The organism is Metaplanococcus flavidus (assembly GCF_042675885.1).
Classification (GTDB): domain Bacteria; phylum Bacillota; class Bacilli; order Bacillales_A; family Planococcaceae; genus Planococcus; species Planococcus flavidus.
Map to the genome: position 1 here is coordinate 173,015 of NZ_JBHTKI010000006.1, position 57,671 is coordinate 230,685.

55 protein-coding genes and 2 other annotated features (1 of these 57 cut by a window edge) are annotated in these 57,671 nt (G+C 47.9%); of the genes, 50 read left to right on the forward strand and 5 right to left on the reverse strand.

The annotated features are described in order from the left end of the window. Positions 1-71: 71 nt before the first annotated feature. The 7 genes from ACFQ1X_RS03435 (at position 72) to ACFQ1X_RS03465 (ending at position 9,855) form a co-directional block, all read left to right on the forward strand. On the forward strand, positions 72-902 hold the full coding sequence (locus ACFQ1X_RS03435; RefSeq protein WP_144838964.1) for a cytochrome C assembly family protein: 831 nt from the start codon (positions 72-74) through the stop codon (positions 900-902). Positions 903-919: 17 nt separating this feature from the next. Continuing rightward, positions 920-1,849, forward strand: a complete 930-nt coding sequence (hemC, locus tag ACFQ1X_RS03440; protein ID WP_144838966.1) for a hydroxymethylbilane synthase — start codon at positions 920-922, stop codon at positions 1,847-1,849. Then, positions 1,842-2,543, forward strand: a complete 702-nt coding sequence (locus ACFQ1X_RS03445; protein WP_144838967.1) for a uroporphyrinogen-III synthase — start codon at positions 1,842-1,844, stop codon at positions 2,541-2,543. The genes hemC and ACFQ1X_RS03445 overlap by 8 nt, the downstream gene beginning before the upstream one ends. Continuing rightward, a complete protein-coding gene (gene hemB / locus ACFQ1X_RS03450) occupies positions 2,540-3,520 on the forward strand; it encodes a porphobilinogen synthase (RefSeq protein ID WP_144838969.1) in 981 nt (326 codons plus the stop codon). Before ACFQ1X_RS03445 ends, hemB begins: the two co-directional genes overlap by 4 nt. Next, positions 3,521-4,807: a glutamate-1-semialdehyde 2,1-aminomutase gene (gene hemL / locus ACFQ1X_RS03455; protein WP_144838971.1), complete on the forward strand. Its 1,287-nt coding sequence runs from the start codon at positions 3,521-3,523 to the stop codon at positions 4,805-4,807. It begins immediately after the preceding gene. 1,025 nt (positions 4,808-5,832) lie between these two features. Continuing rightward, complete coding sequence (locus ACFQ1X_RS03460) at positions 5,833-6,882, forward strand: AbrB family transcriptional regulator (RefSeq protein WP_379081364.1); 1,050 nt, start codon at positions 5,833-5,835, stop codon at positions 6,880-6,882. A gap of 21 nt (positions 6,883-6,903) precedes the next feature. Next, positions 6,904-7,119: a binding site (T-box leader), on the forward strand. A 102-nt stretch (positions 7,120-7,221) separates the two neighbouring features. Next, positions 7,222-9,855 carry a valine--tRNA ligase gene (locus ACFQ1X_RS03465; RefSeq protein ID WP_144838995.1) on the forward strand — a complete coding sequence of 878 codons (2,634 nt, stop codon included), beginning with the start codon at positions 7,222-7,224 and terminating at the stop codon, positions 9,853-9,855. A gap of 275 nt (positions 9,856-10,130) precedes the next feature. Here ACFQ1X_RS03465 and ACFQ1X_RS03470 read toward each other — a convergent pair whose 3' ends face one another. Both ACFQ1X_RS03470 and ACFQ1X_RS03475 read right to left on the reverse strand, forming a co-directional pair. Then, a complete protein-coding gene (locus tag ACFQ1X_RS03470) occupies positions 10,131-10,895 on the reverse strand; it encodes an ATP-grasp domain-containing protein (RefSeq protein WP_144838997.1) in 765 nt (254 codons plus the stop codon). Continuing rightward, complete coding sequence (locus tag ACFQ1X_RS03475) at positions 10,892-11,755, reverse strand: ATP-grasp domain-containing protein (RefSeq protein ID WP_144838999.1); 864 nt, start codon at positions 11,753-11,755, stop codon at positions 10,892-10,894. Before ACFQ1X_RS03475 ends, ACFQ1X_RS03470 begins: the two co-directional genes overlap by 4 nt. A 70-nt stretch (positions 11,756-11,825) precedes the next feature. On the opposite strand from ACFQ1X_RS03475, the gene ACFQ1X_RS03480 reads away from it, so the two are divergent. The 15 genes from ACFQ1X_RS03480 to ACFQ1X_RS03550 all read left to right on the forward strand — a co-directional run bounded on the left by ACFQ1X_RS03480 (position 11,826) and on the right by ACFQ1X_RS03550 (position 27,697). Continuing rightward, positions 11,826-13,016, forward strand: coding sequence for a bifunctional folylpolyglutamate synthase/dihydrofolate synthase (locus ACFQ1X_RS03480; RefSeq protein WP_144839001.1), 1,191 nt, complete (start codon positions 11,826-11,828; stop codon positions 13,014-13,016). A 45-nt stretch (positions 13,017-13,061) separates the two neighbouring features. Then, positions 13,062-14,765, forward strand: a complete 1,704-nt coding sequence (locus ACFQ1X_RS03485) for a sensor domain-containing diguanylate cyclase (protein ID WP_144839003.1) — start codon at positions 13,062-13,064, stop codon at positions 14,763-14,765. Positions 14,766-14,984: 219 nt separating this feature from the next. Beyond that, entirely contained in the window at positions 14,985-15,590 is a 606-nt protein-coding gene (locus ACFQ1X_RS03490) for a type IV pilus modification PilV family protein (protein ID WP_144839006.1), read from the forward strand. A gap of 1 nt (position 15,591) precedes the next feature. After that, the gene (locus ACFQ1X_RS03495; protein ID WP_379081370.1) at positions 15,592-16,071 is read left to right on the forward strand and encodes a prepilin-type N-terminal cleavage/methylation domain-containing protein; all 480 of its coding nucleotides are present in this window, start codon (positions 15,592-15,594) and stop codon (positions 16,069-16,071) included. Between the two features lie 15 nt (positions 16,072-16,086). Then, a complete protein-coding gene (locus ACFQ1X_RS03500) occupies positions 16,087-17,679 on the forward strand; it encodes a hypothetical protein (RefSeq protein ID WP_144839010.1) in 1,593 nt (530 codons plus the stop codon). 36 nt (positions 17,680-17,715) lie between these two features. Further along, positions 17,716-18,141 carry a hypothetical protein gene (locus ACFQ1X_RS03505; protein ID WP_144839012.1) on the forward strand — a complete coding sequence of 142 codons (426 nt, stop codon included), beginning with the start codon at positions 17,716-17,718 and terminating at the stop codon, positions 18,139-18,141. A 1-nt stretch (position 18,142) separates the two neighbouring features. Beyond that, the gene (locus ACFQ1X_RS03510) at positions 18,143-19,630 is read left to right on the forward strand and encodes a VanW family protein (RefSeq protein WP_144839014.1); all 1,488 of its coding nucleotides are present in this window, start codon (positions 18,143-18,145) and stop codon (positions 19,628-19,630) included. Positions 19,631-19,664: 34 nt separating this feature from the next. Next, on the forward strand, positions 19,665-21,323 hold the full coding sequence (locus ACFQ1X_RS03515) for a GspE/PulE family protein (RefSeq protein ID WP_379081375.1): 1,659 nt from the start codon (positions 19,665-19,667) through the stop codon (positions 21,321-21,323). Between the two features lie 3 nt (positions 21,324-21,326). Then, a complete protein-coding gene (locus ACFQ1X_RS03520) occupies positions 21,327-22,373 on the forward strand; it encodes a type IV pilus twitching motility protein PilT (RefSeq protein ID WP_144839018.1) in 1,047 nt (348 codons plus the stop codon). A gap of 1 nt (position 22,374) precedes the next feature. Then, positions 22,375-23,586, forward strand: a complete 1,212-nt coding sequence (locus tag ACFQ1X_RS03525; protein ID WP_144839020.1) for a type II secretion system F family protein — start codon at positions 22,375-22,377, stop codon at positions 23,584-23,586. A 128-nt stretch (positions 23,587-23,714) separates the two neighbouring features. Further along, on the forward strand, positions 23,715-24,197 hold the full coding sequence (locus tag ACFQ1X_RS03530; RefSeq protein WP_144839022.1) for a prepilin-type N-terminal cleavage/methylation domain-containing protein: 483 nt from the start codon (positions 23,715-23,717) through the stop codon (positions 24,195-24,197). Between the two features lie 47 nt (positions 24,198-24,244). Further along, positions 24,245-25,183, forward strand: coding sequence for a type IV pilus biogenesis protein PilM (gene pilM, locus ACFQ1X_RS03535; RefSeq protein ID WP_144839024.1), 939 nt, complete (start codon positions 24,245-24,247; stop codon positions 25,181-25,183). Between the two features lie 2 nt (positions 25,184-25,185). Beyond that, positions 25,186-25,926, forward strand: coding sequence for a fimbrial assembly protein (locus ACFQ1X_RS03540; RefSeq protein WP_144839026.1), 741 nt, complete (start codon positions 25,186-25,188; stop codon positions 25,924-25,926). Further along, positions 25,919-26,866 (forward strand): LysM peptidoglycan-binding domain-containing protein, encoded by a 948-nt coding sequence (locus tag ACFQ1X_RS03545; RefSeq protein ID WP_144839028.1) that lies wholly within the window; start codon positions 25,919-25,921, stop codon positions 26,864-26,866. The genes ACFQ1X_RS03540 and ACFQ1X_RS03545 overlap by 8 nt, the downstream gene beginning before the upstream one ends. A 75-nt stretch (positions 26,867-26,941) precedes the next feature. Further along, positions 26,942-27,697 carry a prepilin peptidase gene (locus ACFQ1X_RS03550; RefSeq protein WP_144839030.1) on the forward strand — a complete coding sequence of 252 codons (756 nt, stop codon included), beginning with the start codon at positions 26,942-26,944 and terminating at the stop codon, positions 27,695-27,697. A gap of 37 nt (positions 27,698-27,734) precedes the next feature. Here the strand turns inward: ACFQ1X_RS03550 and ACFQ1X_RS03555 are convergent, their stop codons facing one another. Both ACFQ1X_RS03555 and ACFQ1X_RS03560 read right to left on the reverse strand, forming a co-directional pair. Next, on the reverse strand, positions 27,735-28,055 hold the full coding sequence (locus ACFQ1X_RS03555; RefSeq protein WP_144839032.1) for a DUF5658 family protein: 321 nt from the start codon (positions 28,053-28,055) through the stop codon (positions 27,735-27,737). 793 nt (positions 28,056-28,848) lie between these two features. Then, the gene (locus ACFQ1X_RS03560; RefSeq protein WP_144839035.1) at positions 28,849-30,375 is read right to left on the reverse strand and encodes an AbgT family transporter; all 1,527 of its coding nucleotides are present in this window, start codon (positions 30,373-30,375) and stop codon (positions 28,849-28,851) included. A gap of 375 nt (positions 30,376-30,750) precedes the next feature. On the opposite strand from ACFQ1X_RS03560, the gene ACFQ1X_RS03565 reads away from it, so the two are divergent. From ACFQ1X_RS03565 to pheA, 15 genes are all read left to right on the forward strand, one after another. After that, on the forward strand, positions 30,751-31,365 hold the full coding sequence (locus tag ACFQ1X_RS03565; RefSeq protein WP_144839037.1) for a Maf family protein: 615 nt from the start codon (positions 30,751-30,753) through the stop codon (positions 31,363-31,365). Further along, positions 31,359-32,051: a RadC family protein gene (gene radC / locus ACFQ1X_RS03570; protein WP_144839039.1), complete on the forward strand. Its 693-nt coding sequence runs from the start codon at positions 31,359-31,361 to the stop codon at positions 32,049-32,051. Before ACFQ1X_RS03565 ends, radC begins: the two co-directional genes overlap by 7 nt. Positions 32,052-32,140: 89 nt before the next feature. After that, positions 32,141-33,169, forward strand: a complete 1,029-nt coding sequence (locus ACFQ1X_RS03575; RefSeq protein ID WP_144839041.1) for a rod shape-determining protein — start codon at positions 32,141-32,143, stop codon at positions 33,167-33,169. Between the two features lie 14 nt (positions 33,170-33,183). Next, complete coding sequence (gene mreC, locus ACFQ1X_RS03580) at positions 33,184-34,059, forward strand: rod shape-determining protein MreC (protein ID WP_144839043.1); 876 nt, start codon at positions 33,184-33,186, stop codon at positions 34,057-34,059. Continuing rightward, a complete protein-coding gene (gene mreD, locus ACFQ1X_RS03585) occupies positions 34,056-34,583 on the forward strand; it encodes a rod shape-determining protein MreD (RefSeq protein WP_144839045.1) in 528 nt (175 codons plus the stop codon). The genes mreC and mreD overlap by 4 nt, the downstream gene beginning before the upstream one ends. Positions 34,584-34,733: 150 nt before the next feature. Next, on the forward strand, positions 34,734-35,402 hold the full coding sequence (minC, locus tag ACFQ1X_RS03590) for a septum site-determining protein MinC (RefSeq protein ID WP_379081385.1): 669 nt from the start codon (positions 34,734-34,736) through the stop codon (positions 35,400-35,402). A gap of 1 nt (position 35,403) precedes the next feature. Further along, positions 35,404-36,204 carry a septum site-determining protein MinD gene (gene minD / locus ACFQ1X_RS03595; protein WP_144839047.1) on the forward strand — a complete coding sequence of 267 codons (801 nt, stop codon included), beginning with the start codon at positions 35,404-35,406 and terminating at the stop codon, positions 36,202-36,204. Positions 36,205-36,327: 123 nt separating this feature from the next. Next, positions 36,328-37,266, forward strand: coding sequence for a nuclease-related domain-containing protein (locus tag ACFQ1X_RS03600; RefSeq protein WP_144839049.1), 939 nt, complete (start codon positions 36,328-36,330; stop codon positions 37,264-37,266). A gap of 252 nt (positions 37,267-37,518) precedes the next feature. Next, positions 37,519-37,602, forward strand: a sequence feature (ribosomal protein L21 leader region). Positions 37,603-37,616: 14 nt separating this feature from the next. Then, a complete protein-coding gene (gene rplU / locus ACFQ1X_RS03605; protein WP_144839051.1) occupies positions 37,617-37,925 on the forward strand; it encodes a 50S ribosomal protein L21 in 309 nt (102 codons plus the stop codon). Positions 37,926-37,927: 2 nt separating this feature from the next. Next, positions 37,928-38,257 carry a ribosomal-processing cysteine protease Prp gene (locus tag ACFQ1X_RS03610; protein WP_144839053.1) on the forward strand — a complete coding sequence of 110 codons (330 nt, stop codon included), beginning with the start codon at positions 37,928-37,930 and terminating at the stop codon, positions 38,255-38,257. Between the two features lie 13 nt (positions 38,258-38,270). Next, on the forward strand, positions 38,271-38,564 hold the full coding sequence (rpmA, locus tag ACFQ1X_RS03615; RefSeq protein WP_144839056.1) for a 50S ribosomal protein L27: 294 nt from the start codon (positions 38,271-38,273) through the stop codon (positions 38,562-38,564). Positions 38,565-38,657: 93 nt separating this feature from the next. Continuing rightward, entirely contained in the window at positions 38,658-39,173 is a 516-nt protein-coding gene (locus ACFQ1X_RS03620; protein WP_144839058.1) for a Spo0B domain-containing protein, read from the forward strand. Position 39,174: 1 nt separating this feature from the next. Further along, positions 39,175-40,464 carry a GTPase ObgE gene (gene obgE, locus ACFQ1X_RS03625; protein ID WP_144839060.1) on the forward strand — a complete coding sequence of 430 codons (1,290 nt, stop codon included), beginning with the start codon at positions 39,175-39,177 and terminating at the stop codon, positions 40,462-40,464. A gap of 17 nt (positions 40,465-40,481) precedes the next feature. After that, positions 40,482-40,934 carry an ACT domain-containing protein gene (locus ACFQ1X_RS03630; RefSeq protein WP_144839062.1) on the forward strand — a complete coding sequence of 151 codons (453 nt, stop codon included), beginning with the start codon at positions 40,482-40,484 and terminating at the stop codon, positions 40,932-40,934. Positions 40,935-40,949: 15 nt separating this feature from the next. Beyond that, positions 40,950-41,813 (forward strand): prephenate dehydratase, encoded by an 864-nt coding sequence (gene pheA / locus ACFQ1X_RS03635; RefSeq protein ID WP_144839064.1) that lies wholly within the window; start codon positions 40,950-40,952, stop codon positions 41,811-41,813. 168 nt (positions 41,814-41,981) lie between these two features. Here pheA and ACFQ1X_RS03640 read toward each other — a convergent pair whose 3' ends face one another. After that, positions 41,982-42,515, reverse strand: coding sequence for a transcription repressor NadR (locus ACFQ1X_RS03640; protein WP_144839066.1), 534 nt, complete (start codon positions 42,513-42,515; stop codon positions 41,982-41,984). 126 nt (positions 42,516-42,641) lie between these two features. Between ACFQ1X_RS03640 and ruvA the strand changes: the two genes are divergently transcribed. From ruvA to dtd, 13 genes are all read left to right on the forward strand, one after another. Next, positions 42,642-43,241, forward strand: coding sequence for a Holliday junction branch migration protein RuvA (gene ruvA, locus ACFQ1X_RS03645; protein ID WP_144839068.1), 600 nt, complete (start codon positions 42,642-42,644; stop codon positions 43,239-43,241). A 409-nt stretch (positions 43,242-43,650) separates the two neighbouring features. After that, entirely contained in the window at positions 43,651-44,649 is a 999-nt protein-coding gene (gene ruvB, locus ACFQ1X_RS03650) for a Holliday junction branch migration DNA helicase RuvB (protein WP_144839070.1), read from the forward strand. A gap of 26 nt (positions 44,650-44,675) precedes the next feature. After that, positions 44,676-45,731, forward strand: coding sequence for a tRNA preQ1(34) S-adenosylmethionine ribosyltransferase-isomerase QueA (gene queA, locus ACFQ1X_RS03655; protein WP_144839167.1), 1,056 nt, complete (start codon positions 44,676-44,678; stop codon positions 45,729-45,731). After that, positions 45,724-46,866 carry a tRNA guanosine(34) transglycosylase Tgt gene (tgt, locus tag ACFQ1X_RS03660; RefSeq protein ID WP_144839072.1) on the forward strand — a complete coding sequence of 381 codons (1,143 nt, stop codon included), beginning with the start codon at positions 45,724-45,726 and terminating at the stop codon, positions 46,864-46,866. The genes queA and tgt overlap by 8 nt, the downstream gene beginning before the upstream one ends. A 35-nt stretch (positions 46,867-46,901) precedes the next feature. Beyond that, entirely contained in the window at positions 46,902-47,177 is a 276-nt protein-coding gene (gene yajC / locus ACFQ1X_RS03665; protein ID WP_144839074.1) for a preprotein translocase subunit YajC, read from the forward strand. A 310-nt stretch (positions 47,178-47,487) separates the two neighbouring features. Then, a complete protein-coding gene (locus ACFQ1X_RS03670; protein WP_144839076.1) occupies positions 47,488-47,802 on the forward strand; it encodes a post-transcriptional regulator in 315 nt (104 codons plus the stop codon). 71 nt (positions 47,803-47,873) lie between these two features. Continuing rightward, a complete protein-coding gene (gene secDF, locus ACFQ1X_RS03675) occupies positions 47,874-50,144 on the forward strand; it encodes a protein translocase subunit SecDF (protein WP_144839078.1) in 2,271 nt (756 codons plus the stop codon). Between the two features lie 137 nt (positions 50,145-50,281). After that, positions 50,282-50,671, forward strand: a complete 390-nt coding sequence (locus ACFQ1X_RS03680; RefSeq protein WP_144839080.1) for a LapA family protein — start codon at positions 50,282-50,284, stop codon at positions 50,669-50,671. A gap of 85 nt (positions 50,672-50,756) precedes the next feature. Continuing rightward, a complete protein-coding gene (recJ, locus tag ACFQ1X_RS03685) occupies positions 50,757-53,099 on the forward strand; it encodes a single-stranded-DNA-specific exonuclease RecJ (protein ID WP_144839082.1) in 2,343 nt (780 codons plus the stop codon). After that, on the forward strand, positions 53,090-53,602 hold the full coding sequence (locus ACFQ1X_RS03690) for an adenine phosphoribosyltransferase (protein WP_144839084.1): 513 nt from the start codon (positions 53,090-53,092) through the stop codon (positions 53,600-53,602). Before recJ ends, ACFQ1X_RS03690 begins: the two co-directional genes overlap by 10 nt. A 113-nt stretch (positions 53,603-53,715) precedes the next feature. Next, positions 53,716-55,260, forward strand: a complete 1,545-nt coding sequence (locus tag ACFQ1X_RS03695) for a glycosyl hydrolase family 28-related protein (protein WP_144839086.1) — start codon at positions 53,716-53,718, stop codon at positions 55,258-55,260. A gap of 163 nt (positions 55,261-55,423) precedes the next feature. Next, positions 55,424-57,616: a RelA/SpoT family protein gene (locus ACFQ1X_RS03700; RefSeq protein ID WP_144839088.1), complete on the forward strand. Its 2,193-nt coding sequence runs from the start codon at positions 55,424-55,426 to the stop codon at positions 57,614-57,616. 9 nt (positions 57,617-57,625) lie between these two features. Continuing rightward, a protein-coding gene (gene dtd / locus ACFQ1X_RS03705; protein WP_144839090.1) for a D-aminoacyl-tRNA deacylase crosses the window boundary here: on the forward strand, positions 57,626-57,671 show its 5' portion. Its footprint extends 395 nt past the window's final position; 46 of the gene's 441 nt are visible here — the first part of the coding sequence; it begins with the start codon at positions 57,626-57,628; its stop codon lies off the right edge, out of view.

Below are 57,671 nucleotides of genomic sequence, written 5' to 3' on the forward strand. Positions count from 1 at the left end.
GGCGTTTTCGTATCTATATGTTAAAATGTAGAGACGAAGCGCCTTTAACTATGGAAATGAAGGGGAATGGGATGGCTGATATAACAATGGCAAGGCTGCACGAAGCTATGGTTATTCTATATGCTGTCAGCCTTGTTTTTTATTTTTTGGATTATGTATATAAAGAGAAAAAAGCAGCCCGCATAGCCATGTCCCTACTCGGTGTCGTGTGGTTGTTGCAGACGGTATTTTTAGTGTTTTATATTATTGAAACACAGCGCTTTCCGATATTAACTTTGTTTGAAGGCATTTATTTTTATGCCTGGCTGCTCGTTACGGTATCGCTGATTCTGAGGATTTTTTACCGTTTTGATTTTGCGGTGTTCCTCATTAATATCATCGGATTCATTTTCATGACCATCCATACATTTGCACCGGTGCAGATCGAGCGTTCTCCAGTAGGGGAGTCGCTCGTTTCCGAGCTCCTGCTGATTCACGTCAGTTTTGCGATTTTGTCGTATGCGGCGTTTTCCTTGTCTTTCGTTTTTTCCTTGCTCAATATTCTTCAATACCGGCTATTGAAGCAGAAAAAATGGACGAAACAATGGGATAGCCTGCCATCTCTCGGCCAGACGGAAAAAGGCATGTCGATCTCGATCGGCGTGGGGATTTCCCTGCTGTTCGTGTCGCTGGTGCTCGGCCTCCAATGGGCGTACATAGCGCTCGTCGACTTTTCGATTCTTGATCCGAAAATCGTCGGTTCATTTATTCTCGTGGTCGTTTACAGCGTTATTCTGTGGCGCCATCAGAAAGGCAATTTGAATGGCATGTCCCATTCAATGGCCCATATATATGCATTTTTAGTGCTGCTGATTAATTTCTTCCTTGGCAGCCGTTTATCGGAATTTCATTTTTGGTATTAAGGAAAGGTAGGATTCAATTGAGAAAAATTATTGTAGGATCCAGAAGAAGTAAGTTGGCGATGACACAGACCAAACAATTTATCGAAAAACTGAAAGCGGCAGGCGCCCCTTTTGAATTTGAAATAAAAGAAATCGTCACTAAAGGCGACCGCATCGTGGACGTCACATTGTCGAAAATCGGCGGCAAAGGCCTGTTTGTAAAAGAAATCGAGCAGGCGCTCGGCGACAAGGAAATCGATTTTGCTGTCCACAGCATGAAAGATATGCCGTCCGTGCTTCCGGAAGGATTCGTTATCGGCTGTGTGCCGGATCGCGAAGATCCGCGTGATGCATTTATTGCCAATGACCACGTGAAATTCATGGAATTGCCTGTTGGCGCAAAAGTCGGAACAAGCAGCCTGCGCCGCAGCTCACAATTATTATTGATGCGTCCGGATCTGGATATCCAGTGGATCCGCGGCAATATTGATACACGCCTTGAAAAACTGAAATCCGGCGAATTTGATGCCATCATTCTGGCTGCTGCCGGGTTGAAGCGCATGGGCTGGAAAGATGATATCGTCACCGAATTCCTTGATATCGAAGAATGCCTGCCGGCCATTGGCCAAGGTGCTTTGGCAATTGAATGCCGTGAAGATGATGCAGAATTGCTTGCTGAACTTGCAAAAGTCAACCATGAAACAACGATGCTTGCGGTGAACGCCGAACGCAAATTCCTTAAAGATATGAATGGCAGCTGCCAAGTTCCTATTGCGGGATATGCGACTGTTGAAAATGGCGAAATCACATTTACTGGGCTGATTTCTTCTCCGGAAGCAGATCAGGTATATAAAGAAACTGCCACGAATAAAGATCCGGTTGAAGCCGGACGTGTTGTGGCTGAGAAAATCAGTGCACAAGGCGGCTATGACTTGATCCAGCGCGTCATTGCTGAGAGCAATGTGTAAAAACGAAGGATCTCTTAAAGGCAAAACGATTATTTTTACCGGCTCATCCTATCCACAGGAAGCGGCCATAAAAGTCGAAGAGCTCGGCGGGGAGGCAGTTTACCTGCCTTTGATTGAAACTTCGATTCGCCAGACCGAAAAACCGGATTTCGCAAATTACGGCTGGCTTATTTTCACCAGCCGGACAAGTGCCCAGGCGTTTTGCCAGTTGCATGAAGACAGCGTTCCGAAAATTGCGGCAGTCGGCGAAAAGACGGCGGAAGTTCTGCGCACTAATGGCTATAGCGTCGATTTTATTCCCTACGTTTTCAGCGCAGATAATTTTGTGAAGGAATTTCCGGCAGTTGCGGAAGGCCAAAAATGTCTGTTCATCAAAGGAGCGCTGGCGAAGAACACCATCGCTGACATGCCTATACCTGTCGATGAATGGATCATTTACGACACCAACCTGAAACTTGATAACGCTCAATTATTGAAAGATATGAAACACCAAACCATCATTTTTGCCAGTCCCTCAGCAGTTTCGGCATACCGTAAGGCTGGAGGGGATTGGAAGGATGCAGAGGTTGCGGCGATCGGCCATATTACCGAGAAAGCGATAAAGGATGAATGCGGGCATATCGATTTTATTCCTGCGACCTATACGTATTTGGACGTCGTCAATGAAATCGCGAAAGGAAGATGTACAGAATGAAAGATTTGAAATTCAATCGCCACCGGAGACTCCGCGGATCTGCAAATATCCGGGCCATGGTGCGTGAAACCGGACTTTATAAAGAAGATTTCATCTATCCCATTTTTGTCGTTGAAGGCGAAAACATCAAACACGAAATTTCCTCCATGCCAGGCGTTTTCCATTATTCGATGGACCGCCTCGGTGAAGAATTGGACGAAGTGGTCGATTTGGGCATTCCTTCGGTCATCCTGTTCGGTGTGCCGAATGACAAAGATGCGGTCGGTTCTGAAGCATACCACGACCACGCCATCACACAGGAAGCGATCCGATTTGCAAAAGAGCGCCATCCGGAACTCGTTGTCATCGCTGATACGTGCCTGTGCCAATACACGGACCACGGCCATTGCGGCGTCATCGAAGACGGCGTCATTTTAAATGACGAGTCGCTCGATCTTTTGGCGCGCACAGCTGTTTCCCAGGCGAAAGCCGGAGCAGACATTATTGCGCCATCGAATATGATGGACGGGTTTGTTGCAGCAATCCGTTACGGACTCGATCAGGCTGGTTTCCAGCATATCCCAATCATGAGCTATGCAGTGAAATATGCTTCAGCTTATTATGGTCCATTCCGTGAAGCGGCTCATTCAACACCGCAATTCGGCGACCGCAAAACATATCAGATGGATCCGGCAAACCGGCTCGAAGCCCTGCGCGAAGCAGCTTCCGATGTAGAAGAAGGCGCCGATTACCTGATGGTCAAACCGGCACTGTCGTATTTGGACGTTGTCCGCGAAGTGCGCGATAATTTCGATTTACCGATCGTTGCCTATAATGTGTCAGGCGAATACGCCATGGTCAAAGCTGCGGCATTGAACGGATGGGTCGATGAAGAAAAAATCGTCCTTGAAACATTGCTCAGCATGAAACGTGCTGGAGCGGATATCATTTTGACGTACCACGCGAAAGATGCGGTACGCTGGTTGGAGGGGAAATAGATGACTTACGAAAAATCACTCGCAGCATTTGATGAAGCGAAAAAATTAATGCCGGGCGGAGTCAACTCACCGGTACGTGCATTCAAATCCGTCAATATGGATCCGATCTTCATGGCTTCCGGCAAAGGTGCCACCATTACGGATATCGACGGCAACACCTACATCGACTATGTCCTTTCATGGGGCCCGCTGATTCTTGGCCACGCCCATCCGGAAGTGGTGGAGGCGATCAAAGAAACGGCAGAACTCGGAACTTCATTTGGCGCACCGACCCTTCTTGAAAACGACATGGCGAATCTCGTGATGGACCGCGTTCCTTCTATAGAAATGGTGCGCATGGTAAGTTCAGGAACGGAAGCGACGATGAGCGCACTGCGTGTTGCCCGCGGATTTACGGGACGCAATAAAATCCTGAAATTCGAAGGCTGCTATCACGGCCACGGCGACAGCCTGTTGATCAAAGCGGGTTCCGGTGTTGCAACGCTGGGTCTGCCTGATTCTCCGGGAGTGCCGGCTTCTATCGCGCAGAACACCATCACGGTACCATTTAATGACCTCGAAAGTGTTCGCCAGGCATTCATGGAATTCGGTGACGATCTCGCAGCCGTAATCGTTGAGCCGGTAGCCGGCAACATGGGCGTCGTGCCGCCGAACGAAGGCTTCCTGCAGGAACTGCGGAATATGTCGACTGAAAACGGCACAATTCTCATCTTTGATGAAGTTATGACCGGATTCCGTGTGGGCTACAATTGTGCACAAGGCTATTACGGCGTTACGCCTGATATGACGTGCCTCGGCAAAGTCATTGGCGGCGGCCTTCCGGTAGGAGCATTCGGCGGAAGACGCGAAATCATGCAGCAAGTCGCACCAAGCGGCTCAATCTATCAGGCAGGCACGCTTTCCGGCAATCCGCTGGCAATGCGCGCAGGCTTCGAAACCCTGTCACGGCTTTCTGAAGACAGCTATACGACGTTCGTCGAACGCGGCGACCAGCTTGAGGCCGGTTTCCGTGAAGCTGCTGAAAAATACAATATCCCGCACACCGTAAACCGTGCAGGTTCGATGATCGGTTTCTTCTTCACGAACGAAGAAGTCATCGATTTCGACACAGCAAAAACGTCTGATCTTGATCTATTCGCAGATTATTATAAATTGATGGCAGAAGAAGGCATCTTCCTTCCACCGTCGCAATTCGAAGGCATGTTCCTGTCAACGGCGCATACCGAAGAACACATCGCCAAAACTGTGGAAGCTTTCCACACCGTTTTTGCAAAACTTGCACGCTAATAATTTCTTGAAACAGCTGGAGCGATTGCTCTGGCTGTTTTTTTGATCCTAGAGATAAGGTTAAATAACCGATATTCCGCAAAACAGCTTCGCTTTCCAGCGGGCTCCCGCCCAATCCTCCTCGTCCGCTACGCTCCCTGCGGTGTATCGGTCGTGTCGCTAAGCCGCAGGAGTCTTCGCTGTTTTGCTCCATATCTATAGAGAAGGTTTTTACAGAAACAAAGCATTTACCATTATACAAAATCATCTCCACTGTTGCTTTTCGTCTGCAAAAGCATGTAAATGGATTTACGATAAAAGATATAAGACGGTTACAGGGCTTCTCCCGAAAGTTTAAAAATGGGCGAATGATCATAGACATTGGGAAACCGATCATAGAAGTGGCGAAACCGCCCATAGAACAATCTGAGTGATCATAAACACGCCAAAATCACTCATAGAACCACGGAAACCACTCATAGAAATTTCCATGGCCAGATCCAAGGTCTGCACTTTCGCTTTTCGCTTGCGAAAAGCATGTAATCGGCTTTTGACCTTACGAGTGGAGTGGACATTGGGTTAATCGAACCAAACAGAGAATGGAAATGCAGCCGAAAACTCGGCTGCACTATTAAATGATAGGAAATGGGCAGAAGGCGCCCATTTCCGCTGGCATAGCTGTTAAATAGTAATTTTCTTCTTGAGAAAGATTAAAATTTACTCCTTACTATATAAGTTGAACTAAAGAAATAGAGTTTTATTTACCGATTCTATGCTAAGAGAAATCTCTAGAGATATGGAGCAAAACAGCGCAGACGCCCAGGGGACCAAGCGAAGTGCTGAGATCCACTCGGGCGAAGTGAAACGAGACCGAGTTAGCTCAGCGCAAGCCCCCAGGCAAGCAAGCTGTTTTGCGGAATATCGGTTATTAAAATCATTAGTTCAATTTATATAACCAAAATTCTCCATCCATGACGTCCCGCCAACACCAATTTTCTGCTACGATAGGAAACATAGATTCATTTCAGAAGAGAGTTGAAACAGTTTTGAAATTATTGCGTACAGCGGCCGTCGCAATTGCGGCTGGTTTTTTATTCAATCAAATCGGCATGTTCCTGCCGTGGCTTCTCGGTCCTATGATTGCGCTCGTTCTGCTTCGGCAGTTTACGGAAATGGAGTTCTACTGGCCGAAAATTTTCCGGGCAATCGGACTCGTCTTATTGGGTGTCATGATCGGCGCGTCATTCACACGCGAGGCCGTCATGCTGATGTGGGTGGATTTGCCGTACATGCTTTTTATGACAGTGTCAGTCATCATCGCGGCTCTTCTTTTCGGCTTGTTATTCAGTAAGATGGCCAATGAATCGCTGCAGACAAGTCTGCTCGGGTCGATGCCGGGCGGGCTGTCACAGATGGTGCTGATTTCTGAAGAAGTCAACAACGCCAATGTCACCGTCGTTTCCGTAATGCAGACGTTTCGGATTTTCCTTGTCGTGACGATTGTGCCGCTGTTGACGACGCTGTTTGTCGGCAGGGAAGCTTCGCAGATCGCCACCACACCTGCATTCACATTTTCACCCCTGGCATTTCTGGCGGCGATCATCCTTGGCGTCCTCGCATACTTGCTTATGAAGAGATTTTCATTTCCGGCAAAAGAATTGCTGGCACCGGTTCTGGTCATGGCGATCGTCCAATCGGCAACCGGCAGCACCTTAATCGAGATGCCCGGCATCCTCATCATCCTTGCACAATTACTCGTCGGCGCGCATCTCGGGCTGCAGATGGAAAAGTTGCGCGAGAATATGAGCATGCGGCTGGCCTTCGCCATTCTGGTCAATAATATTTTGCTGATCGCGTTCACCGTTTTAATCGCTTACATCTTAACAGCGTTATTGCCGGGATATCTGTTCCTTGATTTCTTTCTGAGTGCGGCACCCGGCGGCATGGCGGAAATGGGCATTACGGCGCTTGCTGCAGGAGCGGATGTGGCACTCATCACGAGTTTCCATCTGTTCCGACTGTTCTTTATTTTATTGCTGGCGGCGCCGCTCGTTGCCTACGTGCTGAAAAAACTTGACGCTAAAACGGGAAATTGAGTACAATGGATGTAATCAGATACTGATGCGTTGAAGAGGATAGTAGGATGTGCGTGCATTTCAGAGAGGAAGCCGAATGGTGAGAGGTTTCCATGGGCAGCATTTGAATGTCACCTCCGAGCAGTTTCCGTGAACACGAGTAGCGGAATCCGGATGCGAATCCGTTATCGAACTTGAGAGCCAGGCTTTTTTGCCTGTGTATAAAGGTGGTACCGCGAAAACTCCTTCGTCCTTTAAGTAGAGACGACAGGAGTTTTTTTGTACCCTTTTTTAGCTCAAGATAAAAACCAAGCGCTATGGCAAATTAAACCCGCAGCGACCCAAAGAGGAGGAATTTCAATGACAGAAACTATGTCGACCAAGTATGATCCGCAATCGATTGAAAAAGGGCGTTATGATTGGTGGATCGACAACAAGTATTTCGAAGCACAGCCGGAAAGCGGCAAAACACCATACACGATTGTGATTCCACCGCCGAACGTTACAGGCAAACTCCACCTGGGCCACGCCTGGGATACGACGCTGCAGGACATCCTGACGCGCATGAAACGCATGCAGGGATACGACGCTTTGTGGCTGCCGGGCATGGACCACGCCGGAATCGCGACGCAGGCGAAAGTGGAAGGCAAGCTGAAAGAGGAAGGGCGTTCACGCTATGACCTCGGACGTGAAGCGTTCCTCGAAGAATCATGGAAGTGGAAAGAGGAATATGCGGGGCATATCCGCCAGCAATGGTCGAAGCTTGGCCTTGGTCTTGATTACTCCCGTGAACGCTTTACGCTGGATGACGGCTTGTCAAAAGCGGTTCGTGAAGTTTTTGTTAAACTGTATGAAAAGAAATTGATCTACCGCGGCAAATACATCATCAACTGGGATCCGGCAACGAAAACCGCCATTTCCGACATCGAAGTTATCTACAAAGATGTGCAGGGCGGCTTTTATCATATGCGCTACCCGCTGACAGACGGCAGCGGCCACATCGAAATCGCGACAACGCGACCGGAGACGATGCTCGGCGATACTGCGGTAGCGGTTCACCCGAAAGATGAACGCTACAAGCATTTGGTCGGAAAAACCGTAACGCTTCCGATTATCGGCCGCGAAATGGAAATTGTGGCGGATGATTACGTCGATATGGAATTCGGAAGCGGCGCGGTGAAAATCACCCCGGCACATGACCCGAATGATTTTGAAATCGGCAATCGCCACAATCTCGAACGCGTTCTCATCATGCACGAAGACGGCACGATGAATGAAAACGCCGGCAAGTATGAAGGTATGGACCGCTTCGAATGCCGCAAGCAAATCATCAAAGATCTGCAGGATATGGACGTTTTATTCAAAATTGAAGAGCATTTGCATTCGGTAGGCCATTCCGAACGCAGCGGGGCAGTTGTTGAACCTTACCTATCCACGCAGTGGTTTGTTGATATGAAGCCGCTTGCGCAGAAATCGGTTGATCTGCAGAAGGATGAAAACGGCGTTAATTTCGTACCTGACCGTTTTGAGAAAACTTACCTTCATTGGATGGAAAACATTCGCGACTGGTGTATTTCACGTCAATTGTGGTGGGGCCATCAGATTCCGGCCTGGTACCATAACGAAACCGGCGAAATTTACGTAGGGCACGAGGCACCGGCGGACGCTGAGAACTGGACGCAGGACGAAGATGTGCTGGATACGTGGTTCTCGTCAGCGCTATGGCCGTTTTCGACGCTCGGCTGGCCGGAAGACAACGATGAGTTGAAGAAATACTATCCGACCGATGTGCTGGTAACGGGTTATGACATCATCAATTTCTGGGTATCGCGCATGATTTTCCAGGCGCTCGAATTCACCGGAGAAAAACCGTTCGATGATGTATTGATTCACGGCCTTGTGCGTGATGCAGAAGGACGCAAGATGTCGAAATCGCTTGGCAACGGCGTTGACCCGATGGACGTCATCGAACAATACGGCGCTGATTCCCTGCGTTATTTCCTGGCAACGGCTTCGTCACCGGGGCAGGATCTTCGCTTCTCGATGGAGAAAGTGGAGAGCGTTTGGAACTTTGCCAATAAAATCTGGAATGCTTCCCGTTTTGCACTGATGAACATGGAAGGCATGAAATATGAGGAAATCGATTTAAGCGGTAAGAAATCTGTTGCTGATTCGTGGATTCTGACCCGTCTCAATGAAACAATCGAAGGAGTGACGTCACTGGCTGAGCGCTATGAGTTCGGTGAAGTGGGCCGCTTGCTTTATAACTTCATCTGGGATGATTTCTGTGACTGGTATATCGAAATGGCCAAGTTGCCGTTATACGGGGAAGACGAAGAAGCGAAAAAGATGACCCGTTCGGTTCTCGCTTATGTACTCGATAACACGATGCGTTTATTGCATCCGTTGATGCCGTTCATTACAGAAGAGATCTGGCAGAACCTGCCGACCAAAGGCGAATCAATCACGATTGCCGAGTGGCCGAAAGTGGACGCTTCATTGACTGATCAAAGCCGGTCTTCAAGTATGAAGCTGCTGGTGGACGTAATCAAATCCGTACGTACAATCCGTGCAGAAGTGCAGTCGCCGATGAGCAAGAAAGTGCCGCTCACGATCCTGGCGAAAGACGCCGGAACGCATGAGGTGCTGGAAGCGAATTCTGCGTACATCGAGCGTTTCTGCAACACGGAAACGCTGACGATTGCACAGGACATACCGGCTCCAGAAAAATCGATGTCGGCTGTCGTATCCGGCGCCGAATTGTTCATGCCGCTGGAAGGCCTCATCGATATTGATGCAGAGCTTGCACGTTTGGACAAGGAACTCGGGAAATGGGCGAAGGAAGTCAAGCTCGTTCAAGGGAAATTGTCGAACGAACGGTTTGTGTCCAAAGCGCCGGAAGCGGTTGTTGCGGAAGAGCGTGCGAAAGAAGCGGACTACATCGAGAAACACTCGACTGTGGAAAAACGCATTGAGGAATTGAAGAATCTTTAAAAGCTATCTATAATAGCCGATATTCCGCAAAAAAGCTGCGCTTGCCTGGGGGCTTGCGCTGAGCTAACTCGTGCTCGTTGCACTTCGCCCGAGTGGATCTCAGCACTTCGCTTGACCCCTGGGCGTCTGCGCTTTTTTGCTCCATATCTTTAGAGAATCCTTTCCCTGAAGATGTGAGCTTATAGAAAAAGAACATAAAGTAACCCCGAGCACCTTCTGTATTAATAGAAGGTGCTCGGGGTTTTTGATTTGTTTCCAAATTATGTGAGTGACTGTCACCCGTACTTTTTATCGACATGCCGCACCAGCAACTCGGCAATATTCTCATCATGCGTTTGGTAGTAGGAACGTGCGCCGACCGGGTCTTCGATTTCGTTGAACAGGTGGCGGCCGTCTTCGAGGAGCAGGAAGTCGACGCCGATGTAATCGGCTTTCAAGGCACGTGCAATTTTTAGAATTTCTATTTCCTGAATTGAATCCAACGTGTATTTTTCAACATCCGCACCTAAAGAAAAGTTCTTTTTGAAGGAATCCTTGGAGCTTCTCTTCACCGCACCTACTACTTCATTGCCAATGACATAAGCGCGCACATCGGAAATATGAGGAATCACAGGCTGAAAGATGACTTCAGATTTGAACTTCTTCGAGGAGTCAGGATTATTGATGATCTCCACTTCGCTGCCCCCATGGCCATCAACCGTTTTCGCAACACACGGGAATTCTTGTGGCGTTCTGTAAGTCGGAATAGCCGGAACGCTCAACATCAAAAATAGCTGATAGCTCTGCCATTTATCGTTGGCGATCCGGTTCACTTCTGCCCGGTTGACGAGGCGTATGCCATTATCTTCGAGAAATCTGGCCGCTGAAGGACGCCTGCAGCGGAATAACACTGTCTGCCCCTGCAATTTGCCGGCCAACTCAAACAATCCTTCATCTGTCCAATTGTCCCAGCAAACCAGTTCGAAATCGGCAAACTTCTGAAGTTCCAGGATAAAAGCTCCATTCCGCTGGGCATCACCCGTTTCGTACAGTAGGATCATCGCAAGTCCTCCAGTATATAAGCGATCATTGCATCAGCGACATTGATGCCGGTGACATTCAGGATATTGCGGATATGGGCGGCGGCGTTCACTTCACAGACCAGCGGCTGTTCGTCAACATCAAATAACAGGTCGACACCTGCAAAAATGGCACCGGTGGCCCGGGCTGCCGCAATGGCAAGCACTTTTTGTTCTTCTGTTAAATCGATAGGCGAGGCTTCACCGCCATTTGAAATATTGGCGCGGAAATCGGTTTTCGATTCCCGGTACATCGCCGCAACGATTTCGCCGCCGACAATATTGACGCGGATGTCGCGGCCCCGGCTTGATTCGATGAATTCCTGAAACACAAAGTCGATGCCGCGGAGTGCTTCCACTTTTTCGAAAAACTGTTCTTCGGTTTCGATCAGGTAAACTTTCATGCCGAATGACCCGTGGCCTTCTTTGATGATCATCGGTAAACCGAGCCGCTCCAGCACCAACTCGAAATATCCGGACTCGCGGATTGAGAAGGCGGGATAGACCTTGGGAGCGATGATAGTCACGGGCATCGCGAGTTCGGCAGATGCCAGTGCTATGTATTGCTTGGCTTTATTGTCGCACAGGTCGATGATTGCAGGATCGTTATAGACCGGAACGCCGCGGCTCTTCAGAAAATAACCGAGGAGGATATCTTTATCGAGCATGACCGCGAAATCGGGCAGCTCCATCCCGGAGGACAGGTCCATTAGGGTATCATTATTTTTCATGATACGTGCTTCGACGCCCGCTCTGGCTGCTGCTTCCGCTACCAATTCGGCCTGGTCGATGAATTTTTCGGAAATTAAACTACCATTATATATGATCCAGCAAACCGCCATTTTCATTCCACCTTCATGCTATAATTATAAAAAAATTGTATCATGTTTAAGATCGGAAAAGAGGTTTTTGATGATTACTGGACTCGACTATTATAAAGATAAATGGAATATCGTGTCTGAGGACGCAATTAAACCCGGGTTGGACGCGATTCAGCAGGCACTCAAAGAATTGGGCCATCCCGAGAAGGAGCAGCATTTCATCCATATCGCCGGTACCAACGGCAAAGGTTCCACCGCAGCTTTTATTGCAGCCATCCTGATGGAGCACGGCAAGAAAGTCGGTAATTTTTTCTCGCCGGCCATAGAAGACGTGCATGATCAGATTCAAATTGATCGGCAGCCCGTAACTGGGGAAGATTTTGATGTAGCATTCGAACAGCTGTCGAAAATCAATACGCCTTTGACTGATTTTGAATTGCTGACGGCAGCAGCTTTTCTGATATTCAATAAAACAAAAACGGATTATGCGATCATCGAAGCAGGGATGGGCGGCAGATTCGACAGCACGAATGTCATCGATCCACTGATTTCCGTCATCCCAAGCATAGGATTGGAACATACGAATTTTCTGGGGGAAACCATCGAAGAAATCGCCTGGCACAAAGCCGGAATCATAAAAAAAGATAAGCCGGCAGCAATTGGAGACTTACCGGAAGCGGCTGACAAGGTCATCCGCACTACTGCTGAAAAAATGAAAGCGCAATTAACAAAGTCCAAAGGCCTATTCGAAGGTGCGTTGCAACTGAAAGGAGAGCATCAGAAAGCCAATGCAAATTTAGCTTACATAACGACGAAAAAACTGCTTGAATTCCAATTTAAAGATCAATTAGCAATAAATGGATTGAGAAAAACCAGGATGCCGTTCCGTTTCGAAGAAGTGTTTCCGGATGTCATCTTTGACGGCGCCCATAATGAGGCGAGCATTGATGCGCTTATACGGACTGTAAAAGAGACTTATCCAAATCGGGAAATCCATGTGGTGATGGGCTTGTTGAAGGATAAGGACCATGTAAAGATCCTGGAAAAACTCGAAACCATCAGTGACCACTTTACATTTCTGGACTTCGACAATGACCGCGCTTTGCCGGCGAAAACTTTATTTTCAAAAAGTGACAGTAATGTAAAGACAATTCAAAATGATTATGATATATTACCTGTAACGAGTAAAAAAGAAGTGACAATAGTCACAGGTTCGCTTTATCTTTTGGCAATCCTCAGAAAACAGAATTATTCGATGTTCGAGCTTTACAGACCCGATTAATGAACATTTCTTTGGCATAGGGAGAACCAGTAAGGGAGTTATGCTATGGATAATATACTTAAAAGAAAAGTCGTTCTGTGGACGCTTTGGGCTCTTTTTGTTCCGCCCGGATTATATCTCATCTATCAATATTATCCACCGCCATCGATTTCTTTTGCCGATGCAGCAGCTTACCTCTTGTTCTTTATTCTTGCCTGCCTGCTTCCGATGAACATAAACGGGGTGCCCACTTATCTGGTGCAATGGCTGACTGTCGCCGTGTTCCTGAAATTCGGCTTGTTTGCGGAAGTCATTCTCTCGCAGATCACGATGCTGATTGTCATATTGAGGCTTCGTACCTCAGAAAGCCTGAGCATCCGGATTCCGTTCAATTCAATGATGTTTTTTGCGATTTCCAGTCTGGCAGGATTAACTTTCCTGTTTGCCGGGGGACAGATCGGTTCGGTGGACTTGGGCCATATTCTGCTTTACGGCCTGCTTTTCCAAATCGTTTCAGTCATGTCCAATCAAATTATACTTTACGTCTACGTAAGGATCCTTGGAGAGCACAAAAACTTCTTTTCAATTGATACCATCTGGGATTTTTCCATAACGCTTCTGGTGTTTCCACTTGCGATTGCCCTGTACATTTCAGAAACCTATATCGGTTTGACTGCGCTCCTGCTCCTCGGCGTTCCATTCTTTACCATGACCGCCATTATGCGGATGTACAATAATTCTGAGAAAGTCAACAGTGATCTGAAGAAAGCGGGAGAGATCGGGCATCAGCTGGCAGCCCGGCTTTCGTCGGATGAAGTGCTGGATCAGTTCGTCATCCAGGTGGCAGATCTTTTCCAGGTCGATTATGCCTATGTAATCGATTACCGTGACGGCAAACTGATCATGCTGCGTATGTTTGAGCACGACGAATTCCAACCGCTGACTGTTGAACCGGTTCAATACAATAAAGGAATTGCCGGAAGCGTCATCATACATAACACTTCCTATATATACGACAACAAAGCACAATGGAAGGGAATAGCGAGCGGCTATATGCCGGGCGATACGGAAAGCCTGATGGCGACACCCATTTCCCGGAACAATAAAATCGAAGGTGTGCTGGTCCTTGGTTCAAAAAGGAAACATGCATTCGTCCATCACCAGTTGCAGATTCTGGACATCCTCAGTACTTATTTCGCGGTTTCATTGGAGAAGGCGAGTTTGATCCAGAAAGCCATCGCGAAAAGTGAGCGCTGCGGTTTGACTAAATTGTATAATTACCGCTATCTCGACGAAGCTCTTGAGAAATGCATGGTGAAAGTCAACAGCGGGGAATTGCGCAATCTGTCTGTAGTCATGATGGATATCGACCATTTTAAAGGTATCAATGATAAATATGGCCACCAGAGCGGCAATGAAATATTGATTGACTTAGCAAATCTTCTGAAGGAAATCGTTGGCAAGGAAGGCACCATCGCACGCTATGGCGGCGAAGAATTTGTGGTATTGCTGCCAAACTACAATAAGGATATTGCCATGCTGTTTGCAGAAAATATCCGCAAAGAAATTGAGAAGCGCGAATTCATGATCCAGAGCGACCTGGACGAAGACCGCAGCACAATCCCGATTAAAATCACGATGAGCATCGGCGTGTCATCCGCGCCGGATGACAGTGACGATGGCATGGCGATGATACGCAACGCTGACCGCGCCCTCTATATCGGTGCGAAACAGGCAGGACGCAACAAAGTGGCTGCCTATACGAAATAAGACTGCAAAGCCGGAATCATTCCGGTTTTGCGGTTTTTTTATTAATTAAAAATGGAAATTGATACTTATTTAGGAAATTACGAATAATAATATGCAAAAATATAGTGCAGAACCGTAATATAAGTGTAATAATGTTATTAATATAGATTTGAAACTATAGAAAGGTTTTATTTCCATTAAAAGGAAATAAAATATTGTATAACTTGTGGGGGGTTCGTCATGAAAAGATCCTGGGACAGCAACGAAAAAGGCTTAACTTTAGTCGAAGTATTGGCAGCCTTAGTTATTCTCGGCATTTTGTTCGTGGGCATCATGACGATTTTCCCGCAAATGACATTATTCAATGAAAAAACGGGAACGAAGCTGGACACAATGAATTTGGCCCGGCAGGAAATGGTGGAAATTACAACTCAGGACAAATGGCATAAAGTGATTTTGTCGGATCCGGAGATTCCGGAAACGAACGTTCCTGAATATCTGAAAGAAGAAAAATTAAAATACGAAATGGCAGAGCTGGGTTATTCCGAAAGTACGTCACCCGGTCCTGCAGATACTGTTCGCTTCCATAGAACAGGTGATTATTTATACGAAGTGGATGTATATATGAAATGTGAAGAGTTTCTGAATGATGCTTTGATTGGTTCCGAACCGCCGACTGCAGGAAACTGCGAAGCGGCGGAGCGGGACAAATTATATAAAGTCCATTTGAAACTTTATAAAGAATCACCGGCCGCCAATGGCAGTTTTCAAATGAGCAGCGAAACGTTTTCGTACATCACATACAGTGCGATCAATGAACCTCTTCCAGTCAGTGGGGGTGGATAGAATGAAGCTGAATCAAAAAGGAATCACTTTGGTGGAATTGATAGCCGGACTGTCACTGGTTTCGATTATCGCAATTATAGCCTGGTCTTCCATCTCAATCGGCATGCGTCACGGAGCGGGTGAAACCAGCAAAACGATCATGCAGCAGGACGTGAATTTGATGGTGTCCAGTCTGATGGCAGCGCATCGGGGCAGTGAAAAATACAGCATTATTTTTGAAGACGACCAGTTGAAGATCGACTCGTGCGATGAAAATGGCGATTGTGAACTGAATGAAATCCACAGCAAATACAATTTCACCGGCAGTATTGTCAATGAGGTTGTTGTTGATACTTCTATTGTAAATCCGGTAATTTTTGTCGATTTGAGACCTGAGAGTGAGCACACAGAAATCACCTTGAAAATTACAGATCTGAACAATGACAATAGGTCGTTGACAATTGAGACGACGCTTTCCAGATTATTGACCAATTCCAACTGAAGGAGGTCGACCGAGATGAACCAAGTGAAGAACCAGCAAGGTTACGCGCTTCTGGTAGTGTTGTTGATGGTGTTGTTGTTTATGGGTATTGCAGCTACATTTATGGCAGGATCCTTGAGCAATGCGAAGCAGGAACAAACGGTGGATACCTCCAATCAGGCGGTTGCGTCAGCTGAGATGGGCGTAAAATACCATTCGGCAGATTTTCAGCGTGAAATTGGCATTATTAAATCAGCAATCATAGAAGAGACGCAAGATGAAATAAAAACTCTGGTGGAATGCTTTAATTCCGGTAATTCAAACTGTGATACACAGGAAGAACTCGATGTATTGGAGCAGCAAATCAATAAAGACATGAAAGAAAAATTTGTCGATGAAATTTATAAAAAAGTCGGTTCATTAGTGGGGCATGAGAAGACTCCTTTTCCTTCAGTAGATTCACAGTTTACCGTCAAGCAAGTGGAAATGATTGATCGCGATGTTGATGGAAAAGATATTACACAAACTCAACCGCCTCTTCCTTTGGACAAAAACAATCCACCTTCTCCAACGCTTCCCTGGTATGAAGAGATCAGCTCCCTCGAAGTCAAACTGACGCTTAATGGCAAGTCAAATCTGACAACGAAAGAATTGAAGGGGATTTTTACAATTGAAGTTCCGGATACATTCCTGTCGGCTGAAAATAAACTGACAGTGAATACCGTCACCAAAGTACAGGACCTTGAATACGATGATATATTTCTTGGGGACTCCACAGGAAAAACATGTGAAGCGTTGAAAAGCGAAATTGTACCAGGAGTCGAGCCGGCAACTTTTGACTGTGAGTTGGATATAAATGATTCAGTGGAATCCTTTGTTGACTGGCTGAAAAGCAAAGGCCAGGATCCGGAGAAATTCACAGTGTTTATTCCAAGCTTCAACAAGAATGTTTGCGGAGGCAAGTCTCAATGCAATTCCGTAGATATCGGAGGAATCACAGTAGTTGTCAGTGCCGGTGATACAGGTTTAGTTGGCAATAACGGAAACATGAATAACTTAAACAATGCCAATCTGATCATAGACGGTCACTTCCAAGTGGACCAATTTCAGAACCCGGGGAAGAAGAATGATAGCTCCGATGAAGAGATTAAGTCTCAAACAATTATCATGAGAGAATTAACTGTTAACAAACATATGCACGGACAAGGACTAGAGAATACGAACCTGCTGATACTGGGCAGGGATACAGATATTGCTGTTGATGATGGAGTAATGGACTTTAATGGGAAAGTTACTATCGGAGATAATGGGCTGATATGCTTTGATATGGACCGGATAGATAAAGATGATTGGGAAGCTTTAAGGGACAAAGTGGAGTTTAAAGGTGATGATGCTACTGGCCAGATCATCTACTACACGAAAGACTACCAAGGCGACGAATTTATCTTGCCTGCAGGCGAAGGATTGAGTTCAGCTAAGAGAACCTTTCTGTATGTGGAAGGGTTTAATAACTACACGAATTTCTTAAGCAGCTGCGGTGTGACAGTAACTGAATCAGTTAATGAAATTACGGATATTCCTGTGCCATACGTTACTGACCCGGATATTGATCTCGAAGTGGAGTACTAATAGAGAAACGATCACGAACGACTTAGGAGGATTTACATGATCCAAATTTTAATCACCGTCATGGTAGCGGCAATCATCCTGCCGCTGACATATTTCAATTTCCAAGCGACGCCGCTTCCGAAGCGGATGCTGGTGGCCGGCACCATTGTGGCTGCTGCATTCATTTCCGTTTTCCTTCAATTCCTTGAACTGGCCTTTTATGTGCCGATTCTTGCCATCGTGGCGATTTCGATGATCGGGGCGATCGTCTTTGCAAAAATCGATGAGACGGAAAAAGCGGAGAAACGCCGCATTGCCGAAGAGAGAAAACAGCGGCAGCATACACCGGTTCAGCTGCAGAAGGATACTATAGAAGAAACTCCTGCACAAAAGGAATCGGCACCTTCACTTTACAATGAACAGGAACCTGAGAAAAAATCATTTGCCATGCAGACAATCGGTGTGAGCGGAGAGGAGCGTTAAGTTGGATAATCAAATTTTTGGCAAGACCTTATTGACGATCAGTTCTTCTGCGCTTCTTATTTTTGGCGCTGCCAATGCCGGCTCGTTTGCTGCCGACCAATGGCTGTTCCCGGTTGAAGAGTTCGGGGGCAATACTTATATCGGTACGACGGATGTATCGAATCTGGAATTAACGGAAGCCCGTATGCTGTTTTCGGGTAAAGTGGAATCCTGGCGCTCGACCGCAGAACTCTTTGTGACGTATCAGGATGTTACTGCTTCTTATCCGCTCGAAAATGCGGAGATTCTTTTGGATGAGACCGTTGCGAATGCGCAGACAGGCGCACAAAACGATTTCGTCTTCCAATTATCTGAAGACACCACCCGCACATTTTTAAACCAGCAATTTCCGGTCGCCATTTTTTCAGCGGACGATGTGATGGCTATTAACGAGAAGCTCGAACTTGCCTTGCAATCTGGCCAGGCCCAAACAACTGTAACCATCAGTGATGACACTTTAAGTGTGAGTTCTGAAACCGTTTCAGAAACTTCGTGGAATCATTCATTCACAAGTTCCGGAGCACAGGAAGTCGTCAATGCGTTAAGCAATTATACGATTGAAGCAGGCACGCAATTTTCACTCCTTGATTTTATCAATGAAATGCAACCGGCTGATGTAACGGATGAAGACCTGACGGAAATTGCGTCTGCGATTTATACAATCGTTTTACAATCCAATTTTTTGGTCGACGAAAGAAGTGTCGGTACAACGGTTCCAACTTCGGTTCCTCTTGGGCAGGAAGCGGCAATCAACCGAAGTCTCGGCATTGATTTTGTCTTCACGAATGTGAATGCCAGTTCTTTCCAGCTGCAACTTTCTGCAGATTCTGCACTAATTGAAGCGAAACTTGCCGGGATGCCCTTTGTCCACAGTTATGAAATCATCACAGGTGCTGAACAGAAGCTTGAGCCCCGGCTGATTCGGCAGTTCAGTGCCTTTGTGACTTCAGGAAAAGTGATCGATGAAGAAGGCACTGACGGTGTGATTATCGACGTATCGCGTGTTGTTTTGCTGGACGGTTCTGAAATCGAAGTAGAGTCCGTATCGAAGGATTTCTATCCGCCAGTTCACCGCATCGAAGTTTATCCGCTGACCCAACCGGAAGCGCCGGAAGGCACAACAAATCCGGACGGCACCGTTACTAATCCGGATGGAACGATTACAAACCCGGATGGTACAGTGACGAATCCCGATGGTACCATCACCAACCCGGATGCTCCAGTGACGAATCCGGATGGAACCGTTACAAATCCAGACGGGACAGTAACGAATCCGGATGGTACAATCACGAACCCGGATGGTACAGTGACCAATCCGGATGGCAGCGTCACGAATCCGGACGGCACTGTGACACAACCAGAAGATGAGGAGCCGGTCATCGATTCCGACTTGGACGGCATACCGGATCATGAAGAGGAAGAAGAAGAATACGACAAAGGTGGAAAATAGATTGATGCTTAACCGTTATAAAGGGGGGAGCAATTTGGCAGTCGAGAGAAAGAAACTTGGCGATTTATTGGTCGAACAGGGATTTTTAACTGAGGAAGAATTGACAAGCGTGCTTGTGGATAAAACGAGGGAACAGAAAATCGGTGATTTATTGCTGCAGCGGGGAATCATCACCGAGCAGCAATTGATCGAAACCCTGGAAGTGCAATTGGGCATTCCGCACGTCACCCTTTACAGATATCCGTTCGATCCGAAATTATTCCATATGGTGCCGAAAGAAGTCGCGAAACGAAAAATGCTGGTGCCGCTGAAGCGGGAAAATGACAAATTATATATCGCCATGACAGATCCGATGGATATCATCACCATCGACGATCTGCGCCTGACGACCGGCTTCAATATCGAGCCGGCCATCGCGTCCAAAGACGATATCATGAAAACGATCGCGAAATACTACGATGAGGAATCCTATGACGATTTGCTCGACGATATGCCGGAAGTGACCAAAGAGCAGCAGGAAGAACTCAATGACCTCGATGCACCGATCGTGCGGCTCGTCAATCAGATCCTGTCGAACGCTGTGTCGCAAAAAGCCAGTGATGTCCATTTTGACCCGCAGGAAAATAAAGTGCTGGTGCGTTACCGTATTGATGGATCTCTGCGTACAGAACGGACCTTACCAAAAACGATGCAGCAGATGATCACCGCACGCATCAAAATTATGGCCAATCTCGATATCACCGAAAACCGCGTGCCGCAGGATGGCCGCATCAAGACAAATGTCGATTTCCGGCCGATAGATCTGCGCGTGTCTTCTTTGCCGACGGTTTTTGGTGAAAAAATCGTTATGCGGATCCTCGATTTGAGTGCCAACCTGACGGATATTTCAAAACTCGGCTTTAACGAGACGAATATGCAGCGTTTCATGAAAGAAATTGAAAAACCGAACGGCATCATCCTCATTTCCGGTCCGACCGGTTCGGGTAAATCATCGACGCTTTATGCGGCGCTCAATAAACTCAACAGCGAAGAAGTCAATATCATCACCGTAGAAGATCCAGTGGAGTATCAGCTGGAAGGCATCAACCAGATCCAGGTGAATTCGAATGTCGGGCTGACGTTCGCCGCGGGTCTGCGTTCCATCCTGCGCCAGGATCCGGATATCGTCATGGTCGGGGAAATCCGAGATAAAGAAACGGCGGATATTTCCATCCGCGCTTCATTGACCGGTCACCTCGTGCTGAGCACGATCCATACAAACGATTCGATTGCGTCCGTCACGCGACTCATGGACATGGGCATCGAACCGTTCCTGGTCACCGCTTCTCTGAATGCCGTCGTGGCACAGCGCCTGATCCGGAAAGTGTGCCGTGATTGCCGGAAGCTTGAACCTGCGACGATCCGCGAACAGGAAATTTTCGGCAGACGCGGTCTGACCATCGATTCTGTCGCCCGCGGCAAAGGCTGTCCGCAATGCAATATGACTGGCTACCGCGGCCGTATGGCGATCCACGAAGTGCTGATCGTCGATGAAGACATTAAAAACGTCATCAACCGCAACGGCACAGCAGCAGAAATTCGAGAGATCGCTGTGAAAAACAACACCATCTTCCTGATCGATGACGGATTATTAAAAGTGAAGGAGGGCATGACCACCACGGAGGAAGTTCTCCGCGTTGCGATTGCAGAATAACTTATGCAAATTACTACAACGTTTATCGATAAAGTATTAACTGCAGCCAAGGAACTGAATGTTTCCGATATCCATCTGACGACTGGCATTCCGCCAGTGTTCCGAATGCACGGCACGTTGCGGCGTTATGGTGAAGACAACATGACGCCTCTACACTCGAAAGAAATTGCCCAAGCGATCATGCCGGAAATTTTATGGGACACTTTCCTTGAAAGAGGGGAAATGGATTATTCCTATTCAATCGATGGAGTCGGCCGTTACCGGGTCAATTCATTCCATCAGCGCGGTTCGATTTCCCACGCATTCCGTGCCATTCCAACGGTGGTGCCGACGGTCGACGACTTGAGAATGCCACAGATTTTGAAAAAGCTTGCCGAGACACATCAAGGGCTGATTCTCGTCACCGGCCCGACCGGTTCCGGAAAATCGACAACTTTGGCAGCGATGATCCGCCATATCAATGAAGAAATGACGAAGCACATCATCACCCTGGAAGATCCGATCGAATATCTCCATAAGCACGGAACTTCGGTCATCGACCAAAGGGAAGTTGGGTTTGATACAAAATCCTTCGCCAATGGCTTGCGGGCTGCGCTGCGTCAGGATCCGGACGTCATCCTGGTCGGCGAGATGCGGGATCTGGAAACGATCATGACTGCCATCACTGCCGCTGAAACAGGGCATTTGGTGATGGGGACGCTGCATACATCGAGCGCCGCCACCACCATCGAACGGATTATCGATGTGTTTCCGCCGGAACAACAATCACAGATTCGGACGCAGCTCGGCGGTATTTTAAAAGCGGTCGTCGCACAACGATTATTGCCGACAGCGGATGGCAAAGGACGCGTTGCCGCAACTGAAATCCTGATTTCCAATCCCGCTGTAGCCAACTTGATCCGCACGGAAAAAGTGCATCAGATACCGAACGTCATCCTCACGAACAGGGCTGCGGGCATGCATATGATGTCAACTTCCGTTCAGGAACTCGTGAACCAGGGGAAAATAACCCGCCAGATCGCTCAGCCTTTCCTGGAAGGAGAGGACTAAGATGGCGCGTTTTAAATACGAGGGACGTGACCGGAAGCGCGTCCGTGCAGGAGTCGTTGTCGCCGATAACCGGCGCGAGGCGATTGAGCAATTGCGGGATGAAGGCGTGCGCGTCATTGAAATTCGTGAAATCGCGGCAACCGCCCTGCAAAAAGATATCGTCATCGGCAATCCCGTCAAACGCGATCAGTTCATCATGTTCCTGCGCCAGTTTTCTACATTGATGCGGGCAGGGGTTACGATCGTTGATTCCGTAAAGATCCTGTCGCAGCAAGTGGAATCCAAACCGCTGCGCAAAACGCTCGTCAGCATCGATGAAGATCTGCGAAAAGGGAACTCACTGTCGGATTCGCTGCGCAAGCATCCGAAAATTTTCGAACCGCTGACGATCAACCTCATCAAAGCAGGGGAATTGTCTGGGAATATCGATGAATCACTCGACCGTCTGGCAACTTATTACGACAAAGCCTATCAGACCCGGCAAAAAGTGAAATCGGCCATGTCCTATCCGCTGGTGGTGGGTGTGCTGGCAATCGGCGTCGTGATTTTCCTGCTGTCGTCGATTGTTCCAATGTTCGCCGATATGTTCGAAGGCTTTGGCGGAGAACTGCCGATGCTGACGCAAATTGTCATGATGGCCAGTGATTTCACCCTTCAATACTGGTATTTGCTTGTTCTCATCGGTTTCGGGATTTTCCTGGCCATCTGGATGATGAGGCGCAATGAGCAGGGAAATTTCATTCTCGACACGTTGCTGCTGAAGATGCCGATCTTCGGCCGGATCCTGAAAAAATCCGCATTGGCGCGTCTGACGAGAACCTTGAGTTCGCTGTTCTCCAGTTCCGTGCCAATTCTTCAGGCTTTGACGATGGTCGAAAAAGTGGTCGGCAATGCCGTCATGTCGAAAGTCATCCTGGCATCTCGCGATAACCTTGAACGTGGCGGATCTTTGACCGAACCGATGAAAGACCATTGGGCATTTCCGCCGCTCATTCCGCATATGATCCTGATCGGGGAACAGACCGGCTCGCTCGATCACATGCTCGACAAAGTGGCCGATTTCTACGAAAAAGAAGTGGAAGCTGAAACGGATCGATTGAAGGCTTTGATCGAACCGTTGATGATTGTCGTGCTCGCAGCTCTAGTCGGGACTATAGTCATGTCAATTATGCTTCCTATGTTTGAAATGTTTCAAAATATTGACAATATGTAGTTTGTTTATGACTGTTTTAAATAAAATTTTTGTAAATTATTTCAATAATAACTTGTGTTATCACAGGGTATTGATATACTTAAGACGTACTCATAAAGTACTAAAAATAAAAAATGGGGGTTTTAAAAATGAAGAAATTCATGCAAAAGAAACTGAAAAACGAAAAAGGGATGACGCTCATCGAGCTTTTGGCAGTAATCGTTATTCTGGCAATTATCGCGGCGATTGCAGTGCCAGCGATTTCAGGTATTATTGAAAATTCACGTGTAGGGGCAGTTAAATCTGATGCAATTAACATAATTAATGCTGCAGAATTGTATGATACTGAGGCTATTCCGGGAGATGAAGTTTCACTTGCGCAACTTGAAACAGCTGGTTTTATTAAAGATGCTGGGTCATTTGCTGGTTTGACTACTGATGAAAAAGATGATGTAAAAGTGAATTTAACGAATAATGCATTAACTGGAACGAATAAGGAACTTAATGGAATTACAATTACATTTTCAGCGGCAACTAAAGCGATAATTTCTAGTTATCCTAACAGCACACGTGGAAGTGGAGATAATGATTTAGTATTTACTATCGGACCTAATCCTGCAACTGAAGACTGAGTAGAATAGGTAATTAAATTATTACAATTTTTTTAGGAGCTGATAAAATGGCCTTATCGTTTTTATCGAGAAAAACGCGTGTTGCGACCATTACAATAGAAGAAGATGCAATTCGCCATGTCGATTTGAAATCGGTCGATCCGCTTCAAGTGAGCCTTGCCGAGGAGTTTCCACTCCCGGCGGGCATCATTGAAGACGGTAAGATCGTCAATTTCGAAGAGCTGGGCTCGGTACTCGATAAGGCTGTCAATCAGTGGGGACTCTCCAAAAAGTCAGTCCGGTTCCTCGCCCCTGACGAATTTGTTATTATCCGCAAAGTGCCTTACCCCGAAGATGTTGCAGCCGATGAACTGAAAGGCCATTTCTTCATTGAAATCGGTTCGACGCTTTATCTGCCGTTTGAAGATCCCGTATTCGATGTGGTGCCTTACCACGAGGATTCGGACAACCCGGAAGCCATCATCATCGCTTCGAAAGAATCCGTCGTCCAGGATTTTGAACGTGCTTTCAGCGATTCAAAGCTGGTGCCGGTCGTTGCCGATATTGCGCCGCTCGCGTTATACCGTCTGGCGTATATGGAGCATGCCATCAGCGAAGAAGACCATATCATGCTGATCGATCTTCACGGTTCGAAAATGACAGTGTCGATTTTCCACGAACATTTCCCGTTGTTCATGCGTCCCGTCGACCTGTCGGAATTCAGTTCATTGGCTGCTGATCAATCAGCCCTGATGGACGTCATCATTTCTGAAACCGAGAAGCTTTCCAATTTCTATCGCTATAACATGAACGAAGGCGAGAGAGGCATCACGCATATCATCTGCAATGGTGAATTTGAGGAATGGTACACATTCCAGGTCCGTTTTGAAGGGCGTTTTTCAATCCCGGTATCACCGCTCGTTTTGAAACCCATCACTACCGAATATGGCGACAGCGTCTCAGGACGTTTTAACCGTGCCATCGGTCTTGCGTTGAAAGAGGTGTGACCATGTTAGTTGATATTAATTTACTGCCGCAGAAGGAGCGGGACCGTCCCGCCTTCCTCATTGCGGCGCTTTCTATTTTACTGCTGGGCCTCCTTGTCTGGGCGGGCCTGTTCTTTATGGCAGGAGCCGAAACTTCCGAACAGCAGGTGCTGGCTGCTCAAAGCGCCGAACTCTCAGCGCAGCAGGGAGCAATCCGTGCACAGCTGGAAGCGACCGCCGGAATGAATGAAGAACAGCAATTGAAAGCGACTGTCGATTGGGCAGAAAGCTATCAATACGACACGATCCCATTATTGGAGGAATTGGCTGCTCTGCTGCCGGAACGCGGATTCTTTTCGCAAATCAGTTTCGCTGAACCGAATACTGCTTCATTGACTGTGCAATTCGATGCAACCCGTGACGCCGCTTATTATCTGGCACAGTTGAAAGGCTCGGAGTTGCTGGACTTTGCGTCACTCGATAATGTGACAAGTGAAACAAGTGTTTTGACAGAAGATAACGAAGAGGAATCTGAAGAAGAGACGATTGAAATGCCGAGATATATGGCAACTTACACCTTGGTGTTCGTCGACGACCGCCTGCCGGTGCTTGACGCGGAAGGCAATATCGTTGAAACGCCTGCAGAGGAAACACCGGCTGCTGACACCGAAGAACCCGTCGAAGCTGACGTGGATGTTGATGTTGAAGTGGAAGAAGATCCGCAAACCACTCCTGAAGAAACGGAGGGGGAGCCAAATGAGTAGTATGACGAAAAAACAAAAAGAACAGGCTTTAATTGTACTGGCGGTTATTTTCCTGCTGGCAATCAGTGCCTATGCCTGGTTTTTGGTCTATACACCTGCCAAGGAATCGCGAATTGCCGCTGAACAGACGTTCAAATCCGAACGTGAAGTCCTTATGGCGCTGCAGGAACAATTGAAAGCAATGCCGGAAGATGAACGGGTTTCAACGAGCGAACTGCAGCAAAAGGTTTCTGTTGAGCCGCTGACGGAATTGATCGTGCTGCAATTGGAACAGGCCGAACTCCTGTCTCGTTCTCAGGTGCAGACAATCGGCATCTTGGAAGCGCCGCTGCAATTGCTGACGCCTGTCGAAGGCATTGAAAATGTACAGAAAGTCCAAACCACCGTGTCTTTTGAAACAGAAGATTACGCCGGCATCACCCGTTTCATCGAGGAAATCGAAGCGATGAAACGCATCCTGATCATCGATTCTATCAGCTTCCAGTCCAATGGCGAAGTTACCACGGCTGATGGTGGGGACGAAGTGTTGCAGGTTACCTTGAGCTTTTCTGCATTTTTCCGTCCGGACCTTATCGCTTTAAGTGATACCTTGCCGAAAGTCGATACACCGCCACCGGCCAATAAAGTCGATCCGTTACCGAAAAATGATGGAACGGATTTGGGAACTGTGGAGGAAGACGATGCAGATACAGAAGTCGACGTTGATGTGGATGTAGAAATCGAGGAAGAAGAAGATGTAGCTGCTGCCCAGTCGAATGACCACGTTGCCGGAGCGCAGATGGCCGCATTCCACAAAGTTGTGAGTGGCGATACTCTGTATAATATTTCAGAAAGATATTACGGGGACGACAGCGGCATCGAACCCATCCGCCAGGCCAATAATATGACCGATTATCTTGTAAAAACCGGGACAACGTTAAAACTCCCTGAAAAACCTTGAAAGGAGAAATCATCGTGATTTCTCCTTTTTTCTCTAAATTTTATTGACTAAATTTATAATGTGATGAGGGAAAACATGACAATTACTTATACTGCATTCTTTTATCTATTCGGGCTGGTTTTCGGCTCCTTCTTCAATGTCGTCGGCCTGCGGGTTCCGAAAAAGGAGTCCATCGCCTTTCCGCCGTCGCATTGCACGAGCTGCGACCGGCAGCTGACTGCGCTTGATCTTGTGCCGGTGTTTTCCTTTCTGTTCCTGAGAGGGCGCTGCCGCGGCTGCGGCGACAAGATCCACTGGGTCTATCCGCTGATGGAAGCGGTAACGGCTGGGCTGTTCGCTTTTGCGTTCTGGCATTTCGGCTTCACGCCGGAACTGATCGTCGCAATTCTATTCGTATCGATGCTCGTCATCATCACCGTATCGGATATCGCCTATATGCTCATTCCGGACAAAGTGCTTTTGCCGTTCGGTATCGCGCTGCTCGGACTGCGGATTTTTGTGCCGCTTGATCCGTGGTGGGACAGCCTGCTCGGAGCGGCTGCCGGTTTCCTGATCCTCCTGCTGATTTCGATTCTGTCAAAAGGCGGCATGGGCGGCGGCGATATTAAATTATTCTTTGTCATCGGGTTGGTGCTCGGCACGGGCGGCACGCTAATGACCTTGTTCTTTGCTTCTTTGATCGGCTCGATCATCGGCATCATCATCCTGCGCGTTAATGGGCAGGGACGCAAAACACCCATTCCATTCGGACCGTCAATCGCAGCAGGAGCCTTGGTCGTTTATTTCTTCGGCGAATCGATCCTGAATTGGTATATGACTTTTTGGACATAACAAAACTCCCAGGAGAGAAAATTCTCCAGGGAGTTTTTTATATGAACAGAAAAGGAATCCAATAAAGGTGCAAGGCAAAAATCATCGTGTAAAGCACATTGGCAGAAATGAGGGTGTACCGCCAGAAAGAGGTACGGATTTCAGCGAATGCAGTGAACAACAGACCGAAGAGACAGAGGGAAAGGAACAGTTTAATGCCCAAAATCGTAAATGGTGTAAAAGAAGCCAGAAGCGGATTGGCTTCTGTCACGAGGCCACGCGTCAAACCCAAGTAAGTCAGGATGCCATCAACGGCATTCAGAACAATCAGCAGCCAAATAGACTTTTTCAGTGGAGCTTTCCGATCAGCAATAGTCATGCCTGCACCTCTTTCGTGGATTAACCTATGTCAATGCATTAATGTCAAATACTTATTTAAATAACTTATATTTGCTTAATACAAGGCATACCCACCATTAGGAAAAAGTACTCATGAAATATTATCCATAAATTTTTAAAAACCAAATACCATACTGAAAGTAACTCGTTATTTTAAAAATCTGAGATATGGAGCAAAACAGCGAAGACGCAGCGTAGCGATGCAACGCACTTTCATGTCCCGAAGCTAGCGCAGCGTTGCAGGGACAGAGACAGGAGCACGGGTTTTGGCAAGTAAGCTGTTTTGCGGAATATCGATTATATTATTTTGGGGTAGGAGTTCTGGCCACACGACCAATTGCCTAAGTTCATATAGAAGGACATTACTCTTTTTACAGCTATTTCAGATATGAGTTCTGGCAGCACGCCCCTGTGTCAGCCCCAAATTGAAAAACATTTGGGTCCGACACAGGGTCGGTAACGCGCAACACACAAATTGAGGAACATTTGTGTCTTGCGCCGGCTAGCTAAAACACAAAATCCCCCGTACGGAGATATGGAGCAAAACAACGCAGACGCCCAGGGGGCCAAGCGAAGTGCGAGTCCCTTTGGGTGCTCCTGCATCGCTGCGCTGCTTCGTCGCAAAGACTTAGCCTCGCATGCTTCGGCTAATGTCTTCGAAGTTGTTTTGCGGAATATCGGCTTAGAAACGCAATATCGGTTTAGAAACGGAATATCGGTTTAGAATAAGAAAAGCCAGCGCAGAAAGGACTGCGCCGGCTTTATTTTCATTCTTAGTTATTGTAATGCAACGGTGAACCAGGTCCGAGATCCAGACCGAGCAGCATCCACACAATCAGCATGATCGTCCATACGATCGCAAATACGATCGAGTAGGGGAACATAACCGAAATCAGTGTTCCGATGCCCATTTTCTTATCGTATTTCTGTGCAAACGCGATGATGATCGCGAAATACGTCATCAGCGGCGAAATGATGTTCGTCGTTGAATCGGCGATGCGGTAGGCCATCTGTGTCAATTCCGGAGAATAACCGAGATACATCATGATCGGCACGAATACCGGTGCCATCATCGCCCATTTGGCGGATGCACTGCCGATGAACAGGTTGATGATCCCTGTCACGAAGATGAAGCCGAGAATCAGTGGAATGCCTGTCAGGTTTGCACCTTCAAGGAATTGTGCACCGTAGACTCCGATGACCATCCCCATGTTTGATTCTGTGAAATAGGCCACGAATTGTCCAGCGGTGAACGCCAGTACGATGAACATACCCATCGCAGCCATCGTATCCGATAATTGGTTGGCAACATCTTTATCGTTTTTAATGTTCTTCGTGGCGATTCCGTAGAACAGGCCGGGAATGAAGAACAGGATCGTGATGATCGGAACGAGTGATGACATAAATGGCGATTGAACAACTCCGCCGTCTTCACCGCGTAATGCACCGTTTTCCGGAACGATCAGGAAAGCAAATGCAGCTGCAGCAACTAAAAATGAAATTGCAGCCCACAACATACCTTTCTTTTCTTCAGCCGTCAGGCCAGTAAGTTCTTCACGATATTCACCTTTGTATTCGCCAAGACGGGGCTCGACGATTTTCTCAGTGACAAAGGCACCGGCAAACGTCAGGACGAATACGGAAGCGATGATGAAGTAATAATTCATCGCAATGTTCATGCCTTCCGCATACGTGGGATCGATGATTGCGGCAGCGGCGATCGTCAGGTTCCCGAGCATCGGGTCTGTCGCCGACAGCAGAAGGTTGGCGCTGAATCCGCCGGAAACTCCGGCAAACGCAGCGGCAAGACCCGCAAGAGGATGGCGGCCGAGTGCAGCGAATATCAATGCACCGAGTGGGGGCAGGACAACGTAACCAGCGTCAGAAGCAACACTTGACATGATACCGGCAAATACAAGGCCGGCAGTGATCAGAACGCGTGGAACGGATAAAACGAATCCGCGCAGCATTGCACTGATCAATCCTGTGCGTTCAGCGATTCCGATACCCAGCATTGTTGCAAGAACAACGCCGAGCGGAGCGAATCCGATGAAGTTATCAACCATGCTGGTGAAAATATATTGGATGCCTTCCGCATTCAACAAGTTTTTAACTTCGACCATTTCACCTTCCTGGCCGGGATGTTCCACTGTTACGCCAAAGCTCGAAATGATGGCGGACAGCACCAGTACCAGAAGTGCTAGGAGTGCGAACAAAGTGACCGGGTGGGGTAATTTATTCCCTGCAAATTCGATTCCGTCCAGAAACTTCTGGAAGAACCCTTTTCGCTTTTTTTCCATTTCATCTACCTCTTTCCAAATTGAAAATTCCCTAATCATTATTTCGAAATAGGAAATCTTCAGAAATTAAAATCCGTTTTCATTGTAATTGATTATACGATAGTAATAAAGTGTTTTGAAGAAGTACTAATAATGGCAAAATTGAATACTGTTTTAATATTGTGATATTGTATTCTGAATGAGGCTATAAAAAGTTGGCTTAAGGGATCAACAATCTGCTAAATTTTGAATCCGCTTTCAGCGATATCACAGCAATTGCGTTTGCAGGGATCCCAAATCTCATTTTTGAAGCAGGCATAGCAAGCAAAAGTCGTTTTTCGCTATTTGCAACAGTGTTCCGCGGGGTGATATTGTTATGGAAAAGGAGGCGTTCCCATGTATTTTAAAGCCAATCAGCCGATAGTTCTGGCATCGCAATCACCTCGCAGAAACGAGCTGCTGCAGATGCTCGGCTTCGATTTTCAAGTGATTCCAAGCAAAAAGGAAGAGCCAAAACCAGGAGATTTTGAAAATGCACTCGATTATGTGGTCAATTGCGCGAAAGTGAAGACGGCGGATGTCGCGGATAATTTGGCAGAGGAGGACGCACTGGTGATCGGTGCCGACACCGTTGTTGTCTGTGACGGCGAAATCCTGCTCAAGCCGGAAGACAAGAAACAGGCAATGGACTATCTGCACAAATTATCAGACCGCAGCCATGAAGTTATTACAGCTGTAAATGTTCGGGCAGGTGACGATGAAATTTTATTCCATGAGACGACGGAAGTGACTTTTTTTGACTTGGCTGACAACTGGATTGAGGCATATACCAATTCGGATGACCCGTACGATAAGGCGGGTGCTTATGGCATCCAGACTTTATCCGCTCTATTTGTAAAGGAAATCAAGGGTGATTATAACAATGTAGTCGGCTTGCCGATTGCCCATCTGGCGCGCAAATTAGCTGATGCCGGATATATCACTTTGTCGGGGAGTCGTGTCGAATGCTGAAGGAACAGGCTTTGATGATCCGTGACGTCCATACAGCGGACCGCCCTCGTGAACGACTGGTCAACCAGGGAGCGACGAGTCTGTCGAATCAGGAATTGATTGCCATTATGCTGCGCACCGGAACAAGACAGGAATCTGTTCTGCACTTGGCCAATCGGGTGCTGCACCATTTTGAAGGGGTACAGCAACTCAAAGATGCCAGCATCGAAGAGCTCACATCAATCAATGGCATCGGCCAGGCAAAAGCGGTGCAATTGATGGCTGCCGTGGAACTCGGCCGCCGCCTGTCCTCCAAACAGACGGATGCGAAATTCACCATCCGTTCCCCGAAAGACGCCGCCTCGTTTTTGATGGCGGATATGACTTCACTCAAACAGGAACATTTTGTCGTTCTTTTCCTTAATATAAAAAATCAGGTAATGCACCGGCAGACAATTTTTGTAGGTAGTTTGAACGCCAGCATCGTCCATCCACGGGAAATTTTCAGGGAAGCGGTTCGCCGCTCGGCCGCTTCAATCGTCTGCGCGCATAATCACCCGTCCGGCAACCCTGCGCCGTCACCTGAAGATATTGCCGTCACGAAGCGGCTGATGGAAGCTGGAAGCATAGTGGGCATTGAGCTTTTGGACCATATCATCATAGGGGACCATCAATTCATTTCTTTAAATGAAAAGGGATATATGTAGCACTGTTACTTTCTTTACTTTTCAGCTATAATGAGTAGTATTGTGTAAACTCTATGGCTTTTTGGCATATAAAGAAGGGAAGATTTGACTTGTTTGGAATGGGATCAAAAGATGTAGGAATCGATTTAGGAACTGCTAACACGCTAGTATTTATTAAAAATAAAGGGATTGTTCTGAGAGAACCGTCTGTTGTGGCAAAAAATACGCATACTGGTGAAATTGTCGCAGTCGGCAATGACGCAAGAAATATGATCGGGCGCACACCTGGTTCGATCGTGGCAATCCGACCGATGCGCGACGGCGTTATCGCTGATTACGATACAACAACTGCAATGATCCAATATTATATGAAGGAAGCGATGAAAAAAGTCGGCGGATCGATGAAAAAGCCGAATGTCATGATTTGTGTTCCTTTCGGCATCACAAGTGTCGAACAGCGCGCAATCATTGACGCATCGCGCCAGGCAGGAGCTCGTGAAGCATTCACGATCGAAGAGCCTTTTGCAGCGGCAATCGGTGCAAATCTTCCAGTTTGGGAACCAATGGGCAGCATGGTCGTCGATATTGGTGGAGGAACGACGGAAGTTGCAGTCATTTCACTTGGCGGCATCGTGACGAGCGAATCCATCCGTGTGGCTGGTGATGCAATGGACCAGGCAATCACGCAATATATCCGCAAAACCTATAACCTGACAATCGGGGAACGGACATCTGAAGCCATTAAGATTGAAATCGGCGCCGCACGTGTGACGACTCCGGAAGAGAAGGCTGTAAAAATGGACATCCGCGGACGCGATTTGTTGACGGGTCTGCCAAAAACAATCGAAATTTCTTCTGAAGAAATTGCGGGAGCGTTGAAGGAATCAGTTCTTGCCATCATTGAAGGTGTTAAGAAAACGCTTGAAACGACTCCTCCGGAATTGTCAGCGGATGTCATGGAACGCGGAATCGTCCTTACCGGCGGTGGCGCATTACTGAAAAATCTCGATAAAGTCATTTCTGACGAAACGCAAATGCCGGTCCTGATCGCTGAAAACCCGCTGGATTGCGTGGCTATCGGCACAGGTAAGGCACTTGACAATATTGATCAAATCCGTCGCATGCAATCAACTAAATAAGGAGGATTGCTGCCATGTCTAAGTTCTTTTCGAACAAGCGGCTGATTCTGTTAATGCTCGGGGTAATCCTGCTCGTGGCATTAATTTCCTATTCATTGCGGGATCGCGACAATGTATCCTTTCCTGAACAAATCATTAAAGACACAGTAGGGGCCGGCCAGTCCTTATTTTCCGGCCCGGCGCATTTTGTCACTGACATTTTCGATAACGTGGATTCACTATTGAATACATATAAGGAAAATCAGCACTTAAAAGGCCGTCTGGAAGAATTTGCGGCTGTGCAGGCGGAAGTCACCGACCTGCGTTCTGAAAATGACCAACTGAAAGAAATCGTCGGCAAAGAAGCCGACCTGCGTGGTTACAACCCGATCCAGGCAACCGTCATCGCGCGGAATCCGGATCAATGGGAAGAAAAAATTATTTTGAATAAAGGCGAGTCTGACGGTGTCGAAGTTGACATGGCCGTCATGACGGCTCAAGGGCTGATCGGCAAAGTCGCGCTGGTCACAGCTACGACTGCAACGGTCGAGCTGGTATCGACCCAAAATCCGAATTACCGCGTTTCTGCCATGGTGATCGGCGGCGACGAAGGTGTATTCGGACTGATTGAAGGATACGATGCCGAGCGACGCGAGTTGATGTTGAAGCGTATTGATGCACAGATCGACCTTGAAGTCGGCCAACAGGTCGTCTCGAGTGGTCTTGGCGGGATATTTCCTAAAGGCCTGATTATCGGTGAAATCACCGAGATTACGATCGACGAATTCGGTTTGACTCAGCTTGCCTATGTTGAACCGGCAGCCGATTTCACCCTGTTGAACCACGTCATGATCGCTGACCGCGACATGCCTGATGGAGACGAGGGTGCTGATGAGGAGGAAGAATCATGATCCGCTATCTCTTGCCGCTGATCGCCCTCGTCCTGTTTTTCCTGGAACCCGTATTTGGCTTATTTTCCCCGTTGCAGGTTGACGGGGATTATTATTATATTGTGCCCCGTTTTTTATTGATGTTTCTTATTTTTGTGACAGTCTACTACAACCCGAAACAAGCGATGATCTATGGTTTAGTCTTCGGCCTCTTGTATGATGTCTTTTTCATTGATATTATTGGATTATATGCTGTTTTGTATCCGTTGATGTGTCTGATCGCGGGTTACATCGTGAAATCGGTGCACCGGAACTTGTTGGTAGCAACCCTTGTAACGCTCCTTCTGACAGCGTTTTTCGAGTTTATGCTGTATTTATTCTTTTCGTTGATTTCATTGATTTCAGTGCCGTCGGATGTTTTTCTGACATCACGTCTGTTGCCGACTATGATCGCGAATTCGCTGTTCCTTGTAATGCTCGGCTGGGCGTTTAAATCGGTGATTGTCGCGCGTCTTTTCGAACGTGAAAACAACAAAGCTTTATAAAGAGAAACTTCATTCTGTGGGACTCTTCAGCCCCACAGAATGTTAGTTGATCCAATCGGGTTTTTATGGTCAGTTGATCTCCCGCTTGGATAAGCGGGAGTCTTACTGACCGTTAATACGGGATAAAATGAAAGCGCAGGTGACGCATTTTTGAAGAATCTTGTCTATATAAGAGGAACGAAAGAAGGCCTTGTGCTGCAGCTCGACGATCAGTGCGCCTATACGGACATGCTGAACGAACTGAAAGCCAAGGTGTCGGACCCTGCGCTTGACGGCAGCGCCGAAGTGCAGCTGCATCTCGGTTACCGCTATTGCACGGAAACCCAGTACAAGGAAATCGTCGCAGCCATCCAGAGCAACTCGCATCTGCGGGTGTCAAAGATGCGAAGCGAAGTGATTTCCGTCGAAGAAAGCAATAAACGGATCCACGAACGCCAATCCGAAACTTATGTGGGAATTGTCCGTTCGGGCCAGGTTGTGAAAGCTGAAGGGGATCTTGTCGTAGTCGGCGATATCAACCCGAACGGCCGTGTAGTGGCCGGCGGCAATATCTATGTGCTGGGACGTTTAAAAGGGATTGCCCACGCTGGTGCAAACGGCAACCGCGAAGCGGTCATTGCCGCATCCTGGCTGGAGGCGACCCATCTTATGATCGACGATTTAATTGAGACAATGACCGATGAATTATCGATGCTGTCTGAACAGCCGGAAATGGAATGTGCGTATATACATAGCAACGGTCAGAACATTGTCATTGACCGTCTGCAGGAATTGCGATATATCAGGCCGCAAATTTCAACGTTTAAAGGAGGAAGCTAGTGTGGGAGAAGCAATCGTCATAACATCAGGCAAGGGAGGCGTCGGTAAAACGACGACAACCGCCAATCTCGGCACTGCATTGGCTCTTCAAGGGAAAAAAGTATGCCTTATCGACACCGATATCGGCCTGCGCAATCTGGATGTTATTTTAGGTTTGGAAAACCGCATCATCTATGACCTTGTCGATGTGCTCGAAGGCCGCTGCAAAGTCCACCAGGCCCTCGTCAAAGACAAGCGCTTTGATGATATGCTGTATTTATTGCCGGCAGCACAAACAGTTGATAAAAATGCCATCAACCCGGAACAGATGAAGGAACTGGTGACGGAACTCAAGAAAGATTACGATTTCGTCATCATCGACTGTCCTGCGGGCATCGAGCAGGGCTATAAAAATGCCGTTGCCGGTGCTGACCGCGCCATCGTCGTCACCACGCCTGAAATTTCAGCCGTGCGCGACGCCGACCGCATCATCGGCCTGCTCGAACTCGAAGAAAACATCGGGCCGCCAAAACTCATCATCAACCGCATCCGCCAGCATCTCATGAAGGCCGGCGAAGCGCTTGATATCAATGAAATCACGACCCATCTGTCCATCGACCTCCTCGGCATCGTAGCCGATGACGAAAGTGTCATCTCCAGCTCGAACCGCGGCGAACCCGTGGTCATGAATCCGGCCAACCCGGCTGCCATGGGCTACCGCAACATTGCGCGCCGCCTGCTCGGCGAATCCGTTCCGCTCATGACAATGGACAAACAAAACACAGGCTTTTTTTCGAAAATCAAAGCTGTTTTCGCTAAATAAAGTTGGACTTCAACCAGAAACCCCCGCAGAGATATGCGGGGGTTTTTGTGTATTTTTAGCTATATTGATTGCAACAACGTGATGGGCATACGTCGGGCAAGATATTATGAAAAGGGGTGCGGGTTGGACGTTCAATTGTTGAAGTTAATCGTGCTTTATGAAAGGTTGAGTGTTGGGAACTCATCGAGGGATGCAGTATATGGCGAATTAAAAAGAGCTTTAGCGGGAGCGGCGGGTGAGAAGCGGACGAAGGAGCTGCTTGAGAGGGAGTTGGATCTTGAAGGCAAATTTTCAATTTACCAAGGTTTATCTTTTCCATATAGAGACGGTTATGCCCAGGTCGACTTTCTGCTTGTGCATGCCCAGCTTATTTCTGTTATGGAAGTGAAAAATATGGTAGGGGAATTCCATTTTGATTCGGTCAATTATCAATTTCATCGTGTTATCGAGGGGCGTATCGAAGGCATGCGCAATCCGGAAACTCAATTGCATCGTGCTGTCAAAGCATCAGAGAAGTTTTTTGGAACCAAAGTTCATGGAACTATCGTGTTGTCGAGCCGCGCGGGAAGGGTTGCCGCACCGCCGAAACTCTATCCGATTATCGCTCTCGACTATTTGCCATTCCATCTGGAAGGGCTGGTCGATCCGAAGATAGCGCTCAACCTGGATGACTTTGAGGTTTTGTTGCGGCGCAGCCGCGGGCATTATAACGGTCCTGACCTTTTGAAGAAGCATAAGCTGACGCGGGATTCGGTGGAGGCGGGGGTGAGGTGTTTGGGGTGTGGACGGATTTCGTGCGCGTGGATTGAGCGGAAGTGGAGATGCTCCAGGTGTGGGGCGATTTCTCCGGATGCCCACGAGTTTGCGCTGCAGGAATATGCTGTTTTATTCGGGAGTGAGTTAACTAGCAAGGAGGCATACCGTTGGCTCGGTGTGACAGACAAATATATTTTGATTCGACTCTTGGAAAAGTTTACCTTAAAAAGTTCAGGGCGCGGAAAGCGAATTATAATTGAAAATAAAGAACTATTGGTGAGTCATTTTGAGAAGATTTATTCGTGACCGCAACTAAATTAGGTAAAACCGCAACTAATAGTCGGATTTCCGCAACTAAATGTACAAGAACCGCAACTAAATGTCTCAACTCCGCAACTAGCTAAAAATATATGTATAATATTTCCAGTGAAAAGACGTTAAATCGAAGTTTCACAAACAATCCCTACCTAATTAAAACCCAATCCCACCCGATTCAACAATATCTATTGACGCCGCCTGCTCCCGCGTGATATTATTTTAATGTTATGTTTGTAGCGCACCGTGCTACAACCGCTCGAATCGGGTACACAAAGAATTCGCATGCAATGCGGATCACCTGGATAGGCGAGTCTTAGTCTAAGAGGAGGTGCAAGGATATGTACGCAATTATTGAAACTGGTGGTAAACAGATCAAAGTTGAAGCGGGTCAGGAGATCTACGTTGAGAAATTGAACGGAGAAGCTGGTGACACTTTCACATTTGACAAAGTTCTATTTGTAGGTGGAGATGACGCTAAAGTGGGTGTTCCTTTTGTTGAAGGAGCTACTGTTACAGCTAAAGTTGAAAAACACGGCAAACAGAAAAAAATCACTGTCTTCAAATACAAAGCCAAAAAGAACTACCGTAAAAAACAAGGTCACCGTCAACCATACACAAAATTAACTATTGACGCGATCAACCTGTAAGAATGATTCATGTTAAAATTAAAGAGGAGTCAGGACGCATTTCTTCTTTCGAAATGTCGGGCCATGCGGACTTTGCGGAACATGGGCAAGACCTGGTTTGTGCCGGAGCGTCAGCTGTTTCATTTGGAGCAGTGAACGCCATTATGGAACTTACCGGAATCGAACCGGAAATTTCACAGACTGAAAGCGGCTATTTACAAGTCGATTTCCCGGATGACCTCGACGAGAAAACGGATGGACAGGTGCAATTGCTTGTTCGCGGAATGATTGTTTCGTTAAAAACGATTGAACAAGACTATGAAGAATATATTAAAATAACCTTCACAGCTTAGGAGGTGGGACAGAATGTTAAGATTAGATCTTCAGTTTTTCGCATCCAAAAAAGGTGTAGGTTCAACGAGAAACGGACGTGACTCAGAATCTAAACGCCTTGGCGCTAAACGTGCAGACGGCCAAGAAGTTACTGGTGGCTCGATTTTATACCGTCAACGCGGTACTAAAGTTTATCCAGGAGAAAACGTTGGACGTGGCGGAGACGATACACTTTTCGCTAAAATCGACGGCGTTGTGCGCTTTGAGCGTTACGGCCGCGACAAGAAAAAAGTGAGCGTTTATCCAGTAATCGCACAAGAGGCTTAATAAGACGAAAAGGGCTGCTTTCGCAGCTCTTTTTCTTTTTCAGGAATCTCTTGGTATACTGAAATAAAGAAGAAAATTTAGGACGTGAACAAGATGGAGAATCCGGTTACGGTGGCACAAGCGCTTCGGCATGCGCGCCACGATTTCTTGAATGAGCTTCAATTAATTCAAATGAAACTTGATCTGGGTCGTGGGCAGGAAGTGCAATCGATCATTCGATCGCATGCCGAAGCGGCTGTGCAGCTGAACAACCTGTCAGCGCTTGGGATGCCAGCGACTGAAAACTGGCTGTTGACGGCAGAATTGCGTTTTCCGGAATTCCGTTTTCATCTGGCATGCCATGCCGGCAAGGGTGCGGGTGCAAAAGATGCAGCATTCGCCGAGTGGCTCGAACGTTTTTTCGACGGACTCGAACCACGAACGGATGTTGCCGCTGACCCGCGCTGCCGAACGGAATTGAACGAACAGCAAAGCGTTTTTGAAATCGCATTGGAATTGACCGGGCACCGGCACGAATTTGAAATGCCGGAGGTTCCGGGTTTATTGGCACGGAAAGAGATTGCAGCAGACAACACGAAAATTATTGTCAGCGCAAAGATGGAGGGATAATATGTTTGTCGATCACGTAAAAGTTTATGTTAAAGGTGGCGACGGCGGGGATGGCATGGTAGCATTCCGCCGCGAAAAATATGTACCGAACGGCGGACCAGCCGGCGGTGATGGTGGTAAAGGCGCGAATATCGTCTTTATCGTACAGGAAGGACTGCGCACGCTGATGGATTTCCGTTACAAACGGATTTTCAAGGCAGATCGCGGAACACACGGCATGAGTGCCAATAAACACGGTGCAAAAGCGGAAGATTATGTTATCGAAGTTCCACCGGGCACTGTGGTAAAAGACGCTGAAACCGGTGAAACGATTGCTGATTTGGTTGAACACGGCCAAACGGCGATTATCGCCAAAGGTGGACGCGGCGGACGAGGCAACTCACGTTTCGCGACACCAGCGAACCCGGCGCCTGAGCTTTCCGAAAAAGGGGAACCAGGCTTTGAGCGCAACGTCATCCTTGAATTGAAAGTTTTGGCAGATGCCGGACTTGTCGGATTCCCGAGTGTCGGGAAATCGACGCTGCTGTCAGTAGTGTCAGCTGCAAAACCGAAAATTGCGGAATATCATTTCACAACGATCGTGCCGAACCTCGGAATGGTTGAAACCGAAGATCAGCGCAGTTTCGCAATGGCGGATTTGCCTGGACTGATCCAGGGCGCCCACGAAGGAATCGGTCTCGGCCATCAATTCCTGCGCCATATCGAACGGACACGCGTCATTGTCCATGTTGTCGATATGTCCGCTATGGAAGGCCGCGATCCGTATGAAGATTATGTAACAATCAATGAAGAATTGAAACAATACAATATGCGTTTGACGGAACGTCCACAATTGATCGTTGCCAACAAAATGGATATGCCGGATTCGGAAGAAAACCTGAAAGAGTTCCGCAAGAAATTGCCGGAAGATGCAAAGATTTTCCCGATCTCAGCGTTAAGCCGCCAGGGCTTGAGCAATCTGCTGTTCGCGATTGCCGATTTATTGGAAGTCACGTCGGAATTCCCGATGATCGAAGATGAAACGGATGAATCGGAAAGCGCAGTTCTTTACAAGCACGAGTCGGACAGCGATGGCTTCTCAATTTCGCGTGATCCGGATGGTGCTTATGTCATCAGTGGCTATGCGATTGAGCGGATGTTCAAAATGACCGATTTCTCGCGTGAAGATTCGATTCGCCGATTTGCTCGCCAAATGCGCGGCATGGGAATTGATGATGCCTTGCGTGAAAAAGGTGCTGAAGACGGCGACACTGTTCGCCTGTTGGAATTTGAATTCGAATTTACTGAATAAATGCGGAGGGGACATGGATGAAGGATATTTCAGAACAGCGGTATTATCTGGTACGTGAGGATGTGCTGACTGAAGCGATGCAAAAAACGCTCGAAGTCAAAAAGATGCTGCAGCGTGATAATATTTCGATATTGGACGCTGTGGACAAAACCGGCCTTTCCCGTTCCGCTTTCTATAAATACCGGGACGCTGTTTTTCCTTTTCATTCCATCGTCAAAGAGCGGATTCTGACGATTTTCCTGCAATTGGAAGATCGTGCAGGGACGCTTGCCACATTGCTTCAAACAGTCGCCGAATCCCGGTGCAATATTCTGACGATCCATCAGACGATTCCCATCCAGGGACGTGCAAATGTCACGCTGTCGTTGGATGTGACTGCAATGGAGCAGGAACTTGATGTCTTTTTGCAGCAGCTGAAAAAGCTCGATTTTGTCGAGTCGGCTGATGTGGTTTCAAGCGGTTCATTATAATATAGGAGGGGTTTGATGGCAGAGCAAGGGACGAAAAAACGAATATCCTTTTTGGGGCCGGACGCGTCGTTCACCCATCTGGCGGCGTTAAAAGCGTTTCCGGATGGTGATTTGATGGCCTATACGACAATTCCGGAGTGCATTGAAGCTGTTGCGGAAGATCGTGTCGATTACGCGGTTGTGCCGCTGGAAAATGCGCTGGAGGGCTCGGTTCCCCTGACGATTGATTATCTGTTCCATGAAGCACAGCTTTATGTGACGGCGGAAGTACTGTCGCCGATCGAGCAGCATTTAATGGTGCATCCGGATAATTTGGGCAGTGACGGCTTCGAAGCGATTTATTCGCATCCGCATGCTTTGGCGCAATGCCATAAATTCCTGTATTATACGTATAAAAATACACCGCTTGAGCAATACAGCTCGACGTCGGCTGCGGCCAAAATGGTCAGTGAGCTGCCGGAGCGCAATATTGCAGCGATTGGCAATGAATTCTCAGCCCAGAAATACGGCTTGAGCATTGTCCACCGCGAAATTCACGATTTCCATTTTAACCACACGCGTTTTTTCGTGCTGTCGAAAACAAACCATCAATTGACAAATCCTGCCCATAACGAGCAGGTGAAAACGACGTTGATGATTTCGCCGCCGAAAGATGACCGTTCGGGCGTGCTTCACCAGGTGTTGTCGGTGTTCGCATGGCGCCAGCTCAATTTGAGTAAAATCGAATCGCGGCCGCTGAAAACCGGCCTCGGCAATTATTTCTTCATCGCAGACATCCTGGATGACGAACTGTCTCCGATGATGCAGGGTGCGTTCATGGAACTCGGAGCATTGGGCTGCACGGTGAAAACCCTGGGCTCGTATTACACGTATGAATAAAAGAGGAAAGCTCCGCGGCCAAATGGCTGCGGAGCTTTTTTCGTGTCCAGACTCCAGCGGCCCAGCTCTTCGGGTCATAAGTCAGACCAGCTGCGTGGCAAAGAACGCCACTTCGCTGGTCTGACTTATGCCTTTCAGAGCTTAACGGGCGCCGTCGCTTTTCTTTACTCATTCACTTTCATCCAACAAATAGCCGGCAGCGCGCATATCATTCATCGCCTGTTCCAAAATTGCTACGTTTGGAGCGGTGATGGTGTGCAGATGCAACCCACCGGTGAGTTCCAGCAGATAGCTGGCACCGGTATCACGCACGCGCTGCATAAACATGTCGACTTCGCGGCGCGACGATACGTGGATGCCGGCTGTCAGTTCGCCGTAGACCGGATGCTCGATCGACACGTCTTTGACCGTGGCACCTGCGTCGACGAGTACGTATAATTCATTTTGTGTGTCTTCAGGCTTGTGGAAACAAGCCAGTACGCGGTACAGATCGTCGTCGCCGGTTTCGCGCATATACAGATATCCCTGGCTCGTGGCGATAATCGGTTCACCTTTCGCTTTCAGCAGGGTCATGTCGCCGACGATCACCTGGCGGGACACGCCGGCGAGTGATGCCAGTTCGCCGCCTTTCAATGGATCAGTTGTTTCTTTTAATTTATCCAGCAGCATTTGACGCCGCTGTTCTCCGAGAATTTTCTTCATAAGAATGCCCCCGATTCATTTCGTCATAAATTCATTTTAACACGGGGCAATTGTCAGCGGGTTTATTTCGTTTAAAGGTGGCAAATATGCTATAATTGTAGAGTTGAATTGAAGGGGAGAAATGATATGTACGATTACATAAAAGGGCGGGTTACGCGAGTGACGCCTGAATATTTAGTGATAGAGCAACAGGGCATCGGCTGGCAGATTTTTGCGCCGAATCCTTATTCGTTCGGAACGGAGGAGCTGCAGGTATTTCTGCATCATCATGTCCGCGAAGACGCGCAGCTGCTGTTCGGTTTTCCGTCACTTGAACAGCGGGAACTTTTCCGCAAGCTGATTTCGGTATCCGGCATTGGTCCGAAAGGTGCGTTGGCGATTCTGGCAACCGGCCAGCCGCAGCACGTCATCGAAGCGATCGAACGGGAAGACGAGTCGTATCTTGTCAAATTTCCGGGCGTCGGCAAAAAGACGGCGCGCCAGATGATCCTGGATCTTAAAGGCAAGCTTGCAGAATTTTTCGCGGATCCGTTTGCGGACCCCGAAGAAACGGGCGGTTTGCTGTCGGCTGATGACAATGAACTCGAGGAAGCCATGCTGGCACTTGGTGCGCTGGGCTATTCGGAAAAAGAAATCAATAAAGTCAAACCGAAGCTCAAGGATCTGGATCTGAATACAGAAGCCTACATGAAGAAAGCGTTGCAGCTTCTTTTGAAGCAGAATTAAGTTTTAATTGAATATAAAAAAGGATTTTATAAATTCGCTTAGGCGCTCTGGACAAGGCTCCCACCATAAGCCGAGAAAACCACTCGTCTTATTGCTTCGCTCAGTCCAATGCCGCGCCGGCGCTGGGAAAGTAACTTTGATCGAGTGAGTATCATAGATATGGAGCAAAACAGCGAAGACGCCCAGGGGAGCAGAAACGGCGTTGGCTTTCCAACGTCGTTTCGACGAAGTGCTGAGATTCACACAGTGGATAAGACCGTGCTCCTGCATCGCTGCGCTGCTTCGTCGCAAAGACTTAGCCTCGCAAGCTTCGGCTAAAGTCTTCGAAGCTGTTTTGCGGAATATCGATTATTAACAGTTATCAATTTGAATCTATAAGATATAGCCACAATAAAAGGAGGTGCAGACCATGGAAGAACGGGTGATAGGAAGCGAGATTTCCGAATTTGATGAACGTTTTGAGCAATCGTTGCGCCCGCAATTTTTGTCGCAGTATATCGGGCAGCAGAAAGTGAAACACAATCTAGAAATCTTCATCGAAGCGGCGAAAATGCGCGAGGAAAGCCTGGACCATGTGCTGCTCTACGGGCCTCCGGGACTAGGCAAGACGACGCTGGCATCGGTCATCGCCAATGAAATGGAAGTTGGCGTGAAGATGACAAGCGGCCCGGCGATCGAACGACCGGGTGATTTGGCGGCGATCGTGTCGTCACTGGAACCGGGCGATGTCCTGTTTATCGATGAGATTCACCGCCTGAACCGCTCTATCGAAGAAGTGCTGTATCCGGCGATGGAAGATTTTTGCCTCGACATTGTAGTGGGCAAAGGACCGACGGCACGTTCCGTGCGGCTCGACTTGCCGCCGTTCACATTGATCGGTGCTACAACACGCGCCGGTGCCCTGTCAGCGCCACTCCGCGACCGTTTCGGTGTACTCGCGCGACTTGATTATTATGACACCGAAGCGTTGACTGAAATTGTCGTCCGGAGTTCGAAATTATTTGAAGCGGATATCGATCCAAATGCGGCAGTTGAAATTGCCCGGCGTTCCCGGGGCACACCGCGTATCGCGAACCGTCTGTTGAAGCGGGTGCGCGATTATGCGATGGTGCGAGGAACCGGATCGATCACCATGGATATGGCGGATCAGGCTTTGGAAATGCTGCAGGTCGATCCGCTCGGCCTTGACCATATCGACCATAAATTGATTACTGGAATGATTTCACGGTTCCGCGGAGGACCCGTCGGACTCGATACGATTGCGGCAAGCATCGGAGAAGAGTCGACGACGATTGAAGATGTCTACGAACCGTACCTGTTGCAGATCGGATTTATCCAGCGGACGCCGAGAGGGCGCACCGTCACAGCCACAGCCTATGAACACTTTAAATTGGAGATGCCTGAATGACGAAACTTACACAACCAACAAAAGAGATGAATGTAAATGACTTTGACTTCCAATTGCCGGAAGAATTGATTGCCCAGACGCCGTTGCTAGACCGGACGTCAAGCCGTCTTCTGGTCATGAATAAAGAAAGCGGCAAGGTCGACCATAAACACTTCCGCGACATTATCGATCACCTGCACGAAGGCGATACGCTCGTGTTGAACGATACTCGCGTCCTGCCGGCTCGCCTGATGGGCGTCAAGGAAGACACGGGTGCCAACATCGAAGTATTGCTGTTAAAGCAAATTGAAGATGATGTGTGGGAAACGCTCGTTAAACCCGCAAAGAAAGTGAAAATCGGCACCATCGTCTCATTCGGTGAAGGATTGCTGCGTGCAGAATGCACCGGCATCCTTGACCACGGCGGCCGTCACTTCAAGATGATCTATGACGGCATTTTCTATGAAATTTTGGATCAACTTGGCGAAATGCCGCTGCCGCCGTATATCCGTGAGAAACTTGAAGACCAGGACCGCTACCAGACTGTTTTCGCAAAAGAGCGCGGCAGTGCGGCTGCTCCGACTGCCGGACTTCATTTTACGGATGAATTGTTGAAGGAAATCGAAGGCAAAGGCGTCAATATCACTTTTATTACTTTGCATGTCGGCCTTGGCACATTCCGGCCGGTGTCGGTCGAATCGATCGAAGACCACGAAATGCACGCCGAGTTCTACCGCATCAACGCGGAAACTGCCAAGCTTATCAATGATACGAAATCCCGTGGCGGCCGCGTCATTTCAGTCGGCACCACTTCGACCCGGACACTTGAGTCTGTAGCCAATAAATTCGGTGGTGAGCTGCAGGAAGACAGCGGCTGGACCGATATTTTCATTTTTCCCGGTTATGAATTTAAAGCGATTGACGGACTCATCACGAATTTCCATTTACCGAAATCGACGCTCGTGATGCTGGTCAGTGCATTGTCGAATCGTGACCATATTTTGAACGCCTATAACGAAGCAGTAAATGAACGCTACCGGTTCTTCAGTTTTGGAGACGCGATGTTCATTGAACCACAGAAAAAGGAGACTCACCATGACTGAAGCAGTTCGTTACGAACATATCAAAACATGCAAGCAGACCGGCGCGCGCCTGGGGATTGTCCATACGCCGCACGGCTCATTTGAAACACCGGCCTTTATGCCGGTCGGCACACAGGCGACCGTCAAAACGATGTCACCGGAAGAATTGAAAGCGATGAATGCAGGTATTATTCTAAGCAATACTTACCACCTATGGCTGCGCCCCGGCAATGATGTCATCAAAGAAGCGGGCGGTCTCCATAAATTCATGAACTGGGACCGTCCGATTCTGACGGATTCCGGCGGTTTCCAGGTGTTTTCGTTGAGTGAATTCCGCAATATTAAAGAAGAAGGCGTTCATTTCCGCAACCATATGAACGGCGACAAATTGTTCCTGAGCCCGGAAAAGGCGATGGAAATCCAGAACGATCTGGGTTCTGACATCATGATGGCGTTTGATGAATGCCCGCCTTTCCCGGCAACCCATGAATACATGAAATCCAGTGTCGAGCGCACATCACGCTGGGCAGAACGTTGCCTTGAAGCGCATGCGCGCAAGGATGTCCAGGGTTTGTTCGGCATTATCCAGGGCGGCGAATACGAAGATCTGCGCAAACAGAGTGCACGGGATCTGGTGTCGCTGGATTTCCCGGGCTATGCAATCGGCGGACTTTCTGTCGGTGAACCGAAAGACGTCATGAACCGAGCGCTGGAGTTCACGACGCCATTGATGCCATCCGATAAACCGCGCTATCTGATGGGTGTCGGGTCACCCGATTCACTGATCGACGGAGCAATCCGCGGCATCGATATGTTCGATTGTGTGCTGCCGACGCGCATCGCACGAAACGGCACATTGATGACGAGCACAGGGCGATTGAACATCAAAAACGCGGCATTCAAACGTGATTTCAATCCGATCGACGAAAAATGTGATTGCTATACATGCAAAAATTACACGCGTGCATATGTCCATCACCTGATTCGGGCAGATGAAACGTTCGGAATTCGACTTACCAGTTATCATAATCTTCAATTTCTGTTAAACTTAATGGAACAGGTGCGCCAAGCGATTCGTGAGGACCGCCTGGGAGATTTCCGCGAAGAATTTTTTGAAGCTTACGGCTTCAATAAACCAAACGCCAAGAATTTCTAAGACACAGATAGAGAGTGAAAGGGGGAATATGAATAATGGAAACTTTAATCGCGTTATCACCTTTACTTCTAATGTTCGTTTTGATGTGGTTCTTTATTATCCGCCCAGCACAGAAGCGCCAGAAGGCTACGGCCAACATGCAGTCTGAATTGAGACGTGGCGATCGTATTGTTACGATCGGTGGTCTTCACGGCACTGTCGACGCTGTGGATGATGCCACGATTTACATCACAGTTGGAGACGGTACCCGTTTACAATTCGAACGCCAGGCAATCGCCCGCGTTGTGGACCAGGCAAAAACAACAGTCTAAGAAATCTTCGCCTTCGAACTGAAGGCGATTTTTTTTAGAGATTATTCACAAATTGTTCAAACAAATAAATTATTTAAGTTGGAATACTAATCTATAACAATCGATATTCCGCAAAACAGCTTGCTTGCCTGGGGGCTTGCGCTGAGCTAACTCGGGCTCTTCGCCCGAGTGGGTCTTGCACTTCGTCGGCATTCGCCTGCTCCCCTGGGCGTCTGCGCTGTTTTGCTTCATATCTTATAGCGACTTCTCTAAGGGCCAACGCGGTTTGTAATTAATGTTTTTTATTTCAACTTATAAAAGAGGGAATACTATGCCGAAATATACCGAGCAATATGACATCGTATTGCCATTTTTGAAGAGTAAATGTGAAGAGTTCAGTTATTTCGATTACGACACATTTACAACTGAAGATATTTGGCAATTTTTGATCAAGAAAAAGTGGCGCAAAAAGGACATCGGCGATATGTCGTTGCACGAAATGGTCAATGAAATAATGGAAATGCGGGCTTCGGAATTTGTAGCTTATCATCAAATTGAAGGTTTTAAAGGGGATAATTGGTTTTCTGAAGGAAATTCCGATGACCTCGAACAGTTGCTTCGTCCCGGCCCCAAAAAGATAAAATGAGTTTGACACGTTCTTAAGGGTGTTTCATAATGAAGTTGCTGCGTTTTAGATAATGAGGGGGAACAATACATATGAAAGCAAGAGGTCGTATAATAGCCTTTTTCTTACTGGTCATCGTACTGTTAGGAATGGTTGGCACCACAAGTTTACCGATAGCGAAAGACATTAAATTGGGCTTGGATCTTCAAGGCGGTTTCGAAGTTCTTTATGAAGTGACGCCGCTCAGTGACGGGCCGGAAATCGACAATGACATCCTGTCAGATACGACGGATGCATTGATGAACCGGATCAACGTGCTGGGTGTCAGTGAACCGGTCATCCAGATTGAAGGGGACGATCGCATACGTGTCCAGTTGGCTGGCGTTGAAGACCAGTCACAGGCCCGTGAACTCCTGTCCACGGAAGCAAATCTGACTTTCCGCGACGCAGACGATAATCTGCTGATGGATGGATCCGATCTTGTTGAAGGCGGGGCAACCGGAACATTTGATGAAAGCGGCCGGCCAATCGTGTCGCTGGAATTGAAAGATCCAGCTCTGTTCGCTGAAATTACTGGTGAAATCGCTCAGCGCCCTGATAATGTTTTGGTCATTTGGATGGACTTTGAAGAAGGCGTAGATTCGTATCAGGAAGAACGTCTGAAAGAAGACCCGAAATTCGTTTCTGCGCCGACTGTAAGCGGACGCATCAATTCACCGAGCGTTCAGATTACTGGATCGTTCACTGTGGAAGAAACCCAGAATTTTGCCGGTATCCTGAATGCCGGTGCATTGCCGGTCGAATTGGAAGAAATCTATTCCACTTCTGTCGGTGCTCAATTTGGTGAAGAAGCGCTGGATAAAACAACCTTTGCCGCTGCAATCGGCATTGGCTTAGTGCTTCTGTTCATGCTGGTTTTCTACCGTTTCCCGGGAGTTATCGCATTCATCACCCTGGCTGTGTATGTTTACCTGATCCTGGTGATTTTCGTTTGGATCGGCGGCGTTCTGACGTTGCCGGGTATCGCAGCGATCATGCTCGGTGTCGGTATGGCGGTTGATGCCAATATCATCACTTACGAGCGGATCCGTGAGGAAATACGGACAGGTAAATCCGTTAAGGACTCATTCCGCATCGGCGCACGTTCATCGTTTTCGGCAATCATCGATGCCAATGTGACAACGCTTCTTGCTGCTGCTGTACTGTTCTATTTCGGAACGAGTTCCGTTAAAGGATTTGCAACGTTATTGATTATTTCCATTCTATCCAGCTTTATTACTGCTGTTTGGGGATCGCGTCTATTGCTTGGCCTATGGGTCCAGAGCGGTTTCCTCGATAACAAACACGGCTGGTTCGGCTTGAAAGCCGATAAGATCCACAAACTTTCCGAAGGCAAAGAAATCACTGATTTGACGACACCATTCGACCGTCAGGACTTTGCAGGCAACCGCAATAAATTCTTTGCCGCTTCACTGGCTTTGATTGCAACGGGGGCAATTGTACTTGGAATGTTCCAGTTGAATCTTGGCATAGACTTCTCTGGCGGTACGCGGGTTGAAGTAACTGCTGATTCGGCGCTTACGCAACAGGAAGTTGAAGAGTTCCTTGAAGAGGCCGGTTTCCCTTCAGATGATGTGGTCATCTCCGGAGATCAATCCGATATCGGCGTTGCCCGTTACACGGATGATTTCACTCAGGATCAAATCGACGAATTAACACAGGCAGTGAATGAAGAATACGGCCAGAATCCTAACGTTTCCACTGTTTCGAATCAGGTTGCCATCGAGCTTGCCCAAAATGCCTTGTATGCTTTGGCGATTGCCGCTTTAGGCATCATCATATACGTAGCATTCCGTTTCGAATGGCGTATGGGTGTCGCTTCCATCGTGGCGTTGATCCACGATACTTTCTTCATCGTAGCAGTGTTCAGCCTCCTGCGTTTGGAAGTCGATCTCACATTCATCGCAGCTGTGCTGACGATAGTCGGTTATTCAATCAACGATACGATTGTGACATTCGACCGGATCCGTGAAAACATGCGGAGCATGAAGAAGATCGATACTGTCGAGCAATTGGAAAAAGTCGTCAATGTTTCCTTGCGCCAGACACTCGTTCGTTCAGTCAATACAGTAATGACAGTTACGTTGGTTGTTCTTGCGCTCTTGATTTTCGGCGCACCATCCATCACCAACTTCTCGATTGCGCTATTGATCGGCTTGATCGCCGGAACTTATTCTTCTATTTTCATTGCAGCCCAACTGTGGCTGGTATTGAAGAAGAAGGAACTGAATAAAAAAGGGCCGATCGACATCGAGAAAAAAGAGCAGGAATCCAAATGGGGTTCCGACGAGCCTGTCGTTTAAAGAGAAACTTCATTCAGTGGGAATTCTTTAGCCCACTGACTGTTACTTCTGGATAAAAGTTTATAAAGGAAATGGAACAGGGTATAGTAAATATGACCTTGTTCCATTTTTTAAATTTCAGAAAGGAGTTGTTCGATTTGAAAATGCAATGGCTAATTCTACTTGCCCTCATATTTGCTGTCATCATCGCTGCGTTTGCAGTCGTCAACGTCGACGCTGTACCGGTCAACTATATTTTCGGTGAAACGGAATGGCCGTTGATCCTGGTCATTTTAGCTTCAGCCCTTCTCGGGTTCCTGCTTAGCGGTGTCGTGGCGATTGCCCGTGGTTATTCACTTCAGCGCAAAGTCAAAGCGCTGCAGAAAGAAATGGCTGTCAAAGAATCATTGATCGCCACTCAGCAAAATGAAATCGCTGAATATCAGAAAGCGGGCGTCGTACCGGATGCTCAGGTTGTCACCGGCGAAGAAAAAGCCGCAGATGAACGGCAGGAAACCTCCGGGGAAGACTCGCGCAAAACGCTTTAAACAAGAAACCTTTCGGCAAATGTGCCGAAAGGTTTTTGTCTGCCGATTTTTCTTGTATAATGAAGCGGTGAGGAAGTGACTGTAAATGATAGAATCCAAAAAAAGATGGCGTTTGACAGAGCCGGATGAGCAGGCAGTTCTGGAAATTCAACAGGAATTATCCCTTTCTTCCGTGCTTTCGAAAATTCTTGTGAGCAGGGGAATCGGGACAGCGGAAGAAGCCCGCGCGTTCATGGCGACGGATGCTGCTGCCATACATAATCCTTATTTGATGAAAGATATGGACATCGCTGTAGAACGTATCCGCAGAGCTGTCGAGACACAGGAAAAAATAATCGTATACGGAGATTATGACGCAGACGGTGTCACGAGCACTGCTGTCATGATGACCGTTTTGCAGGATTTGGGAGCAGATGTTTCATTCATGATCCCAAATCGTTTTAAACATGGCTACGGCCCGAATAAAGAATTGTTCCAGCAGGCATATGATAAGGGTGTGAAATTGATCATTACGGTCGATAACGGGATTTCCGGTGTCGAACAGGTGGATTTTGCAGTCGGGCTTGGCATGGACGTCATCATCAGTGATCACCACGATATCGGCGATACGCTGCCGAACGCGCTGGCGATCATCCACCCGCGCCATCCGGAAGGTGAATATCCATTCGGTGAATTGGCGGGCGTCGGTGTGGCCTTTAAAATGGCGCATGCCCTTTATGAAGAAATGCCCGATCATCTGATTGAACTTGTCGCCATTGGAACCATTGCGGATCTTGTGCCGATGCACGGCGAAAACCGCATATTTGTGAAAGAAGGGCTGCAGGCTTTGCGCGATTCACCGCGCCCGGCAATCGAAGCGTTAGCAGAAGTCACTGGGGTCAAGCAGGATGAAATTAATGAAGAGACGATTGGCTTCATGTTCGGTCCGCGTATTAACGCGATCGGCCGTCTGCAGGACGCGGACCCGGCTGTAACGATGCTGCTGACGGAAGATCCGGCCGAGGCACGTTCGTTGGCAGACGGACTCGATGCGCTCAATAAAGAACGGCAGGCAATCGTCAAGCAGATTGCTGAAGAAGCGACGGCTCAGGTGGAAACCAACTATCCGGAAGGTCCACCGCATGTTATCATCGTCGAGCAGCAAGGCTGGAACCCCGGTGTCGTCGGCATCGTGGCTTCGAAACTGGTAGAGAAATATTACCGGCCGACAATCGTATTGTCGCTGGATCCGGAAACGGGCAAAGCGAAAGGTTCGGCTCGCAGCATTGAAGGTTTTCATCTCTACAACGAACTGGCGGAAAACCGTGATATCCTGCCGGCATTCGGAGGACATCCGATGGCTGCCGGAATGACGCTGGAAGCAGCGGACGTTGCGGAGCTTCGGACGCGTCTGAACAAACAGGCGGAAGCCGTTCTGTCGGCGGAAGACCTCTTGCCGGTCGTTGACATCGACATACCGGTCGAGCTCGAAGAAATCGATACGGAAACAATTGAATCGATGCGTTATCTGGCACCGTTCGGCATGGGCTTTGCCAAGCCGAAGTTTTTTATCAAAGGCGTCAGAGTGGCATCCATCCGGAAAATCGGCGCAGCTCAGAACCATTTGAAAGTGGAGCTTGCCTCCGGCGGTTCTTCACTTGATGCCGTCGGATTCGGTATCGGCGAAATCGGTGATCAATTGACGCCGGATGTCCTGATCGATGTGATCGGTGATCTGCAGATCAATGAATGGAACGGTCGCAAAAAAGCGCAATTATTGATAGAAGATATCCGTACTGACCAATGGCAATTATTCGATATCCGGGGCATTCGCCAGGTAGCCCGCTGGTCGAAAATGATTCCGGAGCGGGATCAGGTATATTTGGCTTTCAATCCCGAAACGGTGGCGGTTTTCAAAACATTGATCCAGCACCCGATCCACACGCCCGAAAACATCACAGAGTTCGAAAGTTCCAAGCATCACCTGGTACTGCTGGATCTGCCTGAATCGGAAGAACAGCTGGAGGGCGTACTGAAAGACCTTAATCCGAAACGGATCTATGCACATTTCTACGCCAAGGAATCGCAGTATTTCGAGCAGATTCCGACGCGCGAACAATTTAAATGGCTTTTTGCATTCATTAAGAAACGCGGCACGTTCGATTTCAAGAAACATTGCGACGAACTGGCAAAGCATAAAGGCTGGACCCGGGATTCATTATTTTTCATGTTGCAGGTGTTTTTTGAACTTGGTTTTGTTACACTTAACAATGGACTTACTGAGATTGCAGAATCTCCAGGCAAACGAGATTTGGCTGACGCGCCGAGCTACAAGAAACGCGAACAGCAGATTGCTCTGGAACAGAAGCTTTTGTATGCGTCCTATCGAGACTTAAAAGAGTGGTTCGACGCGAAAGTGTCTGCCAAGGAGGAACAGGTATGGATTTAAAAAAGTACATTACAATTGTTGAAGATTGGCCGAAACCAGGCATCCGTTTCAAGGATATAACTTCTTTGATGGACGATGGAGCAGCTTATAAATACGCGACTGACCAGATCGTGGAATATGCAAAACAAGTCGATGCAGATATTATCGTCGGCCCGGAAGCCCGTGGATTTATCATCGGCTGCCCTGTGGCATATGCGCTTGGACTTGGTTTTGCCCCTGTCCGCAAGGAAGGCAAATTGCCACGTGAAGTCATTCGCGCGGAATACGGCCTGGAATATGGCAAAGACGTCCTGACGATGCACAGTGATGCGATTAAGCCGGGGCAGCGCGTGTTAATCACCGATGATCTTCTGGCTACAGGAGGAACGATCGAGGCGACTATCAATTTGGTTGAACAGCTTGGCGGAATTGTTGCAGGCTGTGCATTCCTTATCGAATTGACTTATTTGGATGGCCGTGACAAGCTCGTAGGATACGAAGTTCGTACACTTTTGCAATATTAATGAAAGATGGAGACAGCCCGGAACGCAATTTGCGTTGCGGGCTGTTTTTGTTATGAATTTTTTATTTCCCAGCGGGTATGGAAAGAAAAAACGACGATCAAAGAGGTGTCAATATGCTGAAATGGGATGACAATCATTATCCATCAAATAACGGGCCGCTGATCGACATGCTGCTTGAAACGGAAGAGCCGCTCCAAAGTATCACCGAAGAAACACAGCAGCTGTACGATCAAATCAGAAAGCCGCTAAAGCCTCCAAAAAATATACGCAAAAAAACGCTGTCGGAAAAATTCTGGTCCCTGATTTCGACTGACTTCGCAATCGATGACAAAAAAGAAATCGGTTTTAAGGCAGAAGAAGAACAAATCCTTCCTTATTGGAAAAATGAACTGGACAGCGAATACGAACGCCTCCAGGAAGTTACCGGCAATTACATATCGGTGACGCAATTCGGCGCGCGCGGAGATGGCCGGACGGATTCGACCGCAGCTTTCAAAGGAGCGTTCGGCAATGGTGGCAGAAAAATTTTCGTGCCGGAAGGTGTTTATATTGTAAAGGGATTGAAGCTCCCTTCCTGGACAAGGCTTGTCGGCGCGGGCAAAGGCAAAACGATCTTACGCCTTCACAATAACACGCCAAAACGCCGTACACTCCTCGCCAATAGGAACCCGATCCGCGGCAACCGCAATATTGCAGTGGAAGGGCTGACGCTCGATTGGAACATGGAGCGGCTGTCTGCCGATCAGAAAACGGCGACAGGAAATAATTTATCCAGCTGCCTGACTTTCGCCAAGGTCCGCTATGGATGGGTGAGGGATGTCGATGCCTTAAATCCGGGTCTTCATTGTTTTGACATTTCGTCCTCGTACTATAGTTACGCCGGTGACGGCACTAAAGCGAAAGGCGGCAGCAGTTACGTTTGGCTCAATCGCGTCACCGGTTCGGGTTTTGGCGACGACGGAGTGACGACGCATCACAGCGACCATATTTTCATCTCGAACAGCCATTTCAGCGATCCGTGCGGGCGGTCGCATAAACGGGGTTTTTCAAATTCCAACGGTTTTGAAATCGATGACGGCTCGACAAATATCTGGCTCGCCAATAATTCGAGCACCCGCTGTTTTGGCGGTGTGGAAATAAAAGCGCATGAAACTTCTTCCGCCGCGTCCGGTGTGCATATCTCCGGCCATCTATCGGTGAACGACAACCGTGCATTCAACTTCCGCCATATTGGACACCATCAACCGGGAGACGATGAATCTCAATCTGCTTATATGATAAGTGCGCAGAAACTCGTAGCGATCCATCCGGTCAGGACGGAACTCTATAAAAATTCTTCACCGCGGGCATTGGTGGTTTCAGGTTATAAGAATGTGGTGGTTAACCGGTTTTTATTCGCAGGAGATCCTCAATATGATTACAGGCATCAGACCGCCGCTTCCATACAGTTCCGTGCACGGAATGTGGCTCTGGCAAATGGCCGGTTTCAAGGTTTTCGGCGGGCGGCAATAGATCTGACGATTGCTTCAGGCAATAAAAACGTCCAAAACGTCTTAGTGCAAAGTGTTCATTCTCATAACTCTGCACCAGCGATCATTGACTCAGGAGACAGTGAAACCGAGGTCAGATTGAACATGATTTTGCGGACTGAAACATAATAATGACATGGCATCGAATTAGGGTGTTGATATAATTTCCATTTACTGTTAATCGTTTTAATTATATAGCTGTCGTCAGTTGACCAAGCTTTACAATTTACCCTAAAGTTTTCTATAATATATAGATATACTTTTCGAAAAAAGAGGAGCAAGGTGGGCAATTATGGCGAAAGACCAAGTAAAAACAGCTGAAGATGTATTTGATATCGTTGCTTCGTATATGAACAAGGAAAATGTTGAAATTATCCGAAGAGCTTATCAGGTGGCATATGATGCCCATATGGGACAATTCCGCAAATCTGGGGAACCTTATATTGTCCATCCGGTTCAGGTGGCGGGTATACTCGCAGAACTGGAAATGGATCCCGCTACGGTAGCTGCGGGCTTTTTGCATGACGTCGTAGAAGATACGGATGTCAGTCGGGAAGACATCGTCCGTGATTTCGATGAGGAAGTTGCGCTGCTCGTAGACGGCGTAACCAAGTTGAGCAAAATTAAATACATGTCGAAAGAAGAACAACAGGCGGAGAATCACCGCAAAATGTTCGTGGCGATGGCCCAGGACATCCGTGTTATCCTGATCAAACTGGCTGACCGTCTGCATAATCTTCGAACGTTGAAATACCAGTCGGTCGAAAAGCAGCGCATCAAAGCAAATGAAACACTGGAAATCTTCGCACCGATTGCCCATCGTCTTGGTATCAATACCATCAAATGGGAACTCGAAGACACCGCTCTCCGTTATCTGAATCCACAGCAGTATTACCGCATTGTCAATCTGATGAAGAAAAAGCGCACTGAGCGTGAAGAATATCTCAATAATGTGATGGATGAAATCCGCGTCCAGCTGGAAGATGTGGATATCAAAGCGGATCTGTTCGGCCGTCCGAAACATATTTACAGCATCTACAAAAAAATGGCGATGCAAAACAAGCAGTTCAACGAAATCTATGATTTATTGGCAGTCCGCATCACGGTTGAAAGCATCAAGGATTGCTATGCGGTGCTGGGCATCATCCATTCTACATGGAAACCGATGCCGGGCCGTTTCAAAGATTACATCGCTATGCCGAAACAGAATCTTTACCAGTCCCTGCATACGACGGTTATCGGGCCACAGGGGGATCCGCTCGAAGTGCAGATCCGCACCGAAGAAATGCACCGCATCGCAGAATACGGTGTAGCAGCACACTGGGTCTATAAAGAAGGCAAAACTTCAGACAAACCGATCAGCTCCGTCGACTCCCGCCTGTCCTGGTTCCGTGAAATCCTTGATTTCCAGAACGAATCAGACAATGCCGAAGAATTCATGGAGTCGCTTAAATTCGACCTGTTTTCCGATATGGTCTATGTGTTCTCGCCAAAAGGTGATGTCATCGAAATGCCATCGGGCTCCTGTCCAATCGACTTTGCCTACCGCGTGCATTCCGAAATCGGCAATAAAACGATCGGTGCCAAAGTGAACGGCAAGATGGTGCCGCTGGATACCCAATTGAACACTGGAGATATCGTAGAAATCCTGACATCAAAACAATCATTCGGCCCGAGCCGTGATTGGCTGAAAATCGCCAAGTCGACGCAGGCCAAAAATAAAATCCGCCAATTCTTCAAAAAGCAATTGCGCGAAGACAATGTGCAAAAAGGCAAAGAAATGATCGAGCGCGAGATCAAAGCGCAGGATTTTGTGCCGAAAGAAATCCTTACCAATGAAAACATCAAACGTGTCTGCGAGAAATTCAACTTTGCGGGTGAAGATGATATGTACGCTGCAGTCGGATTTACAGGAATCACCGCTCAGCAGGTCGTCAATCGCCTTGCCGAAAAAGAACGGAAGAAACGCGAGCAGGAAGAAGCACTCGAAAAGATCACCGTCGAGATGAAATCGAATCAGCCGCGCAAACAGACCGAATCCGGTGTCATCGTCCGCGGCATCGACAATATGATGATCCGCCTGTCGAAATGCTGCAATCCGGTTCCGGGAGACGCCATCATCGGTTTTATTACCAAGGGGCGCGGAGTTTCCGTCCACCGTGCCGACTGTCCGAACGTCCGGGCAAACGAAAACGATCGCCTCATCCCAGTTGAATGGGAGCACGGGGAATTGCCGGATAACAAATCTTATCAAATCGATATCGAAGTGCAGGCCTTTGACCGCACCGGCCTCATCAATGAAGTGATGCATATGGTCAGCGAAACCAAGACGACCATCGTCGCTGTCAGCGGCCGCGCGGATACCGATAAAATCGCGACCATCAACCTGTCGCTCATGATTCCGCATATCACCCACCTCAACCGGGTAGTGGAGCGGATCAAGCAATTACCGGATGTCTATTCGGTAACGCGGGTCACGAATTAAGGAGGAGCTATGCGAGTTATTCTTCAACGCAGCAAAAGAGCATCCGTGACCGTCG

Coding starts and splice junctions, on each gene's coding strand:
- ACFQ1X_RS03670 (WP_144839076.1), top strand. CDS start 47,488: ATGCCGAAATATACCGAGCAATATGACATCGTATTGCCATTTTTGAAG.
- ACFQ1X_RS03630 (WP_144839062.1), top strand. CDS start 40,482: ATGAAGGATATTTCAGAACAGCGGTATTATCTGGTACGTGAGGATGTG.
- ACFQ1X_RS03620 (WP_144839058.1), top strand. CDS start 38,658: ATGGAGAATCCGGTTACGGTGGCACAAGCGCTTCGGCATGCGCGCCAC.
- ACFQ1X_RS03555 (WP_144839032.1), bottom strand. CDS start 28,055: ATGACTATTGCTGATCGGAAAGCTCCACTGAAAAAGTCTATTTGGCTG.
- pilM (WP_144839024.1), top strand. CDS start 24,245: ATGGCCTTATCGTTTTTATCGAGAAAAACGCGTGTTGCGACCATTACA.
- hemL (WP_144838971.1), top strand. CDS start 3,521: ATGACTTACGAAAAATCACTCGCAGCATTTGATGAAGCGAAAAAATTA.
- ACFQ1X_RS03525 (WP_144839020.1), top strand. CDS start 22,375: ATGGCGCGTTTTAAATACGAGGGACGTGACCGGAAGCGCGTCCGTGCA.
- ACFQ1X_RS03530 (WP_144839022.1), top strand. CDS start 23,715: ATGAAGAAATTCATGCAAAAGAAACTGAAAAACGAAAAAGGGATGACG.
- ACFQ1X_RS03505 (WP_144839012.1), top strand. CDS start 17,716: ATGATCCAAATTTTAATCACCGTCATGGTAGCGGCAATCATCCTGCCG.
- tgt (WP_144839072.1), top strand. CDS start 45,724: ATGACTGAAGCAGTTCGTTACGAACATATCAAAACATGCAAGCAGACC.
- ACFQ1X_RS03560 (WP_144839035.1), bottom strand. CDS start 30,375: ATGGAAAAAAAGCGAAAAGGGTTCTTCCAGAAGTTTCTGGACGGAATC.
- yajC (WP_144839074.1), top strand. CDS start 46,902: ATGGAAACTTTAATCGCGTTATCACCTTTACTTCTAATGTTCGTTTTG.
- ACFQ1X_RS03465 (WP_144838995.1), top strand. CDS start 7,222: ATGACAGAAACTATGTCGACCAAGTATGATCCGCAATCGATTGAAAAA.
- obgE (WP_144839060.1), top strand. CDS start 39,175: ATGTTTGTCGATCACGTAAAAGTTTATGTTAAAGGTGGCGACGGCGGG.
- hemB (WP_144838969.1), top strand. CDS start 2,540: ATGAAAGATTTGAAATTCAATCGCCACCGGAGACTCCGCGGATCTGCA.
- ACFQ1X_RS03500 (WP_144839010.1), top strand. CDS start 16,087: ATGAACCAAGTGAAGAACCAGCAAGGTTACGCGCTTCTGGTAGTGTTG.
- ACFQ1X_RS03470 (WP_144838997.1), bottom strand. CDS start 10,895: ATGATCCTACTGTACGAAACGGGTGATGCCCAGCGGAATGGAGCTTTT.
- ACFQ1X_RS03545 (WP_144839028.1), top strand. CDS start 25,919: ATGAGTAGTATGACGAAAAAACAAAAAGAACAGGCTTTAATTGTACTG.
- ACFQ1X_RS03495 (WP_379081370.1), top strand. CDS start 15,592: ATGAAGCTGAATCAAAAAGGAATCACTTTGGTGGAATTGATAGCCGGA.
- ACFQ1X_RS03610 (WP_144839053.1), top strand. CDS start 37,928: ATGATTCATGTTAAAATTAAAGAGGAGTCAGGACGCATTTCTTCTTTC.
- ACFQ1X_RS03485 (WP_144839003.1), top strand. CDS start 13,062: ATGGATAATATACTTAAAAGAAAAGTCGTTCTGTGGACGCTTTGGGCT.
- mreC (WP_144839043.1), top strand. CDS start 33,184: ATGTCTAAGTTCTTTTCGAACAAGCGGCTGATTCTGTTAATGCTCGGG.
- ACFQ1X_RS03695 (WP_144839086.1), top strand. CDS start 53,716: ATGCTGAAATGGGATGACAATCATTATCCATCAAATAACGGGCCGCTG.
- ruvA (WP_144839068.1), top strand. CDS start 42,642: ATGTACGATTACATAAAAGGGCGGGTTACGCGAGTGACGCCTGAATAT.
- ACFQ1X_RS03480 (WP_144839001.1), top strand. CDS start 11,826: ATGATTACTGGACTCGACTATTATAAAGATAAATGGAATATCGTGTCT.
- ACFQ1X_RS03490 (WP_144839006.1), top strand. CDS start 14,985: ATGAAAAGATCCTGGGACAGCAACGAAAAAGGCTTAACTTTAGTCGAA.
- rplU (WP_144839051.1), top strand. CDS start 37,617: ATGTACGCAATTATTGAAACTGGTGGTAAACAGATCAAAGTTGAAGCG.
- ACFQ1X_RS03435 (WP_144838964.1), top strand. CDS start 72: ATGGCTGATATAACAATGGCAAGGCTGCACGAAGCTATGGTTATTCTA.
- secDF (WP_144839078.1), top strand. CDS start 47,874: ATGAAAGCAAGAGGTCGTATAATAGCCTTTTTCTTACTGGTCATCGTA.
- pheA (WP_144839064.1), top strand. CDS start 40,950: ATGGCAGAGCAAGGGACGAAAAAACGAATATCCTTTTTGGGGCCGGAC.
- ACFQ1X_RS03640 (WP_144839066.1), bottom strand. CDS start 42,515: ATGAAGAAAATTCTCGGAGAACAGCGGCGTCAAATGCTGCTGGATAAA.
- ruvB (WP_144839070.1), top strand. CDS start 43,651: ATGGAAGAACGGGTGATAGGAAGCGAGATTTCCGAATTTGATGAACGT.
- rpmA (WP_144839056.1), top strand. CDS start 38,271: ATGTTAAGATTAGATCTTCAGTTTTTCGCATCCAAAAAAGGTGTAGGT.
- mreD (WP_144839045.1), top strand. CDS start 34,056: ATGATCCGCTATCTCTTGCCGCTGATCGCCCTCGTCCTGTTTTTCCTG.
- queA (WP_144839167.1), top strand. CDS start 44,676: ATGAATGTAAATGACTTTGACTTCCAATTGCCGGAAGAATTGATTGCC.
- ACFQ1X_RS03690 (WP_144839084.1), top strand. CDS start 53,090: ATGGATTTAAAAAAGTACATTACAATTGTTGAAGATTGGCCGAAACCA.
- ACFQ1X_RS03540 (WP_144839026.1), top strand. CDS start 25,186: ATGTTAGTTGATATTAATTTACTGCCGCAGAAGGAGCGGGACCGTCCC.
- ACFQ1X_RS03520 (WP_144839018.1), top strand. CDS start 21,327: ATGCAAATTACTACAACGTTTATCGATAAAGTATTAACTGCAGCCAAG.
- radC (WP_144839039.1), top strand. CDS start 31,359: ATGCTGAAGGAACAGGCTTTGATGATCCGTGACGTCCATACAGCGGAC.
- ACFQ1X_RS03700 (WP_144839088.1), top strand. CDS start 55,424: ATGGCGAAAGACCAAGTAAAAACAGCTGAAGATGTATTTGATATCGTT.
- ACFQ1X_RS03565 (WP_144839037.1), top strand. CDS start 30,751: ATGTATTTTAAAGCCAATCAGCCGATAGTTCTGGCATCGCAATCACCT.
- ACFQ1X_RS03445 (WP_144838967.1), top strand. CDS start 1,842: ATGTGTAAAAACGAAGGATCTCTTAAAGGCAAAACGATTATTTTTACC.
- ACFQ1X_RS03550 (WP_144839030.1), top strand. CDS start 26,942: ATGACAATTACTTATACTGCATTCTTTTATCTATTCGGGCTGGTTTTC.
- recJ (WP_144839082.1), top strand. CDS start 50,757: ATGATAGAATCCAAAAAAAGATGGCGTTTGACAGAGCCGGATGAGCAG.
- ACFQ1X_RS03475 (WP_144838999.1), bottom strand. CDS start 11,755: ATGGCGGTTTGCTGGATCATATATAATGGTAGTTTAATTTCCGAAAAA.